This is a genomic window from Bradyrhizobium sp. LCT2, assembly GCF_009931255.1.
GTDB classification, from domain to species: domain Bacteria; phylum Pseudomonadota; class Alphaproteobacteria; order Rhizobiales; family Xanthobacteraceae; genus Bradyrhizobium; species Bradyrhizobium diazoefficiens.
The window spans coordinates 2053959-2111629 of record NZ_CP034432.1; the positions used below are offsets into that span (position 1 = coordinate 2053959).

Consider the following 57671-nt stretch of genomic DNA (forward strand, 5'->3'; position numbering starts at 1 on the left):
ACACGAGCACAAAGCTGGCTACTTGCGGGACCTTGAGAATGGCGCCAAGGCTAGCTTGGTTCTCCATTTCAACAGAACTTGATGGCGCGGATCCCCATGGCCGGGCTGCCGGTCCTGCAACTCGGTGCGCTCAGCGGCACCGATTGCACAGTATCTGAATAGTCGCAATTCCGTCGCTAACGCTGCAACGAATGTCGGTCACTAGCCGTGCCGATTGTCAGGTTAGCCCAATATCGAGCTTCGACGCACCCAGATGCTACGAAGCACGCGTAATGTTGGAATTTCGATTTGGCACGCCGCTTGCTCTGTTCGCACGACCACAGCAATTCTCGCAAAGGACATCAACCTCAAGCGGACCGGCCGCGAGTCATCGCTGGACGACTGGTTGTCCGGCAGCCGCCGCAAACCGTGCGTAGCGCGGTTGCGTCATCGGCATGCTCATGCGTCGGCGAAAAGGAGTAGGCATGAAAAGAATGAGTTGCTCGAAGACAATTCTAACTGCTTTAGCCATGTTGCTGGTGGGCAGTCCCTGTACTTATGCACAATCCTCAAGGCTTTGGGTTGTCACTGGCGACAATGCGGCAGCTGCCGCGCAGCGGTCTCTTGCGAGCCGCCAATCAGTTGCTGACGATCTCGTTGCTCCCACGTTTCAAGTGATCAACGGCATGTCCGTTGCTGACATCGCTGAGAAAGACTTAGACAGGTTTTCTAATTGGATGCGCAGCGCATGCCCACGCTGCGGCGGCTTCACTGTTCACGCGTCGCGCGAGGCAGCCCTCAAGGAGGTGGACAACCCAGCTTACAAGCCCGGATTTCGCTACTTAGCTTCCCTTCCGGAGACGCTTGATCAGCAGAGTATCGTGAGCCGAGCCCTTGATCGGGTTAAGGGCGATAAGATCCTCAGCACGATCACAATGCTCCAAGGTTTCGGGACGCGACACTTCGAAACGTCCAAAGGGCAAGAAGCGGCTGAGTTTGTTCGTAGAGAATGGGAGAGCATGGGACAGGAGCGTCCAGACTTCACAGTCGCGCTATTTTCGCACGGCTGGGTTCAGAACTCGGTTATCGGAACAATCCGAGGCGCGTCCCTGCCGGATGAAATAGTGGTGATTGGCGCGCATATCGACTCAATTAATAAGAATAAAGAGAACCCCAAAGAGAACGCGCCTGGTGCTGACGACGACGCATCCGGAGTCGCGGTCGTCACAGAGGCGCTTCGTGTGCTGATGGAAACGGGATTCAAACCGCAGCGGACCATTAAGTTTATGGCCTACTCGGCAGAAGAGGTAGGGCTCCGAGGTTCCGCAGAAATCGCGGACAGATACAGCAAAGAAGGGCAAAAGGTAATTGCGGCCTTGCAGCTTGACATGACCGGCTTCAATGCCGACCGGTCCCCCCGGGACATCTACCTGGTGAACGATGATTACACCAGCCCCGAACTAAATGGTTTTCTCACTAAGCTCCTAAAGGAATACAACCATTCTGGTGCTCATGCGATCACGCACGGTGAAACTAAGTGCGGCTACGCATGCTCTGATCATGCCTCGTGGACGAGAAATGGCATCCGCGCAGCCTGGCCTTTCGAGGCTCCGCTCGAAGGTATCAATCCATACATTCACACTTCGGAGGACGTGGTCTCCAAGTTGGATGCAACAAAAGCCGCGCGCTTCGCCAAGCTTGCAATTGAGTTTGTGATCGAAACAGCAAAAGGCGTCGATGGTCGTGAGAGCTATCGCAACTGATGAAGGGGAGATGACAATGAATATGCAGGTTGAGCCAGATCGCAGCAATTACGTTCGCTACTTTCAGCGCAGCGAAGCGATTAATCGAGCTTGAGGACAGTGTCATGCGTCATAACCGTATCCACGCACTGGCGTGCTTTGTATTGAGTGCCTCGCTAGGGTCAGCTACCGCCGCCGAGATTCGTGAGGTGAACAAGGTTGTACCTCAAACCGGTCCCCTAGCCCGTCTTATTCGCAAGAGGGCGCCTGAGAGGCTGGCGAGCGTGGTGTAAAGCGCTGATGCGGCGTAGGATTCGGTTGCGAAGCCACCCCATCACCTTCAACCGCGAACGCCACGCCCGCCATGACCGATGATACGATTTCAGACCACTATCGAGAAGCAAGAATTCAACACAAATAAAACCTCTGCCTCGCGCTCGATCTCTTCATGCTTGATAGTCTCGTTTCGGAGGCTGATCACCTACCGCGTCTAATAGGCCGCTCGCGCCGGTTTCTTTGGACGCGGCACGACCGCGACTCCACGTTTCGGCACAGAAATGATCGGGAGTCACTCAATCTTTCTTCAACTTAACCCGTCTTATTCGTAAGAGTGCGCCTGAGGGGTAAAGCGCTGATGCGGCGTAGGATTCGGTTGCGAAGCCACCCCATCACCTCCAACCGCGAACGCCACGCCCGCCATGACCGACGATACGATTGCGCCCTTCTCGTTTCCAGCCGTTCACGCCAAGAAAGTCACAGCTGCCTTCGATGGTGGGCGCCTAACCTCGAACGGGGGCGTGATGCTTCTGGCGATGGCCGAGCGGCGTCTCGGTTTGGCCGACAATCTGGCCCGGGTGTTCCCGGATCGGCGCGATCCGACGCGGGTCGTGCACAGCCTGGTCGATATGTTCCGCGCGCGCATGTTCGCGATCTGCTGCGGCTACGAGGACGCCGACGACCTCGATCATCTGAGGTCCGATCCGGCATTCAAACTGGCCTGCGGTCGCCTACCGGACACGGGCCGGGATTTGTGTTCCCAGCCGACGCTGTCGCGGCTGGAGAATGCTCCGCGCCTGCGCGACGTGATCCGGCTGACCTACACTTTGGTCGACGCATGGATGGATAGCTACCCGCGCGAGCCGGCATCCGTCACGCTCGACATCGATGATACCTGCGACGTCGTCCACGGCCATCAGCAGCTCTCGCTGTTCAACGCTCATTATGACGAACGCTGCTTCCTGCCGATCCACGTCTACGACACGGAGAAGAGCCGGCCCGTGGCCGTCGTGCTGCGGCCCGGCAAGACGCCGGGCGGCGTCGAGGTGCGTGCCCATCTGCGCCGCCTGGTACGGCATATCCGGACGCGATGGCACAACACGCAAATTACGTTCCGTGGCGACGGGCACTATGCCCGGCCGGAGGCAATGGCGTGGTGCGAGACCAACGGCATCGACTACATCTTCGGTCTGTCCGGCACCAAGCCTCTCGCCAGAAAAGTCGACGAGGTCGCCGACGACATCCGCACCCGACGCGCCATCGAGAACCTGCCGGTTCTGCGTGGCTATACCGAGACGCGCCACAAGGCAAAGTCCTGGGATCGCGAACGGCGCACTGTCGCCCGTATTGAGGCGACGATGCTCGGCCTCGACATCCGCTTCGTCGTCACCAGCCTCGATGTCGGCTCGGCCGAGTGGATCTACGACAGCCTGTATTGCGCGCGCGGCCAAGCCGAGAATCTGATCAAGCTGCATAAGACGCAGCTCGCCTCCGATCGCACCAGCTGCCGTTCGGCGCTCGCCAACCAGGTCCGTCTCGTGCTCCATACGGCCGCTTATTGGCTGATGCTGACCGTACGCGACGCCATTCCCAAAGCCCGGGAATTGGCCGCTGCCGAGTTCGCGACGCTGCGTCTTCGGCTCTTGAAAATCGCCGCCCGTGTCGTCGAGACCACGAGCCGCATTCGCCTTGCGTTTGCCGCGGCATGTCCCGAAGCCGACCTGATCTGCGGCTTGCCCGGCGCGCTGCTGCCGCTCGGTCCTTGACCGGCGGGGCGTCCGCCCCCGTTCGCCCAACCCATCCCTCAAGCGCGTTGCAAAGTACCGGTCGTCAGGCGGCGAAAAGCCGAAGGCAATCCTGTGCGCCTCGTCAGACAAGATGTGCGGCCGCATCAATCGGGCCCAAAAGCCGCACTCTCACGAATAGGACGGGCTAGGTGAAATAGCTCAAGGAAGATCACCTGAGGCCTCCGTTGCCGGATTACTCGAACTCGATACTTCTTCGTCGCTTAAGGCGCTGCCTAACCGTTCCGGCGCCACCCTCCGCCTTGAGCAGCAGCACAACGGAATTCCCGTGTGGGGCCCGCAGATCGTTGCCGAGAGATCTGCTGATGGCACGAGAATTGTTGCCTTAAGCGGAACTGCCGCCTACGATCTAGGTCCGGCCCTGACCGCCAAGATCACCAAACAGCAGGCGCTTCAAAAAGCTAAGGAGATTGTGCTCTCCTCTGCTCCTACGCTTCGCGGGAGCAGCTACAAAAATGAAGAGGCCGATCTCGTGTATCTCGTTCAAAAGAATGGCGAGGTCCGGCTTGTGTACCGCACGTCGTTCTTTACAACTGTCCGGGACGGAACAGCAGCTCCACGCCCAACACGTCCTGTGTTGTTTATCGACGCTATCACAGGCGAAACGGTGAGTTCCTATGAAAACCTACAACACGCCCAAAAAGGAACGGGGCCTGGCGGAAATGCCAAGACTGGCCAATACACCTATGGAAGCGAAACCGTTCCGCCCTTCGAAGTGAACGAGCAGGGCAGCATCTGTCAAATGGATAGCCCAGATGTTTTCACCGAGCACATGAACTTCTCTGACGAAGGTACGAACGAGCCTTTTGCGTTTAGGTGTTACAACAACGCAGGGGATGATATCAATGGCGCGTTCTCACCGCTCAATGATGCCCAATTTTTCGGGAAGGTTGTTGTGGACATGTATAGGGACTGGTACGGCGTCAGTCCTTTGAAGCAGAAACTGCATTTGCGCGTACACTACTCCAAGAATAAGGACGGCGCATTTTGGAGTGGCAGCTCAGTGACGCTTGGCGATGGGAAAACGATGTTCTATCCTCTCGTGAGCTTGGATGTTGTTGCCCATGAAGTGTCGCATGGTTTCACAGAGCAGAATTCGAACCTCGAATATCAGTACCAGTCAGGTGGAATGAATGAGTCGTTTTCCGACATGGCAGGAGAGGCTGCCGAGTCCTATTACTTCCAGAAGTATGGCGATACATTCGGAAGATCGGGGCCTGACTTGACCGTGGGGGCGGATGTTACCCAAAAAGCTGGCACGTCCTTGCGATATATGTGCGACCCGCCACAGGATGGCGTGTCTATAGACCACGTCTCCAAATACTACGATGGACTGGAGGTTCACTATTCTAGTGGAATTTATAACAAGGTGTTTTGTATCCTATCGAAACGCTCTGGTTGGGATATCAGGAAGGCATTCCACACGTTTGTTGTCGCGAATCAAGACTACTGGACGTTGAACGCCACGTTTCAAAATGGTGCCGAAGGGGTGCTCCGCGCAGCGGATAAGCTGAAGTATCAAACCAAAGATATCGTCTTTGCATTTGATCAAGTAGGGATTAGTTGCGCGATGGCTGCATCCCAGGCCGCCGGGAAGTTGCTTGAAGACAAACCACATTGGGCCTGTGTCTCTGGCCGGGCCGCTGCCGGCTCGGTAAACTGATGGCGTATGGCTTCCCAGGCCCGGACCAGATCTCGTTCGGGCCCGAGGGATCTCCAGCGCATTGATTGGGGAAGAATCAGCGCCATGCAGCAAAAACTCCAGCGCTCCTTTCGGGTGCCGCGTGGAGTTGTCGTAGAGAGTGCGCGCTTCCAGGATGAGAAGCCTGTCATGACGGTTCGGGCGTCCGGAAATGTCGGCCTATGTCCATCGTGCGGGGTACGTCGTCCGCGCTTATGCGGCGTGAGCCACGTTCTGAGGTCGACAATTCCCAGGACATGCGCTTGGCGCGATGATCCGGCAGGCGGGCCAGCACGTCGGCGAGCCTAGCCTGTGGATAGATCTCGTGGAGCTTGGCCGTGCGATCAAGGTATAGATCGCAGCCGCATGCCCTCATCGGAGCCGGCGAAGGTTCAATTTCTTGGGCCCACGGAGGCGGCCTGTAGCTCGGGGTGGGCGCTCCGGGCAGGCCGGGCAGGACCGCCTTGTGCGGTTTGAAGGAGGATGAAGACATAGGCGCATGACTGACGACTGACCAGATGCCTATTTCGAAGGTTTCCCGACTTGAAGTCGTCTCGACAGGCGCTCGACGCCGTTGGACATTGGAAGAAAAGCAGCGGATCGTCAGCAGAGCTATGGCGGGCGACGTCTGGTGTCGGTTACGGCACGACGTAACGGGCTGTCGACAAGTCAATTGTTCACGTGGCGCCGGTTGGCGCGCGAAGGCAAGTTGAGCGGGGATGCCGCGCCGGTGCTTTTTCCGGTTGAGATCACGCCTGCGGCGGCTCCGATCTCGAGTGGCGCGTGAGCGTCATCTGGCGACCACGCACTGAGGGTTGATCTAGTCGGCTAGGAAGATCTCGTGGAGAGGTTTGTCACGAGGTCACCATGTCAAGAGCGAGTTGTAAGGATGGCGATAAGGATAGGCATACGCCTATCCTTGAGGACGGCTCCGACACGCTGCGGCGCGTCGAGATCATCACGGGGACCGGCCGACGACGGCGCTGGTCGACCGATGCGAAAGCGGCGATTGTCGCGGAGAGTTTTGCGCCGGGTGCAAGCGCTTCCGGGGTGGCGCGGCGACACGACATCAGCCCGAGCCTGTTGTTTCTTTGTAAGCGGTGTGTCTCCCGCACCTTGTTCGGCGTGAGCTGATCGGCAACATGCGAGCCGTGAACTGGTCCCGGTTGTCTGAACAAAACTTCCGCGTCGATAAGTGGAGCGTCTGCCGGGGTTAGGCCGCCGCGCGGAGCGGAGGAAGATCGAAGTAGGCTTGATCCGGGGTGCGGTCGTCAAGGCTCGAATGTGGGCGACGGCGATTGTAGAAGTCGAGATACCGGCCGATCGAGTTACGGGCCTCGCTGACGTTTTCATAGGCTCGCAGATAGACCTCCTCGTATTTGACGCTGCGCCACAGCCGTTCGACGAACACGTTGTCCCGCCATGCCCCCTTGCCATCCATGCTGATGGCGATGCCGTAGCTGGCAAGCAGACTGGTGAACGCCGCGCCCGTGAACTGCGAACCCTGGTCGGTGTTGAAGATTTCCGGCCTGCCATGACGAGCGAGAGCATCCTCCAACGTCCCGACGCAGAAGGCCGCCTCCATCGTGATCGACAGCCGCCACGACAGAACACGGCGTGTCGCCCAGTCCAGCACCACGGCGAGATAAACGAAGCCGTGCGCCATTGGAATGTAGGTGATGTCCATGGCCCAGACCTGGTTCGGCCGCGTGATCTCGATGCCGCGCAGCAGATACGGATAGATCTTGTGACTGGGCTCGGGCTTGGTGGTGCGCGGGCGGCGATAGAGCGCCTCTATCCCCATCCGCCGCATGAGCGTCTTCACATGCCGGCGGCCGATCTTGCACCCCTGCAAAGCCAGCAGGCCTCGCAACATACGCGAACCGGCGAAGGGATACTCCAGATGCAGCCGATCGAGACGCTGCATGATCTCGAGGTCGGCTGAAGAGACTGGACGCGGCAGATAGTACACGCTGCTGCGGCTGACCTTCAAAATCTCTGCTTGCTTGGTGATCGGTAGATCGTGTTCACAATCGATCATCGCTTTGCGCTCAGCCATCCCGCCTTGGTGAGCGCGCCTTCTAAAAAACTATGCGCGACGCTGCGCGCCCCCTGTGGGATAGAAACGGGCAACCGCTAGACTGCGGCCGGAAGGGAGCGGCCGATACGATTTTGGTGGCACGTGACCCCGTCAAAAAACCTGGTCCATGGGCTGTTGCGCACTTGAGAGTGGTGACGCCATCTCGGCGATCCCGTTTAGGAATTTGAATGAATTGCGCAGCCCAGCCCTTCCGCCGGAGTCAGGAGGAACTACAGATGAATCCCAAAAGATCGAAGTCGAAGGACGGCGGTAAGATGCCGATGGTGCACCCGAACGCGGCTGCCATCGACGTTGGCGCCACCATGCATATGGCGGCCGTTAGGGCAGATCGCGCACCGGAGCCAGTCCACAGTTTCGGTACCTTCACGGCCGATCTGCATCGGCTGGTCGACTGGTTTACGGAATGCGGCGTCGAGACCGTCGTCATGGAATCGACCAGCGTCTACTGGATTCCAATTTTCGAGCTTCTCGATGCCCGGGGATTTACGGTGTTTCTTGTCAACGCGCGGGATGCCAAGCACGTGCCGGGGCGTAAGACCGATGTCAGCGATGCGCAATGGCTGCAGCGGCTCCATTCATTCGGGTTGCTGCGGGCCAGCTTTCAGCCCAAAGGGCAGATTGCCGAGCTGCGAGCCTACGTGCGTCAGCGCGAGCGTCTGCTGGAGTACGCGGCCTCACACATCCAGCATATGCAGAAGGCCTTGACGGAGATGAATCTTCAGCTCCACCACGTCGTCGCCGACATCACCGGCGCGACCGGCCTGCGTATCATACGCGCGATCCTTGCCGGCGAGCGCGATCCCGAGGCGCTGGCGTGCTTGCGCCATTACAGTTGCCACTCCAGTGCCGAGACGATTGCGAAGGCGCTCACCGGGAGCTACCGCGCCGAGCATCTGTTTGCGCTCGAGCAGGCACTTGCGCTTTACGACACCTACCACGAGAAGGCATCTGCCTGCGACGCCCGGATCGAAGCCGTGTTGAAGGAACTGAGCAACCATCGCGGTCGTGGTCATGGACCAGCACCGCCGGCCTCGCTGCGTCGGAATCGAACCGATCAGGCGAACGCTCTAGCTTTCGACGTCCGCGAGGCGCTATTCGCGTTGCTGGGAAAAGACATCACCACGATCGACGGCCTCGGTCCTTACCTCTCGCTGAAGCTGATCGCTGAATGCGGTGACGACCTCTCCTCGTGGCCAAGTGCAAAGCATTTTACCTCCTGGCTAGGACTGGCGCCGAGCAACAAGGTCTCCGGCGGCAAAAGGCTCTCGTCCCGAACGCGCCGATCCGGCGGCCGGGCGGCGGCGCTTCTGCGCCTTGCTGCCGTCACCGTCGGACGCACCAATACTGCGCTCGGCGCCTTTTACAGGCGACTTTCATCGCGCATCGGTAAGGCCAAGGCAGTGACCGCCACGGCCCGCAAGATCGCAGTTCTGTTCTACAATGCTGTGCGATACGGAATGGACTATGTCGATCCCGGGGCCTCGTCCTACGAGACGCGCTACCGGACGCGAGTGGTCAACAATTTGCATCGGCGTGCCAAGGCATTCGGCTTCGTTCTCCAGCCCTTGGAGCCGAACGTCGGCGATGCTGTTTCTTAGGAATCGTTCTCCAGCGTCAGCTCTCCGATCTTGGCGTGCAGCGACTTCACATCGACCGCGGGCGTGGCCGGTGTCCCGCCTCCCGGTCCGAAAATATCGGAGGCGCCGCCCTCAAGCTGGGATTTCCAGGCCGTAATCTGATTGGGATGAACGTCGAAATGCTCCGCCAACTGGGCTATCGTGCGATCGCCCTTGACGGCGGCCAGCGCCACCTTCGCCTTGAAGGCCGGTGAGTGGTTCCGGCGCGGTCGTCTGCTCATGGTTTCTCCTGTTCACGGCGATTATCGCCGCTGTCAGGCAGAAATTCCACTTATCGTCCTGTCCAAATTTGTGGAGCCGGCTCTCCGTCATATACAGTAAGGTTCGCATATATGGTTGACCATATAGTTGACGCTTCAGAGCCACGGGGCCGGGTGGATATCCAGGTCGGAGCGGGGCGTCGGCGGCGGTGGAGCGCCGTGGTCAAGGGGCGGATCGTGGCGGAGTCATATGCGCCGGGCACAGTTGTGTCCGAGGTGGCGCGCCGGCACGACCTCTCACCGCAACACCTGTTTGCTTGGCGCAAGGCCGCGCGTGCCGGTCTGCTGAGCTTGCCGGCGGAGGATGCACCGCTCTTCGTTCCGGTGGTGTCGGAGCTTCGCCCCGCTGGGATGTGCGTGGAAGCGGCAACGCGGAACGGGATAACGATCAGCATCGAGATTGGCGATGCGGTAGTTCGCGCAGCGGCGGGGGTCGATCCGGCCTGGCTGCGCGATGTGCTGCGGGCCGTGAGGGCGACGACATGATCGCGGCTTCGGCGGGCGTGAAGATCATGGTCGCGACGCGGCCGGTCGACTTTCGTAAAGGTGCCGATGGTCTCGCCGCGCTGGTGCGCGAGCAACTCCACCATGATCCGTTCGCGGGAACGATTTTCGTCTTCCGTTCAAAGCGAGCGGACCGTTTGAAGATTTTTGCCTGGGACGGGTCCGGGCTCGTGCTGCTGTGGAAGCGGCTGGAGCATAGCGCGTTCCGCTGGCCGCCGATCAGCGATGGCGTGATGCGTTTGTCTGCCTCACAGCTCGCCGCGCTGATGGACGGCCTGGATTGGTCGCGCCTGCATGCCCGCGACATTGGTCAGCCGAGCGCAACGTCGTGAACCCTGTGACCAATTGAATCATGTCGGCTGCAGTCTTCCACAAGGGCCCGCGAATCAGCTTGAGTACCGGGCGTGAGCGAGACCACGGATCAACTTCCGACCGATATCGAGGCGCTGCAGGCGCTGGTTGCGGCGGCACGTGCGGAGCGCGACGCGGCGATCGCAAAGTGCGACGCGGCGATCGTCGAACGCGATCAGGCGCTGTCGCAAATGGATCGCCTTCAGCATCTCTTGCGCCAGCTGCAACGCGCGCAGTTCGGTCGCCGCTCGGAGAAGCTCGACCCTGAGCAGTTGCAGCTGGCGATCGAGGACATCGAGCAGGCCATTGCCGGCGATGAAGCGGTCCAGGACAGGAAGGACACGGCAGGCGCACGCCAGCGTGCTGAACGGCGCCGCGCCAGCCGTGGTGCGCTTCCGGCCCATCTGCCGCATATCGACGTCACGATTGCCCCGGAGGATACCAACTGTCCGTGCTGCCACACGCCTCTGCATGTGATCGGTGAGGAGACCTCACGGCGGCTCGACGTCGTCCCGGCACAGTTCCGCGTGATCGTCACCCATCGTCCCAAATATGCCTGTCGGGCCTGCACGGATGGCGTGGTTCAGGCGCCGGCACCAGAGCGGCTGATCAAGGGCGGCTTGCCGACCGAGGCGATGGTCGCCCATGTTCTGGTCGCCAAATATGCCTGGCACCTGCCGCTGTATCGGCAGGCTCAGATGCTGCTGGCGCAGGGTATCGACATCAAGCGCTCGGTTTTGGCGTTCTGGGTGGGCTATGCAGGCGCAGAGCTTCGTCCGCTCTGGCTCAGGCTGCGCGAGATCATTTTGACCGCGAACAAGATCGCGGTGGACGAGACCACAGCGCCTGTGCTCGATCCCGGCCGCGGCCGCACCAAGAAAGGCTTCTTCTGGGCGATCGCGCGCGACGATCGGCCGTGGGGCGGGGCCGATCCGCCGGCAGTGGCCTACACTTATGCGCCTGGTCGCGGCGCCGTCCACGCGCTCAAGCTGCTCGACGGTTATCGCGGCATCGTGCAATGCGACGGCTACACCGTCTACAAGACCATTGCCGACACCGCGCCTGACGCGGCGATCACGCTCGCCTTCTGCTGGGCTCATCTGCGGCGGCGCTTCTTCGACGTTGTCCAGGACGGTCCTGCTCCGATCGCGAGCGAAGCGCTCGAGCGTATTGCCGCTCTCTATGCGATCGAGAAGACGATCAGGGGCCGCAGCGCCGATGAGCGTCGTGCCATCCGCCAGGAGCGCAGCAAGCCGCTGGTGCTGGCGCTCAAGGCCTGGTTCGAGCAGCAACTCACCCGCGTCTCGGGCAAAGCGACAATCGCCGAGCACATCCGTTACGCCTTGAACCACTGGGTTGGCCTGATGCGCTTCCTTGACGACGGCCGCATCGAGCTCGACACAAATATTGTCGAGCGAAGCATCCGTCCTCTTATCCTCAACCGCAAGAACGCACTGTTCGCGGGGCATGATGAGGGCGCGGAGAACTGGGCCTGCATCGCTTCGCTGATTGAGACCTGCAAGCTCTGCGGCGTGGAGCCGCAGGCCTATCTGACCGACGTCCTCACCAGACTCGTCAACCTCTGGCCGGCCTCGCGTCTGGACGAACTCATGCCCTGGGCGTGGAGCGCCGAGCAAGCTAAAAGCCTCGCCGCTTGATGAACTCGCTTCCTGGATCGCGACCGCTCCAGCCGGCCTCGTCGCCGCCGGCTCCGTGTGTTCCGACAACGTCAACAACCCGTCGCGCACGGCCTTGCGCCAGGTCGACAAATGCTGCGGCGATAGACCGTGGCGCCGCGCGACGTCCGAGACGATCGCGCCGGGAACAAAGGATTCCGCGACGATCCGTCCCTTGACCTCGCCGCTCCAGCGCCGCCGAACCCGTAGTTCCGATGCGTCGACAACACGCCCGATCATATATGCAAACCGTCCTCTTCAAGACGGAACGCATATTGCCGGTCTGCTCAACAGCAACAAGGTGCGGGAGACACGCCGCTTACGTTTCTTTGGCGTCGTCAGACAACGCGGGCGAAGCTCGAGGAGCATGGAGGCATGCCATCAGGCTTTGTGCCGGTCGCAATCACCGACTGTGGAGGCAAATTGCCGCTATGCGAGGAGCAGGGAGCGATTGAGATCGAGGTCGGCGCAGTTCGCATCCGTGTCATGGGAACGGTCGACCGGCGAGCACTCTGCGAGGTGCTTGCGGCAGTCGGGACGGTCGGCCGATGATCGGGCCCCGCGCTGGGTTATCGATCTGGATCGCGACGCAGCCGGTCGATTTCCGTCGCGGCATGGACTCGCTGGCGATGCTGGTAAGCGAGGCGTTTGGAGCCGATCCGTTCGACGGCGGGCTGTGGGTGTTTCGATCCAAGCGCCGAGATCGCGTGAAGATCCTGACCTGGGACGGAAGTGGCCTTGTTCTCTACTACAAGAGAATCGAAGGGCAGTTCAGCTGGCCTCCGATCAAGGAAGGCGTCATGCCGCTATCTCATGCTCAGCTCTCGGTGCTGCTCGACGGCTCGGACTGGAAGCGTGTGCCGATGCGGGTTGTGGATCAACCAACACGAGCTGGTTGATCATCATCAAGAGTAGTTCGTCATTCATGCAGAGCTGTAGTAGAACGCGCTGCATGATTGATTTGCCTTCCGATCGAGCATTGCTCCAGCAAGCCGTGACGGCACTGTCGTCACGGCTTGCCGTGGTGTCGGCGGAATGCAGCACGCTGGCGGCCGAGCGTGATGTGGCGATCGCCCAACGCGATGCTGCAGTCCAGGAGAACGACAAGCTCCTGATGATCCTGTCCCAGTACAAGCGCACGATCTTTGGTCCCCGCTCCGAGACACTGGATCCCGGACAGCTGTCTCTCTTCACCATCACGGCGCAGGCGGCAGGTGCCGCCGCCAACGACGACGGGACCGGAGGCAGGCTGCCTGATGGAGCGGAAGGCCGTAGCAAGCGACCGGCGCGACGCAACCGGGGGAGGCTTCCGGAGCATTTGCCGCGCATCGACGTCGTGATCGATATCGAGAGCCACATCTGCCCCTGCTGCGGCGAGCGGCTGCACAAGATCGGGGAGACCGTCAAGGAAGCCTTCGACGTCATTCCGATGCAGTACCAGGTCAAGCGCATTGTGCGTCCGCGCTACGGCTGCCGGGGATGCCGCCAGGGTGTGCTGCAGGCACCGGCGCCGGCCCAGGCGATCGACGGCGGGATGGTGACGGAAGCCTTGCTGGCCCACATCGCGGTGATGAAATACGGCTACCAGCTGCCGCTGTATCGGCAGGAACAGATGTTCGCCGCGCAAGGCATCACGCTTGACCGGCAGACGCTGGCCTCATGGATGGGCCGCGCCGCCTGGTGGCTGAAGCCGCTTCACACGCTGTTGCGCGACACAGTGATGTCCTACCCGCGGCTGTTTGCCGACGAGACGCCACTGCCGGTTCTCGATCCCGGCCGTGGCAGAACCAAAGTCTGCCAGTTCTGGGCGATCGCCACCGATGACCGTCCGTGGGGCGGCCCCGCGCCGCCGGCGGTGGTCTACATGTTTGCCGAGGATCGCAAGGCGATCCGCGCCAAGCAGCTGTTCGGGGATTACCACGGCATCCTGCAGGTCGACGGCTATGCCGCCTACAAGGGCCTGATCAAGAACGGCGGCCGTCTGGTGCTGCTGGCGTTCTGCTTCGCGCATGCGCGGCGGAAGTTCTGGGACGTTCACGTCGCGACGAAGTCGCCGATTGCCGCGGAAGCGCTGCAACGGATCGCGATGTTCTACGCCATTGAGGATCGCATCCGCGGTCTGCCGGCGGCGCATCGGGCTGCGGTGCGGCAAACCGACACCAGGCCGCTGATCGAGGACTTCAAACCCTGGCTCGAGGCGCGACTGCTGGAAGTCTCGAAGAAGTCCGGTCTGGGCAAAGCCATCCGCTACACCCTCAACCATTGGGACGGCCTGACGCGCTTCATCGATGACGGACGCATTGAAATAGACAGCAATACGGTCGAGCGCAGCATCAAGCCGATAGGCCTGGGAAAGAAGAACTACTTGTTCGCCGGCAGTGAAGGCGGCGCCGAAACATGGGCCATTCTCGCCTCGCTCATCAACACGGCAAAGCTGCAAGACATCGACCCGCGACACTATCTGACCGATGTTCTCGAGCGCATCGTCTCCGGACGTACAAAGATCAATCAGCTGCACATGCTGTTGCCGTGGAATTGGAAGGCCGAGCGCGACAGTTCGCTGGCAAAGCTCGCCGCCTGATCAGTTCGACGGCAAGGACTCTGGAACTTCCTGCGCATCGCTGGTGTCGTCATAGATCTCCTCGCGGATCACGCGCAGCGTCATCTCGTGCAGATAAACTTGCAACGCCCTCTCCAGCTCGGTGAACTCCGGCAACAGAACTTTGTCGACGAAGCCTCGGGACGCACGGATCACCACCGTGTTGCGTCGTTGGCGGTGATAACGAAACGGCCGCAGCCCGTACCGGCGGCAAAGCGCCAAAAACAGGTGCCGCGACCATTGGTCAGGAAGTGAGAATTGCTGCTCGATCGGCGGATCGTGGCGAGCGAGCTCCGCGACCCGGGCACGCACCCGCTGTAGCGCAGCTTCCGCCGCAAGGCGCTCACCGGCAGTTCCGGCACCCGCGAACAACGCCTCGATCTTCCGAAGCTTCTCGCGCAGCTGCGATTCGCTGGTCATTCTGATCCCCGTTGCCCGCTCCGAACCGGGATCACCCCATCACCGCGCGCCGGCAGCGTCAATCATCCAGACCGCGCTATCCAGAGCATTCCGCGCAAGTCAAGCCCAGGCGCCAGTGATCCTCTCGTGACGCTCACAGTGGCGCGCCACAACCGGGGTCTTCACCGCCTGCGCAATGTGCAAGGGCCGGCATTATCGAGATCGAGCTTGGCGGCGGCGCGAGCGCGTTGACCGGGGCGTGGACACGGAGGCGCTGCAGCGGGCTCTTGAGCTTCTGAGACGGCGATGATCCCGATCCCGAGCGGCGTCAGGGTCTGGATCGCCCGGGCACACCGACATGCGCGGGTACGACGCGGGCCAGATCCTGCTCGTGGTGGCCAGCCCAATGCAGAAAGCGGAGAAACGTTCGAATGTAAGAGGTCGCCGCCGTGCGAGTGGCGGAGGTCGCCGAGAGCGACAGCCGATACTCGACGGCGGCAAGGACATGCTCCGCCGTCAACGTCTCGAGGTCTTGGCCGGGGTGGCGATGGCGGAGCCAATCCAGAAAGCGCCGCGCGCCCAAGAGAATGCCATCGCGGGACCTTGGCTCAAGGCCTCGTACCCTGCTTAGATAGTCCGAAAAGAAGCTCAAAAGCGGAGCGTCCGGATCATCGACTACACTGGGCGCCGAAGCAATGAATCGTTCGGGCGCCACTCGCCGCGCGTGTTGAAGCGCGGACACTGCCGCAATCCGCGGAGAGTCCGTGGTGAACGAGTGTAGATAGCAATCGACGATAGCTTCGCCGATCGGCCCCGAACCGCAGTGTGCTGCAGCAAAATGGCTGAACCGCGCAATCCGGCTCAGATAGAGCTTAGCGGATGTTTGCTTGTAACCGAGCGAGAAAAAGTGCCCCGCGATGCGATCCATCTCGGCGCCGAGCGCTCCGTTACGAAGGCGCTTGAGCACCCCGCGATACGAAAAATAGAACTCGAGCATTGTGCCCCTCTGGCGTTGCGGCGCAGGGGGATCCCGCGTCCGCGCAAGAGGCACGAAAATATTATGTGGCGGAGGAATCCAGGCCTGGCCCGCCCTGGCTGGCGTTAGGGCGTCTCCGCCACATAATCGCGTCCGACACATAAGAACGGTTGGACGAACCCGCTCCGCGGGAGGGTATCCGCGTTGAGTGCGGCGTATCCCCCTTGAAGCCAGCCCGTGTCTCTGACTGACCGGGCACCACCCGCACAGCGACGTAATCCACCCGATTTCATCAGCGCTTGCCCCTGACAAGATGGTGTTGCTGCCCGCGCGCAGCGTTCCTCTTGTCAAGGAGTTCGCTATGACCTCGCTTCGGTTACGCATGATGGAAGATATGCAGGTCCGCAACCTGTCGCGACACACGCAGGATTCGTATTTGCTGCAGGTTTCGCAGTTCGCTCGGCATTTCGCTAAATCGCCGGCTTTGCTCGGCCCGGAGGATATCCACGCCTACCAGGTCTATTTGACGAACGAGAAGAAGCTGGCGCCGCGCTCGGTGCAAGTGACCGTCGCAGCGCTTCGATTTCTCTACCGCGTCACGCTCGGCCTCGATTGGGATTTCGACCGGATCATTCCGTGCCCAAAGGCGCCAAAGACACTGGCCGTCATTCTCAGCCCCGAGGAGGTGCTGCACTTCCTTGGCTGCATCGAGAGCTTCAAACACCAGGCGATCCTGACGACATGCTATGCCGCCGGCCTACGTATTTCCGAGGCGACCCGGCTGAAGCCTGAGGCTATCGATCGCCAGCGCATGGTGCTGCGCGTCGAGCAGGGCAAGGGACAGAAAGACCGCTACGTCATGCTGTCGGCCAGGTTGCTGGAGGTGCTGACGGACTATTGGCGCGCCGTGCGACCAACCGGAACATGGATGTTTCCCGGTGCCGTTGCTGGAGAACCGATATCGACAAGCGCCGTGGATGCCACCTGCCGCCAGGCACATCGGATGTCGAAACTCTCCAAGCCGGTAACACCTCATTCCCTGCGGCACGCATTTGCGGTGCACCTGCTCGAAGCTGGAACCGATCTCCGCACTATCCAGCTCCTGCTCGGCCATCGCAGCCTGTCAACGACCGCCCAATATCTGCGGATCGCCACCAACAAGGTTTGCGCAGCGACGAGCCCGCTTGAACTGCTGCCGCGTCCGATCCCCAAGGCTTCCTCGCCACCAACGCCCGAACATTTCTGACGGCCAGTCTCATGGCCCGCTCAGGTCCGGAGGTCGCGGATATATTCCGTCGCTACGGTGCTGCCTGGCGAGAGCAGCACTGGGCCTCGCTATCGACCGAACGACGCGCAGCTATGACTGCCGTCGAGCGCTGCCGAACTTCAGCGCTCGGAGGCCATGTCGAACAGTGCGACCGCTGCGGTGAACGACGGATCGCTTACAACAGCTGCCGTTCCCGCAGTTGCCCCAAGTGCCAGTGGCTCGCCCGAGCGGAATGGATCGAGGCTCGGCGGGAGGAGCTTCTCGATACGCAGTATTTCCACGTCGTCTTCACGGTTCCCGACGAGATCGCCGCGATTGCCTTCCAGAATGCCAGCACGGTCTACAAGATCCTGTTCCACGCGGCCGCCGAGACGTTGCGCACCATCGCTGCCGATCGGCGACACCTCGGCGCGGAGATCGGGTTTTTCGCGGTGCTTCACGCCTGGGGGCAGAATCTTAGCCATCATCCCCACCTCCACTGCGTCGTGCCCGGCGGCGGGCTTTCGCCGGATGGGAGCCGCTGGATCGCGTGCCGTCCCGGCTTCTTCCTACCAGTCGCCGTGCTCTCCCGACTCTTCCGGCGATTATTTCTCGAAGGCCTGCAAAGGGCATTCGAGGCCGGTGAGTTGCGATTCTTTTCGTCATTGGAACGGCTGCGCGATCTCGTTGCATTCCGGCGCTCTCTGGATCCCGCCCGCCAGGTCAACTGGGTGGTATATGCCAAGCCACCCTTCGCGGGCGCTGAGCAGGTTCTGGAATATGTCGGACGCTACACACACCGGGTGGCAATCGCCAACAACCGGATCGTCGATATCGAGGATGGCAAGGTACGCTTCCGGTGGAAGGACTATCGCAACGAGAACCGGCAAAAGGTGATGACGCTCGACGCCGCGGAGTTCATCCGGCGTTTCCTCGTCCATGTCTTGCCCGAGGGATTTCAGCGCATCCGTTATTACGGTTTCATGGGCAACCGCTACCGCAAGCAAAAGCTCGCCCGCTGCCGCGAACTCCTCGGAATGCAGCACTCCGATACTCCGGTGAATCTGAAGGAAGGGCACGATTATCGCGACAAGGTCGAGGAGCTGACCGGGGTTTCCCTGCGGGAATGTCCCTTTTGCCGTCAAGGGCAGATGGTGTGCATCGAGGTGCTCGCGCCGGTTGCGTCACAAGACCCACCGTTTCTGGACACTTCATGACGGTCGGGATTTTTCAATCATTGATCATCGTTCGTTCTATCTGCCAAGGTAGACAGCAGGCATCCTATTGTCACGCCTCCGGCATCGAGCGCTCCAGGCGCGGGCGTCGCCGGTCTTTTCGACCGGGAGACCATATCTTGATTAGAATGTTTCACCATCCAGACCGCATCCAGCATGTCCCCGAAGCCTCAGCGACGGCACTGTCCGTGGGGATGCGGCATCCAATTTCCATAGCGGCACCGGCGCGCTAGGCGGCTTCGTCCAACACGTTTTTAGATTACCGGCGCACTCACACCGACGCACTTTGAAGCTTCGGTGCCGGGCCGCCAATCTAAAAACGCTCTCTATTTTGTTGCGCGCAACATAACCGTATGCTGGCGATCTCTACATCTTCCGGGGTCGCCGCGGCGACCTGGTCAAGATCCTCTGGCATGTCGGGCTGGGCATGTCGCTCTACGCCAAGCGCCTGGATCGCGGCAAGTTCATATGGCCTTCGGCGTCGGACGGGGCGGTATCGATCTCAGCAGCTCAGATGGCCTATATGCTGGGATCGACTGGCGGAATCCGCAACTGAGCTGGCGACCGCGGAGCGCGGGCTGATCCAGGAAAATCTGCGCCTGCCGGCATTTTAGGGAGTCCCAACGCCTCCAATCTGTGATTCACATGCGTCGCATGGATGCCGACCGCGACGCTGTTCCGGATGACAGTGCCGCGCTGAAGAAGGCGCTGGCAGTCGAGGGTACGTGACACGCTGAAGCGGTTTATGCGCGCGGGTCTGGCATGGCACCCGTCCCGGAAGCGATAAGCGACGCCGGGCTGGAGCAACTGCTGTACGGGGTGCCTGGCGTGAAGCCGGGTCGCCGCAAGGTGGCCGAGCCTGACTGGTCCGTTGTTGCCCGCGAGCTCAAGCGCAAGCATGTGACCTTACAGGTGCTGCGGGAAGAGTACATTGCGGACCATCCGAACGGGTACCGATACAGCCGTTTCTGTGACTTGTTCCGCAACGGCCATGCCGGTAAGGCCGGCGATGCCTTCACGAGCCTCGCCGGCGGGTAAGTAAGTGGAGTGTGGGGTGTGTCAGCATTTTCTTCCCTTATAGTGGGAATAGTCCGAGCCTCTGATGTTGGTGTGTATGATCGGCTCGCGCTTGGGGGACGCAGGCGTTGCAACGCGATCGAGCTTCTCGAGGATCGGGTAGTTGCGAGCCTGGATCTCAATCGCACGCAGCGCGGCCGCCTCGAGTGGGCGGCGGCGATCAAGGTGAGACCTCGCATTGCCTCGCCCTAATTGTTACCGGATGCTGAGCCGTTGCCTCACGTAAATTGCTCCCTTGGATCGGGAACGAGCGGGGGCGAAGATGGGATGGCTAAGCATGGCAACGCGGAAGGAACTGACGGCAGCAGCAGGCGCGCGCTATCGGCGTTCGGATCGCGCGAAGAAGGCGCGGATATTGGACGAGTTCGTCGACATCACCGGATACCATCGCAAGCATGCGATGCGACTACTTCGAGGTCAGGAAGACGCACGCCCAGACCGACGGGACGTCGAGTCTATAATGAGGCAGAACACGACGCGCTCGTGCTCCTTTGGGACGCGTCAGACCGGATCTGCGGGAAGCGGCTGAAGGCGTTAATGCCTGCGCTGATTGAGGCGATGGAACGGCACGGCCACCTCGACCTTGCCCCCGAGATCCGCGCCAAACTTTTGGCGATGAGCGCTGCGACGATCGACCGCGCCTTGGTGCGGATCCGAAAGAATTAGGTCGCAAGCGCCGGCGGCATGCGACGCACTCGTTGCGTCGCAGTGTTCCAATACGGACGTCGGCAGATTGCAATGATCCGGCGCCGGGATTCGTCGAGGCCGACCTTGTAGCGCATAGCGGTCCATCTGCGCGCGGCAGCTTCATCCAGACCCTCGTGCTCACCGACATTGCTACCGGCTGGACGGAGTGCGCTCCTCTGATCGTGCGCGAACAGACGCTGTTGAGCACCGTGCTGACGGAATTGCGCAAGCAATTGCCTTTTGCGCTGCTCGGCCTCGATACTGACAATGATACCGTGTTCATGAACGAGACGCTGAAAGCCTACTGCGAGGCGGCCACATCGTCTTCACGCGTTGCCGGCCCTACCGAAAGAATGACCAAGCGTTCATCGAGCAGAAGAACGGCGCCGTCGTGCGCAGGATGGTCGGCTATCGTCGGTTCGAGGGCCTGGAAGCGGCCAAGCTGCTGGCCGAACGCTATCGATCGGCGCGGCTGCTCGTGAACTTCTTCCAGCCCTCGTTCAAATTGATAGCCAAGCAGCGCGACGGGGCGCGTGTGCGCAAGACATACAGCGCGCCGGCAACACCACACCAGCGCTTGGCCGCCGACGCGCGCACGCCCGACGTGGTTCGCGCCCATCTCCAAAAAAATCTATGCCACTCTCGACCCGGTCGCGTTGTTGCGCGATATCCGCGGCGCGCAGGGACGCCTCGCGGCGCTTGCGGATACCCAGCCAATCGTCAATCCTGCTGCGGCATCGCAATCGATTGATCTCTTTCTGGCAAGTCTACGAACCGCCTGGAAGGACGGAGCTATGCGACCGACGGATCGGCCAATCGTGAAAGCGAAGAGAGGCCGGCGCCGTCCCGACCCGCTCATCAGGGCAACGCCGGACTTGCGAAAATGGTTTGAAATCGAACCCTGGCGGACTGGCAGCGAACTGCTCTCCCGGTTGCAGGTGGAATATCCTGGAGCCTATCCGAACAAGCTTCTTCGAACGCTTCAACGTCGACTTAAATCTTGGCGCAGCGAGCAAGCGAACGCGTTACTGTTCGTTCCTACGGAGGAAACGCTTCCGGGGTATGAGGTCACAACACCCCAATGCTGTGCCAGGTGCCAGCGGAGGAGGCCGGGCGCTCCGAAACCCCGGCCATCTCCGCACCCGGCCTCCTCCTCAACCCAAGCCGGGAGCAAAATAAATGAGGCAGCCGATCTCACTCGGGAGCATCGATATGTGAGGCAATACGTCTTCCCACCCAGATCGTCGCGCTATAGCTGCGGCACATCGCTCCCGACATGCGCGTCACGAACGTCTCTCACGTGACCGAGGACGATGTGGCCAGGGCCGAGGCATCGGTGCGGAACCAGGAAGCGGCGGAATTTCCGGACTATTTGGCAGCGCGCTGGCAACCATGGGAAAGCGTGGTGTCGCACCCGAAGACAATGCTGAAATGCAGGAGCGGCTCGTCGACGCGATGGGCGTACAGTTTCAAACCCGCTTGGACGGGCGACTGGCCGAGCATGGTCTGACAAGCGATGCCGATGCCGAGTGGGTGCTCGGCGCCCAGATACGCAACGAGATCGCCCGCGAGATCAAAAGCGCGGTCATGCACCAGGTGCTCGGGAAACTCGGCCTTGAGCTATGAGCGCCCTCGGACTGAAGGGCCCGACGATCCGCTTAGCCGGTCACAAGGTCAAGACAGTCATCGATCCTTTCGAGGACGGGCGTGTCTGCATGAAGCCATTCGGCGAATGAGCTGCCGTCAACTGCCGGTCGCGCGGTCCGTGCGGACGATCACGGTAAAGATGCGCGATCAAAGCGAAGATTCGTATACCGCAATTCATGCGTTCGCGTCCCGCGGCGGCCATTGAAGTCATTGGTCAACGACACATTCATAGGCCGGACGAATAGATGGCGAGCAGACCGAAATCTCAAGTGGCTCTTGTGAAACGTAGGCTATCGATATCCGTCCCCCGCGATCGATAGGACCCTCGCAGCATCATACTCGAATCCAGATCGCGAAACATGCTGTAATTCCGTCGGATCCATTGATGCAGCTCGGTAGACCAGTCCTTCTCGTTGCGCAGATATCCAGTGAAGGAAAAGCTAAGCCGGTCTATATATCTCTTGAGGAACAGCGAAAGTGCGGGAATCCGAAGCACCCGCTCGCCATCCATCGCTTCAGGTAATCCGCCGCGTAGCACGAATTCATTGTGGACGGTGACCAGCGACGCCGGCGGAATTCGCCGCCGCAGCATTTCATAACCGCGAAAGGAGATACGGTCAGCGCTCGCGACGAAGAGGATGATAGGAACGACATAGCAGCGCGCCGTCTCCTTCATGAAGCCGATCTCCTCGCACATCTTGAAGAATTCGTCGAAGGCGTGAAAGCCGAGATCGATTACCTTGGGTACCCGATCGTGGATGATAAGAGGATCCATCAGCTGCATCTTGCCGTAAGTGTCGATCACATCCGCGGTCTCCGTGATGTTGGGGAGGTAGTCGAGCAATGACGGCTCTTTCAAGTTGACATCAAAGGACAGCGCTGTGCCGTTTTTCAGCAGCAAGAACTCGCTCATGGCCCGAGCGATGAGGGTTTTACCGACCTGCGGGCTAGGAGAGCAGATGATGTAGATGGGGGTCGCTAACATAGCCAGCAGATCAATTTCGTTCCGTACGTGGGCCCGATCTGAGCCCACCGAATGTGCGACTACTTCTCGCCGGCCCGGGTGCCAGACTTGGCGCCGGCCAATTCCGTCAAGTTGATGCGATCAAATTCGCTCCAGACATTTGCCAGCCAGTGCCGGACATAGCCGCGCAGCACGAAGGAGTTGTTCGCGGGCTCATCGTTCCTCCCCTTGTTTGCGACGAAGTCTAGGAATGGGACGGATGCGACTTCCACCTGCTCATAAGCCATCTCGTTAAGCTTCGGTATGACCAACTCAGTCGCATGTTTGATGCGGTGAAAATAGGAATTATAGGTCGCTTGATCCCACTGGAAGAATTGAGTGTCGTTGATGAAGTTCTTGACCAGGTAGTACTTTGCGCCGCTCATGAAGGTCGCGGTTTCCGCGATCTCGTCTAGCGAAGCGATGGATGATCCCAGGATATGGAACACGGCAAATGTGATCTGGCCAGACCGTGCCGAGTCCAGAAATCCGATGTCGCGCAAGGAAGCCAACGCAGAGGACAGTAAGCCTGCGCGAGCATCGATGACAGTGACGGACAGCCCTGAGTTCAGGGTATCGAAGATTTTCATCTGGTCCGCCGTCGTCGTCATGTCGACGATCTGGGTGATCTCGGGATAAAATCGCTTCAGCGTTCCCCGCGGCGACTCCGTGTCGAATGCGCGTGTTTGCACGTTGTTTACGCTGAAGTAGTCCAGTAGCGTTCGTGATACGGTCGTCTTGCCGACTCCTCCCTTGTCCGCACCTACCACAATTACAACTGGTTTCACCATGAAAACATCTCCTGAGACACTCGCTGTTGCCGCGCGCAAAGTGCGCAATCGGCGCGTCTCTGCTTTGGGTGTGAACATGGCAGAAAGAAGGGGCAATGAACCTTCGATGCGAGAGCTCTGCAACCGACGAACGTTTTCAACATTAAGCGAGTGACGTCGTGTGACGATGCGGGCCCGAGAATGGGTAGTAATCACTTGTACCGGTGATCTACGTGAGGTTTGTGGACAGCTGGAATGCGCGCCGCCAAGAACCAACTGCCTGCCTGTGGTGATCGTTGCATTGCCATAGGTTATCTATCGACGCCGTCGCTGCCGCTTCTAATTTACATGAAGCGACCGAATCTTACGTAGCGTCAGATTGCGAGCTCGATGAAAGCGCAAATCGAGGCGGTCTCGAGCGGCCACATGGTAACTGCCCAACGAGCGAATATCTCCGCGAGCCAAGGCGGGTGGCTAGACGCACTCTGCGCGCAAGAGCGAGGCGCTTGCTAAGCGCCTGGGCTGCTAGAAAGTTAATTGGGGGGCGCCTTCGGGGCGGCGTCTAGCTGCTCGGCGCCTGGCGGGAGTGTGGTCCTTTGTTCTTCCATTTGTCCTTGTGCTTGGTGGGATCAAGCACCATCATCGAGTCACTTACCTCAAGAAAGCCCAACGCTGCTGCGCGGGCTTTCGCTTCCGGATTGGAAGAGTGGGAGAGAACGAGCGGTTCGTGCCGTCGATCCGGAGCTGATGTTCAAGCAAGATATCGCCCGCGTTATCGACAAGCGGATGAGTAACCCGGAAAGCTATTGTTGAGGTGATTTCATCTCGCCCAGGAAATTTTTCGCGCCAATCATTGTTGCCCTCGAACAGCTCACTCATGCGACTTCCGGGTTCCGTTCTCAGGAGCCCGACGCTCTTGTTCCCAAGCTGATAGCTGAAATATCGCGCTTTCTCCGAAATTGACTTCATGCCGAAGCGAAACGCAACGTCCGCTGTGCGTTGAGCCTTTCGGGACACCCAGCTAGAGTATCGCTGCGGATTAGCAGCAATATCCTCTATGTCTCCTCCATAAAACTCTGCCAGCTTGTGCTCGAATGAAGATCTAGAGATCTCAACCGGTGGCTCGTCAACCAGCGCGTATGGCGGGACTGCCGTCGAAGATGGATCAGAGGAGAAACTCGATGGCGCCGAATTCAGGGTAGAGAATATATCCGCGAACCTTTGGCTATCCGCGTAGGCGTACGGGTCGCGCTCATTCTCACTTCATCGGGCTCGGAAGCACGTTGGGTATTGGATAAATTGTTGGTACGCTGAAACATGACACTTCCTATTTGTATCGACGACATGAGGGTCGCGGGGGCTGCCGCCGATTGAGATTCCGCGCTCATAGTAAGCCTAGCTGTCGGCAAGATGACAGCTAGGCCTCAAGACTTCGCCATTCCGATCCGCTCTTGTTCGCTGCGCTATCTCGAACGAGCCAATGCGTGCCGGCCGTCCGCCTGCGGTGCTGGGTCGGCGTCGTCGACCTCCCTCTTGCCTTCAAGGGCGAGAGACAGTTTGAAATTGTTGCGCAGCATCGGGTTTGCGGGTTCCGCTGCGAGAGCTTGGCGGTATAGTTCTTGGGCCTCCTGATGTCGGCCCTCGTGATCGAGAACAACTGCTTTGGCATTCAATGCGCGCAGGTCGCCAGGGGCTGCCAATAAGACGCCGTCGAGCAACTCTAGCGCATCATTCGGACAGTTGCGTGCCAGCAGGGCTCGCGCAAGAGGAATCGCCGCATCGATGTTGTTCGGCTGTTGCTTCAATGTATCGCGCAGAGCCCCTTCATCAGGATCCCGGCTGAGGGTGTACGAAATGCGCTGGCGCACGGCAGGGTCAATCTCTTTGCTGCCTGCGAGGTCTGATATGGACGTCTGCTGCGGTGAAACACCCGATCTATCCGAGATAGCGCAACCCGCGAGCAGCACAACGGCGAGCATTGCGAGCAGAGCTGGCCACGCCCCCGGAAGAATGGAGCACAAGCGCCTCCGGCCCCTGATCTCATTTGAATTCATAGGCTTTCTCATGACGAGCTGCTGTAAACTGTTAACCCGCAGCGGGAAGGAGCCCGCCACGTTCCGGGGAAGGGACCCTGTCCTTGGAAGCTGGAAGCTTAATGGATCCAATCGGTTGAACCGTGAAATCCGCGGCGAGATCTTGATAGGATAGGACGGGCAGGTCGATCCCGTTGCGCGTGAGAAAGCCACGCACGAAACGCCGGATGTCCATCGATCCAAGAATGACAGGCTGACTCTTACTTTGTGCGATGGTCGAATGGATGTGACGGAACTGTGCAAGCAGCTTCTCGCTCTGCCATTCATCCAAAACGAGGTATGGGCCGACAGCAGTTTCGCGCACCGCGCCGCGCACAATTTCCTCGCTCTCGCGCTCAATGATAAAGGCGGCCACAACACGATGAGCATTAGCATAGCGAAAGCAGATCTGCCGCTTCAGAGTAGCACGAACATATTCAGTGAGCAGGACGGCGTTTTGCTCGCGTTCGCTCCACTCTGCCAGCGCCTCCAGGAGCAAGCGGGTGTTGCGGATGGGGATGCCCTCATCGAGCAGCCGGCGCAGGACCTCGGCGATCCGAGGGACGGTGGCCGTACGCAGCACCTCCTTCACCAAGTCGGGGTATTCCTGTTCCATCCGGGCGAGCAATTGGCGGGTCTCCTGGATGCCGACCAGGCGCTGTGCATAGCGTGTCAATGTCGAATGGAGACGTAAGGCAAGAATCTCGCTCGGTCGGTGATATCCGATGCCGGCTGCTTTGAGAGCGGCTGCATGCCGTTCTTCGATCCAGACCCGATTTGTCTCCGGGTCTTGCCGAAAGGGGAGGCCGCTCAATTCGATGTTTGCCAAATCGTCATTGAGCACCAGTTGGGTCGGATCGATCACATCGCGTTCAACTGGCACACTGTCGACATCCACCCTGAATTGCGACGTGGACAAGTTCTGCCCAATCTGGGCCGGTATGCGCGGAACGGTGATGCCAAGATCCGCCGATACCAGTGTTGAAACACGCGCAATGCACTGTTCCAGCTCGTCTTTGTCAATCGAATGCGTCAGGTTCGGTGCAAGAAATAAAGCAATCGGAAGTGCTTCCGCATGCACGGCTTGCTTCTGAGGCGGCGCAGGGGCCGGCGCCGAAGCGACGCCGTCAGCGCCTGTCTTAACGGCAGCCTTGTCAGCTTTCGCGCCGACCTTGATATAGCTTGCCGCAGCAAAAAGAACAGCCAGGGTGACGAACGGCGGCAAAGGGAAGCCTGGAACGAGCCCCATGAATACCATAACGCAGGCGGCTAATCTAAGCGCTTGCGTGCTCGCGGTGAGTTGGTGAACGATATCGGCGCCGAGTTTGAGCTTGGAAGGCCCGTTCACACGCGTGACGATGGTTGCGGCCGTAATTGACAGCAGCAACGCCGGAATCTGTGAAATAAGTGCATCACCAATCGTGAGGAGGGTGTATTGATGCAGCGCTTCATCGAGCGACATACCCTTGGAAAGCAGACCGATGCTGATTCCGCCGAGCATATTGATGCAAATGACGATCAGTCCGGCGATCGCGTCGCCCTTCACGAACTTCATGGCGCCATCCATGGCGCCATGAAGTTGGCTCTCTTGTTCCAGCGCGGCGCGCCGGCGACGTGCTTCGTGTTGATCGATATGGCTGTTGCGCAATTCGGCGTCGATCGCCATCTGCTTGCCCGGCAGCGCGTCGAGTGTGAAGCGGGCCGACACCTCTGCGACACGCTCGGCGCCCTTGGCAAGAACCATGAATTGAACCATGGTCACGATCAGGAATATGACAATTCCGACAGCGATATTCCCCGATATGACAAAATCGCCGAAGGTGTGGATGATGCTGCCGGCATCGCCCTCAGCAAGAATCAGTCGCGTTGTTGCAATAGTCAGCGCCAGACGAAATACCGTCGAGATCAGGATGACGCCCGGCAAGGACGAAAAATCGAGCGGCGTGCTGAGATAGAGGGCAACCATCAGCAGCAATATAGCAAAGCCGAGATTGAAGCCGATCAGCATGTCGATCACAATGATTGGGATCGGCATGATCATCATGCCGATCGCCAGAAGCAGCATCAAGGCGACCATGAAATCCGGGTGGGCCGGCGCGCGCACGACGAAGTTACGCAAGACGTTGGCCATGAAAGATCCCTATTGCTGTTTAATGAAGGCTGTGCTCGCGCGCAGTGACACATAGCGCTGGAAAACATCACGAGCCTCGGTCATGCGGCCGGCGTGTCGCAATGCGTGACTACGCAAGAGCGTCATAGGCACGCGTGAAGAGGGGTGCACATCGAGCGCGTCCAGCCGATCCAGCACATCAAGCGCTTCATCGCCAAGGCCCTCTGCGATAAGAGTGTAGGCCAGGATGCGGAGCAGATCGACGTCGTGGGAATGCTCGCGAGCTGCGATTCTCAGCAGAGCCAGACTCTGTGCACTCTGCCCGCACGCGAGGTGGACATAGGAGAGGGCGCAGAGCAGGTCGCGCTCCGGCCCGGAGATCGACAAGATATCGCCCGATTTGGAAGCTTCCGGTGCCAACGTGGCGGGGACATGCTGCAATACATTAGGCTCGGCCATCGCTTAGCCCTTGATTATGCTGTTTTGATTCTGCCGGAGCAGAAGCAGCCGGCGCAGCTCCTGCTGCAGGATTGCCAGACACTCACAAGCCGTCTTGTCGTCTGGCGTAGCCTCCAATGTCTGGGTTAGGCGCTCCAGAAGAACACCATGCTTGTCCGCGCGCAGCACGTCCGGATGACGTAGACGTGGAATGACGAAGGAGAGTAGGCCGTGTGAGAGATTGGACCCATAAAGCGAAGCCAGTACTACGCGTGGGTCGATCTCATTTGCGCCGGCACCCATCTCGAACAGAGCGACGCCCGAGACGGCGTTGATGGAGTTGACCTCGAGAGCGGCTTCGCTCGCGCCTTCAATTGGCAGATTCTGCGCGGGCGCGTCTCGCCACGACGCCCGTTTCGTGCCCCCATCTGCATGAGCAACTCCGACTTCCATATCGGCTTGCGAGGAGGACGAGCCGATAGCCGGTGCGTTCTGGCCCGCGTCCAATCCCTGCAATGGGGTGCCGGGCCCTACAGCGTGCTGGGGCAGCCTAGCCATCGACTTCTCCTTCTTTCTTGCAGGGTAGACACTCTAATATGGCAAAGCAGCAAATCGGCCGTTGCGGCTGAGCAGCACTCGCCCATCCTCAATTCGGTCGACGGTCCATCCATTGCTTAATAGCGCACCCACGAAATACTTTTGGCCGCCGATAAGCAGATAAGGCTCGGTTCCACGCCAAACGGCTTGGACAGCGATCGAAGACGGCGTCTTCTCCTCCTTGACCGTGACTGCATTCACAAGGGTAGGAGTGCCGTTGGTTTGATGATCGAACCATTGCTGGATTTGTTTCCATTTTGTGATGAGGCTAGGCGTAACAGTGCCTTCCGCAGTGACAACGCCGGAGCCAGCCCCGATCTTGACATCAAGAAGGCCCGCTCGCTCGACCTCCTGCCGTAGCAATTCGGCGATTGCATCAGCGTCGCTCGCTTCATAATGATTGATGGTTGGTTTGGCGGCAACCTCGGCTGCCGGCAATGAATCAGTACTCAGCACCCCCGCGCTGTCGGTAGGACCGAAGATAGTTGAGACGGTGCCAATCGCGACAGAGCTGAGCAAGAGGAGACTGAGTGCCACGATCAAGCCACGTGAGCGATTGCTGGGACTAGCTTGCGGGAGATCCTGCGCCGACCAGCGGATTGACATCGCGCCAGCATGAACGATCGCAGGAAGAGGTACACTGACGCGCTCCCCTGAGGTGATACTTTCGTGGCCGTCTACGCTGATACCAGCACCAAGCGCCTCCACTTCGATCGAATCCCGCTGTGGGATGATGCGAAGGTGATGCGGTTCGAGCCCTTGTTCAACGAAGATCATATCGGCATCGAGGCCGCTGCCGACAATACTGTGCCCGGCCGCCGCCTTGCCCTTAAGCCCGGTATAGAGTCCCGATAGCACCTCGAAGTCGAGGGAAATCGATTCGGTCACGGATAATCTCCTGAATAACGAGAGAAGCCGTACGGCAGTGCCGTACGGCTGATTCAGAGTTCGTCATTCACAACGCGGCCATGATAAGCGACGCGATGAGCCACCCGTCTTGCAGAATTACTGAACGCGCTCGTCGGCGATCTTCTTCTCGGACGAGAGCTCGGTCGTGATTCTGCGCATTGCCACGGCCTGCTCCTGAACCTTATGGCTAACACGCTCGAACTCAGCCATCTGATTCTGGAAGCCAGCATCCCCGGTCGCCTGGGCGCCAGTCGCGCCACCGTTACCGCCAACACTATTAACTGCCATGTCGATTCACCTTTCTTCGTCGTATGTTGCTAGTTTGTGCTCTGTTACGTCGCGCGGGCGGGCGAAACGATGGCAGGAATGGAAAGAAACATGGGCTCGCCCCCGAGCGTGCTAAGGCTAAGGTTCAGCTCCGGGTTCTTGCCGAGAGTCGGCCTGGTGTGTACGCTGCTTTCCTCGCCGGCGTCTTTGGTCTCGGCGGCCTTAGCGGGGCCACTCTTCTCGGGCTCCAGGTTAAGGACAACCTTATCAAAGACCTTGTCGACTGTCCCGCCCAAGGCAGAACCAATCGCCGCTCCGGCGGGGCCGCCAAGCCATCCGCCCGCAGCGCTTCCGATCATTTCTCCGATCATCAGTTTCTCCTATGCTGTCTTGTTACGCTCAATAGACGACTCCTCGCCTAGAGTTCAGCGTGCTCATGCTAGGGGCGCTACCTTTCCAGAAGCTGACGAGTCATCCGAAGGGACTGTTGCGGCGGCCCAGCGCTTGCTCGACTTATCGGTTCGCTCAGGCTTGTCTAGCCGCGCGTATGGCTCGGCGCGTCGGAAAGGATAGCGTTACCGTGCTTGCCTGCGTTCATGCGAATTGTTCGTTCTTGCGGAACGAGCGGCGGCGTTTCGGTTGCGTGGAGCGACGCGACCGGCCGGATAAGGCGATCGAGTTGGAGTGACTGGTTGAGTCATCCAGTCCCCAGCTTTGGCCGTTGGCGGATGCCGAAGGGGCGCAGGTTTGGCGAGCCCCTGATGCTGTGGAAGCTGACCGTCTAGTGGCCCGCACGCATACAGATCGCATCTGAAGTCTATGGATTGCTGTACCCCGATCGGTGTCATCGCAGCAAGTGCGACGTCGATAGTTTATTATCGTCAGCTTTTCGACAGGTATTGCGGGTAGCGTTTCTGACGTTGAATGCGCGTGCGATATGCTCGTGCCATAACTGCGGAGTATGAGGACGGAGTGGCCTCTTCAGGGACGCAGGTGCTAGTGACGACAGGCATATATGCGCTTGGGTGGGCTAATGGTGTGCTCATGCAGGTCTGAAGGGCGTGTTCGGTTGACTAGCGCGTAAGGCTTGCAGGTTTACAGCTTTCTTCAATGCAACAGGAGTGAACTAAATGCCGTATCTTCCCGTGGCCGGTCTTCCCGTGGTCGGCGCGCTCGATTCGACGATGAACGGAGTGGTGCCGGAAGGCGCGGTTGTCGCTCCTGCTTTCAACGCCTTGTTGGGGCAGTATGCCCCGGTGAGCTATCAGTACCTACCGGTAGCTTCGCCAGCCCTGGTCGGTTCGGTCGTTACAAGTGTTGTTCCCGTCGCCGTGGCTCCAGCCGTCGTTACTACCCAGGCGTACATGATGGCGCCGCCCCCTCCCACCATGCTGGTGGGTCAGCCGAATCAGAGCTCTGAGCCTCCTGTGGATCCGGTGTGGACGCATGAGGTCAAGGATGGCAAGGCCACGATCAATCTCGGCGACAAGTATGCGATTACGGCGGACGAGAAGGATGGCACCTGGACAGTTCGCAACAACCAGACCGGCCATGTCACGAAGATCCATGGCGACCCCCACGTCGACGCCGACGGAGACGGCAAGGACGACTTCGATTTTAAGAAAGATATGACGTTCCAGCTCGACGATGGCACGAAAATTACCGTCAATAACGTCGACTACGGCAATGGTGAGGCCATCTCCTCAAAGCTTACCATTACAAACGGCCACAACGCGATGGTTGTGGAGGGGCTCGGCGACGCTAAGGATGGCAAAAACAACCTGAGGGTGACGCAGTCCAATGCTGGAATGACCCTTGATGAGTTGACAGCCGATGGTGCTCAGACAATCTATGAGAGCGGCCAGGGTTGGGTCGATGGCGCCGGACGCGCGGTAAATCAGGCGAGTATCAATGCGGGTGAACGGGGGCGCGGACCGGGCAACTACCAGTATGCAAGTCCGCCGTCAGGCTGTGCGAGCCCCGTCTTCTTCGTTCCGCCTCCGCCGCCGCCCCTCGCGATGGTACCGGTTGCGGTCGCTCCGACTCCTGGGCAGTCGCCTCAGTCGGCGCCAGTTTGGTCGCATGAGGTGAAGGACGGCAAGGCGACGATTAACCTTGGTGATAAGTATACGATCACGGCCGATGAGAAAGACGGCACCTGGACCGTTCGCAACAATCAGACCGGCCATGTCACGAAGATCCACGGCGATCCTCACGTCGATGCGAATGGCGACGGCAAGGATGACTTCGACTTCAAGAAAGGCATGAGCTTCGAGCTCGATGACGGCACAAAGATTACCGTAGACACGGTCGATTTTGGTAAAGGCAAAACCATTTCCTCAAAGCTGACCATCACCAACGGCGACAATGCGATGGTTGTCGAGGGACTCGGTGATGATAAGGATGGAAAGAACAATCTGAAGGTGACCCAATCCAATGCCGGCCGAACCCTTGATCAGCTGACATCTGATGGAGCTCAGACAATCCACGAGCAAAATCAGGGATGGGTTGACAACTCCGGACGCAGGGTGACGCAGTCGGTCATCGACCACAATGAGAACCCGGACGCGCCGCCGGATTTCAAGACCATGATGCGGGAAATGATGTTGCGGCGGGTTGCGTGAGGCCGAGTCCATCAATTGGACAAATTGTGAAGCGGGCGGCGCTAGCGCCCGCTTCTCATGTTCGGCGAGCGACGATGAGAATAGCAGGTGCTGCCGCCTATGAATCCAGAATCGCTGCTCGCGTCCGACGATCGCGCAGTCAAAGCTTTGGCCCCAACCGGGCCAACAGCAGCCCGTGACGGCAGGACAAAGTACTGGCAACATCTTCCAATGCTGTGGCGAAGGCGCACGAGTTGCATACGCAGGAGAGCCCTCACGCTCTGAGCGCCAACGATGCTGGCCCTCAGGAAAAGTCCTTGAGATCTCTCTAGCAGACAGGTTCGCGGTCAGCCGCGGATCTGAACAAGGACAGCCTGGCGAGCGCAATCGATCCTCGAATGAGGGAAATGTTGCACGGCTTGCGTGCTATCGTTCATTACCCCTTGCTGAGAGCGCTCGTATCGTCATTCTTGGGCGGGATAGCAAGGAGCTTGCCGGTGGAGCTTCGGCCTTGCTGTGCAGGTCTGCCGCTGCGGAAGACCAAAAGTCGCAGCAGCGTTTGCCGAGAGAGCCGGGTGCACACCGATTTGTGGACCCGCTCGGCAAGCCATTTGGAGCATCGCTGAAGGCGCGTCTGGCTTGCTGCAGGTACCAAGTCCCACTTGCTTCGTCCAATCGGGCTCGTTTTAAACAGCGGGCCCGATGTATCCCCATCCCGCCTCACCCCTCATCCAGCTCGCTCATGGCATCATCCATATCCGACTGGGAGTCGCTTATGACTTGCGTGGCGACGGAAACGAGCGCCTTCTCGAAAGCTTGCTGCAACAATGCCGCAGGCGACCGGTTGCCGCCGTTCGCCGCGGTGTCGGGGTCTGCGCCAGCCTCTGGCCTTGTCGCTGCGATATCGGCGGCGCCTGCGTCCATGTCGTAACACTCACATAGCGGCGTCGCCGCGAGATGACCTGCTCTCTGATAGCAGGGGCAGCTTGCGAGAAGCTGACGAAGATCGCGTCTCTGATAAATTCTGCGATCACTGATGTTGAGTTGATTTGCCTCGTGGAATGTCGATGTGCAAAGGACTGTGCTGGCACGACACGAAAGGTGGATCGGCTGGGCATCTGTCAGCGAAAAGACCGTCCGGGGGCAAGCCCTTGGTGAGCGAATATTAAATTCCGGCTTGGCGAAATTCTGTTGCATCATAAAAGTCGCCACGTTCAACCGCCGCGATGCGGTCCAGCAGGCAATCGAAGGACAGATCTCCCAAGCCAACTGTCCATGGCAAGATGCAGCAGATGTGACGAAATCGACCTCGCGCTTGCCGTTCTTGTTCGCGGTTCTGAATGTCAAGCACCTAGATTGCGAAGACGCGGCGCGGCTGATCTTGATTCTTTCTAACCCTGCAGAACGATTTTTCCGGCGCGTGCGCAAGCGTATCACGTTGATGGGGCTACGAAAGCCTGCGCGCTTAGCCCGTAATTATCACAGTCGCTGCCGTTCGAAGTTCAATAGGTCTTCGAGCTCCCACAAAAGTGCCGCGACTCTGAGGATCGCTTTTGGCGCCAATTTGTCTTCTCGTACGCTGCAATAAGGAGGCCCGCCCTCTGTCTCACGATGCGAGCCAAAAAAAGACGCGATGGGGTTGCACCTCGCCAAACTTCTGGGATAGGTCGTCAAGTACTTGGAAGTAGCAGCCGGCGACCGGGTTGCAAAATGAGATGGGAGACATTTGGGTGCGAACAGAGTTTTCGTGTATCAATCGGTCTAAAGCGATCTTTGATGACATTTATGCTTTGGATGATCCAAGGGCATACTTCTCTGTCCTGGGCGACTTGGATTATATGATCCCGGACGTGGCTGAGCCGGTCGTGCGACAAATTCTGGCAGCGAAAGCTTCCGCAACCGGTCTTAAGCCTGTCGTTCTTGATATTGGATGTTCATACGGCATCAACGCAGCAGTGCATCGCTTTCCACTGACCTTCGGGGGCCTGCGTCACCGCTACGCTCGGCGCGAAATGAGGGCGATCAGTTCTGAGACACTGGTGCGCCTCGATCGCAATTTTTATGCGGCTTGGCCCGATGTCGGGTTGGCGCGGTTTATCGGCTTGGACGTGTCGGCGCCGGCGATTAGCTATGCAACAAACGTTGGCCTCCTGGACCAGGGCATTGTCGCTGACCTTGAAAAAGACGCGCTATCGACAGACAGCGCGCAAATTCTCCGCTCTGCGGATGTTATCATGTCGACGGGTTGCATCGGCTATATTACCGAGAAGACGTTCAGAAAAATTCTCGATGCGACCGAGAGATGTCCATGGATCATCTCCTTCGTGCTACGAATGTTTCCATTTGAGTCTTTGGCCTCGACCTTCGCGAACCGTGGCCTTGTGACGGAACGTCTTTACGGCGCGACATTTATCCAGCGCCGCTTTCGCGATGCTGAAGAGTTTGAAGGTTGTTTGGCCAGCTTGGCGGCTCTTGGCGTTGATGCGACCGGCCTTGAATCAGAAGGGCTGTTTCACGCCGATCTGATCTTGTCTCGCCCTGAGGCCGATGCGCGCGCCACTCCTCTGGAAAACATTGTCACGGTCGCCAGCGGCAGGGGGCGGCCGATCGGCCCCCGTTACGTTCATGTTGAAGGCACCGAGGGCTTGCAGGTCGCGCTAGAGCCATGACAGGTCAGAAGCCGCTACGCTGCGCGCCAGCCCCGTTCTGGGCTGGATCAGGAGGTCGAGAACGAAGCCATTCTGGCCAACAGAGCGCCGCAGCCGATGATATTTCGGAGGGATGGACCTCTGGCTCGACCATGCGCAAGCCGAAGTAAAAACCAGGAATATAGCCCACGCGGGACCGATCACTTTCGAGCGGGAGGCTATAGCGCGAGCGATAAACGTGCTGGTGTTCTAGTTCTCGGCCGCTCCATTCGTTAGCTTGACGGTGTCCTTTTGCCCTCGGGAGCTTGATCTCCCGCAACGGAAGGCTTGACGAATCTCGTCGGGTGCCGCCTAGATGTGGATCTGTCTCGGTCTTCTGTCCTTTATTTTGTGGGACCGAAGCTAAGAGGGAACCCGGTGCGCCGAACGGCTGCTCCGGGGCTGCCCCCGCAACTGTGAGCGGCGATCGGTTCATGTCAGTGATCGATCTCTCGTCAGTCGATCCACGCTCGCTGATCGGCAAGGGACGGGTCGGCCTCCTCGACTCGACCGGCACCTATGACGTCGATCGCTTACGACTTCTGGAAGCGGCAGCAGCAGACCCATCGGATGGGCGAGGAGGTGCCGCTCGGCGCCGATCTCAAGGACTGGGCGTCGGACCGCGTCACCGCCAACGAGCGCGCGCTGCTCGCCCAGATATTCTTCACTCAGTCGGACATCGAGGTCGGCGACAACTATCTCAAGCGCTACATCCCGATCTTCCAACCGCTCACCGTGCAGATGATGATGGCGACGTTCACCAACATGGAGACCGTCCACATTGACGGTTATGCGCTGCTGCTCAAGACACTCGGCATGCCCAAGACCGAGTTCGAGGCATTCCGCGACTATGCGCAGATGCGCGCCAAAGCGGACTACATGCACGAGTTCGGCGTCCATACCGTGGCTGACGTCGCTCGCACCCTTGCGATGTTCGGCGCCTTCACAGAAGGCATGGCGTTGTTCGCGAGCTTTGCCATGCTGCTCAATTTTCCGCGCCACAACAAGATGAATGGCATGGGACAGATCGTAAGCTGGTCTGTGCGCGACGAGAGTCTCCACTGCGAAGGGATCATCAAGCTATTTCACGAATGGCACCGCGAAACCGGCGTGGTGACGCGCTCCGTCCGTAACGACATCATCGACGTCGCCAAGACCATGGTGAAGCTGGAGGAGAACTTCGTTGATCTCGCCTTCGGCCTCGGCAAAATCGAGGGCATGCGGGCTGAGCAGATCCACGCTTATGTCCGCTATGTCGCGGATTGGCGACTGACCCAGCTCGGAATTACCCCGGTCTTCGGCTTCTTCGAGGCCAGAGAGAGCGGGTTTACCCAGCTCCGGCCGCATCCGTTGCCACGGCTGGTCGAGATCCTGAATGGGGTCGAGCACGCCAATTTCTTCGAACAGCGCGCTACGGAGTACTCCAAGGGGCGAGCCGCGGCAGCTGGGATGGCGAAGAGGGGGGTGGGCGGCTTTCGGCCGTATGCAGGACGACCGCAACAGCGTTTTGTTGGAGCGCGATCCTGATAATGCTCGTACTTTCGCAGAAGTCCGCTGATGCTTGCGGAGCAAAGCTCGACCAGTGACATTAATCCAGCCTACCGAAGCTGTGATAGTTGACCCATGAGGGCGAGCCGTTGCAGTCACGCCAATACTATCAATCGCTCGCGTCCTTGCATTGTGGGTGCTCACGTCTGCCAACAGGGCAGGACAAGCGGCAGGCGGGGCAAGCAGTTCGAATGTTGGACCTGCGCGGTCAGAACGCGCCTATCCTATTTCAGAACGCACTCTCACCTTTGTCGTCGAGGACATGACCGTCCCGCGATCTTCTAGAATCCCCGCGGGATGTCGCTGGACGCGCTATACCGACTTTGTCCTCTTTAGCGCCAGCGCGTTTGTTTCTAGCGCGTCCATATGAACAATGATCTCATCCATATCGAACTTTGGCTTAATCGGGTCGGTCGGCCTTTGATTGGACGCTGCCGTGACCATTGCAATTCTGAAATGTCCCTCAAAGAGGAGCTTGGCCGCGGAATAGCCGCCGGCCCGATCGCCTTCATCAGGTGCTCGTCGGCAAGGTCGCTCTGTCGGCCCTCGAAGATGACCCTGCCGTGGCTCGGCTACAGCCGCTAGTGAATGGGCGGATCTTCCGGGTCTGCAGGTCGGTCTTCCTCCATACCTTCGGGCCAAAGAGTCGGGTCTAGCGACGGTGTGAGACGAATGAAGCCCTCTTCTCTCCATTCGGCTGTGTGAGGCACGCCGAGCATGGTGAAAACCTGCGTTGGGTCGTGCTTGCTCGGCTTCAATCCGCTGCGCTCCAGCATGTCGATTTGAGCGCCTGTGGCTGGTTGACCAGCGAACACCCAGTAATCCTTGGCGAGATGTCCGTTCAGCATACGGAACTCGGAAAGCTCTGGCGGTGCAGCTTCGGGAGGCCCAGCTTGAGGCGGTCCCGCTTGCAATGGCGGGGCGTGAGAGGGGCCGGCGTGCGATGGTTCAGGCCGCAATGGGGCGACGCACGATGGTCCGGCATGCGATGGCTCTGCCTCCGATGCCTCCACGTGCGGTTGCTCGGAATGCGACGGGTCGACTTCCACATTCTGCCATATCAGATCTTGATCGAAACCAGGATGTTCCTCGATGGCCTGAGCGATGGTTTGCTGCGAGAGATGTTGCGGGAGGTTTTCCGGCTCTGGCTCGGCATCGGCCGCAGGGGGCGTATACAGATCATCCTGCCAACCCAAGTCTGGCAAATAGCGGAGCGCTAAATCCAGGTATGGCGCATAGGGCTGCCCAGCATCCAGATATGGAGAATAGGGATGGCCAGCGTCCAGATATGGCGAATAAGCCTCGCCCTGCAGCACTGGAGGAGCAGCTCCATCTGGCGGAGCACTAGCCTGTGTGTTGCTGAGCTGCCGCTCAAAGCCGGTGGTGTCCGTCGTCGGTCGCGGTGTGTCGGGCTCTGGGCTCGTAGTCGCCGAGCCGACTGCATTGAAATCCACCCCGTTCCTCCTTTCAAATGATGGAGCACTTCGAGCTATGCAAAATCTCCCCCGTACTAGCTCCGAAGCACGTGCTCGAAGGCTCGCATTGCTAAGGCCTCGCGCTACGTTTAAAGATGGCGCTAAGCACCTTCCGCTCGAGCATCCCGTGCCTAATGCATACATCCGCGGCTGTCTCCATGAGCTGGCCGTCTAGACATCGCGCGCTCATGCTAGGCACCTTTAGCTTTCGAGAAGCGGACGATCTGATGGATTTAAGCCAAGGCCAGTTCGCCAAATCGCTCGGAGACACATCATCAAGTGTCACTTCAGGCCTGGACCGGCTTCGCGCACGACGCCATCCTGGTGCGGAGTGTCGGAAGAATAATGACCTTCCGGTCGTCCGTCCCGAACGACCGTGCTCGAGGAGCCGCGAAACAACATCAAAACCGACTCGCGTTGTGGCCTTTCGGCCGCGACGGGATCCCGCCGGGCCTGCGCCTCCGCCACAAGGCCCTTGAGGGTCTGGTCCACCAGCGCAACAAAGCGCGGTGGGCCAGAAGCCAGGACGAGGCCTTCTCCCGGAGCCGGTTTCACGATAAAGCGCTCATCGGAGATGTTGAGCGCATCGAGCGCGGTCTTGAACGCATCGAAGCTGATCGGGTTCAACACAATCAGCCGGCTTTGCGCCTCGTGGGCAGCGGAGACGTAAAGGACGAGCCCGTCGTAGTACCATTGAAGATTGTAGAGGGCTGTCAAACGATCGAGGAACTCTCGCGGCGGAAGGTCCGGCATTCGTCCGCGAATTCTGCCCCTTACCTCGGCGCTGACATTGACCCTGATATTGAGATTGTTGCCGAACTCCTGAAGCGCCGCAGAAAGATCCTGATCGAGAACGGTGTAGCTATAAAGGGGCGAGGGTAGTGAAAGTGATGCGCCAAACGCCCGCATTATTCCGAGATAGACGAAAACCCCGACATATATAGCTCTCTTCAAAATTTGCACCATCTTAGATCGCATGAGCATTCCCAGACGCCTTCCACTCAGAATAACACTGGAGTTTCATTCCAACTTGGAAGTCAAACGTGATCTTTAGATGACGCAATCAGCGGCATCTTCGTCAGGTTTTCGTCAGCTCGCTAATCTATGACCTTGATCCGCTTATCGGTCAAAACGCCTGGTCACATCACGCGAGAACAATGACTCCTTCCATGATGTTAGGCGCAACGCCGATCTCTTCCAATGCAGTTGGCTGTCTTCCCAATGCCTGCTCGCCGGCAGCTCCTGGCGAGCAGGCGCACTTTGAGCAGGCTCTCGCGCAAGCAGCTTCCAGTCAAGCAGCTGCCTCCCCGGTCGCGGACAAGCCGGTGGTTGCTCCGCCGGTAACGGAGGTCCAGCGCGCGAACACGTTGGCAAGTCCGCCGGGCGACCGCGTCCTTCACACCCTTTCCAGCCTGTACCATGGCCATGCCGTTCCTCCGGCTGTCGGAGGCGTGCCGACTGCTGTGAGCGGTCTGCAGCCTGGACCGGCTACCCAGCCGCTCTTGCAGTCGGACGACGGCGGCGCACATGCGACGGTTAAGCCGGTTGGAGCGGAGTTCGATTCGATGATGGTCAATCTGCGGGACGTCTACAGAGACGTCATTCAGGTTTCGCTCGTGTCCAAGGGTACCAGTGCCGTCAGCTCGTCGCTAAACAAGCTGCTGTCGGCAGGCTGAGTGAGGTTGATGAGTGGCGTGATGCAGAGGGGTAGCGGCGGCGGTCGTCAATCGTGGCGGCGACTTCGCATGTGTTTTGCTCTGCCCCTTCTGCTTCCGCTGATCGGCTGCAAGGCTGATCTCTACACCAAAATTCAGGAGCGCGAGGCTAATGAGATGCTTGCGCTTCTCCTTGGTAAGGGTGTTGATGCCGTTCGTGTTGTCGCTAAGGACGGAACCAGTACAATCCAGGTTGAGGAAAAGCAGCTTGCCTATTCGATTGACCTGCTCAATATCGAGGGGCTGCCGCGCCAATCCTTCAAAAATCTTGGCGAAGTGTTCAAAGGATCGGGCCTCGTTGCCTCGCCGATCGAGGAGCGGGCCCGTTATGTTTATGCTCTAAGCGAAGAATTGTCGCGCACGATCAGCGATATAGACGGCGTCCTTTCAGCTCGTGTCCATGTCGTTCTTCCGAAGAACGATTTGCTGCGCCAAGATGCGACCCCGTCCTCTGCGTCGGTTTTCATCCGACATGGCTCCAGCGCGAAGCTATCTACGCTGCTACCGCAAATTAAGATGCTTGTCGCAAACAGCATTGAAGGTTTGTCCTACGACAAGGTCGCGGTCGTCTTCGTGCCGGTTGAGCGGGCAACGCTCGAGCAGTCGGCCGGGCCGGCGGCCGCTGCGGCTCAAACAGCCAAATCTGGTTCAATGCCGTTGCTTGCACTCGGTGTGGGGGGCGCCGGCGCCGCATTCGGCATCGTATCTTACGTGTTGCTGGGCACCCGTCTTCGTCGGCCCGGACAATCATCGCGCAAATGGACCATTTTCGGTGCACGTTCGAGTGCGCCCGCTGTGCAGGCTGCCCGCAAAAAGATGATTTCTGATGCGACATAGTCAGGACGCTCATGTCGACATCGATATCATCAACCGAACCCAATCGTTCGTTCACGCTGGCTGCCGATCGGCTGCGCGAGCTCGTGGCCTCGATCGATCCGAGCCGTTTCGCTGAGCGTCTTGATCCGCTGCTGTCGCCTCCCACATTGGTCAGGCTACAGCGGAGTGCCAGGCTGCAGCCAAGACTGGCCGAGCTGCTGCTTGGCAGCGAAGTGGATCTGAGCGGCGCCGGCTGGAATGAGGACCCTCTGCTCGGGCACGATCCGCGTCGGGCTGCGCTGCTCGCGGGCAGCATCTGGCATGCACGCTCCGTCCTCAAGCTGGTATCCCGGCACGATCTGTCGATATTAATCGAAATGATCGGTGCTGAAGCGCATGCTTTCGGGGTCCGGCATTTATCCAATGCGGTCGCAACGGCCCCCATTGTCGATCCTGAGCAATTGTCGCGACAGATCGAATGCGACGGGCATGCTTGTCTCGGCGCCTGGCTCGAAAAGGCTTCATCACTTGACCGTATCCGCGTGCTTCTACGCCTGCCGATTGGGACCGCTGCGGAGAATCCGGGTGCTGAACACCGTAGCGCGGCCGGCCCGCTGTTTTCCCTGGTAACGGCCCATTTGGGGACGGAGGCCGCCAGGGCATGACAGCCGATGCCCCAGAATTCCCCGTGGCACCACAGATTCGGCCCCTCGGGCCGTTGATCTCGGCAGCCGAGCTCAAGATCTGGCACGATGCCGTAGAGGCACGGGCTGCTGCCGAGCGGCATCTGCAGCGGGTTCGCGGTTGGGCACGCCAGGCTTATGAGCGGGAACGAGCGCGGGGCCGCGCCGAGGGCGCAAAGGCAGGCGCAGGAGAGATGGCGCGACTGATAGCGCAGGCTGCTTGTGAACTCGCGCAGCGAAAGGCTGTTCTGGAGCGGGAATTGCCGCAGCTGGTGCTTGAGATCGTGCGCGATTTGCTTGGCGCGTTTGATCCGGGCGAGATGCTGGTGCGGGGCGTTCGTCACGCCATTGAGCAGAAATACAAGAACACGGAAGTGTGCCTTCACGTATCCCCTCTGAAGGCCGATCTGCTCGCAAGTGAGTTCAGGGGCTATGACGGACTGGAAGGGCGGCCCAAGGTCAGGATCGAGCCCGATCCGGCGCTGACGGCGGACCAGTGCGTCTTGTGGAGCGAGTTTGGCAATGTCGATCTCGGACTTGGCGCGCAGCTCCGCGCCCTACGGCTCGGGTTAGGTTTGCCTTCGCACGGAGGTGAATCGTGACCATGCAACAACCGACCCATGAAGCCGCCGCCGGAGAAGGAACTGTCCACGCCGCGCTCTCATCCTTGAGATCTTCTGCGAAGCATATCGATACGCGCGCCGTCCGCGGTCGGATCACGCGGGCAATCGGCACGCTGCTGCATGCTGTCTTGCCCGAGGCCCGCGTTGGAGAACTATGCCTGTTGCAGGATCCCCGCACCGGGTGGTCGCTCGAGGCCGAGGTGATCGGCCTGTTGCCCGACGGGGTGTTACTCACACCGATCGGTGACATGGTCGGGCTGTCCAACCGTGCGGAGGTGATCACAACCGGACGAATGCAGGAAGTGGCGGTCGGCCCCGATTTGCTCGGCCGAGTGGTCGACAGCTTTGGGCGTCCGCTCGATGGCAAAGGTCCGATAAAGGCGGGGGAAGCCCGCCCTCTGCGGGGTAAGGCACCCAATCCGATGAAACGGCGCGGCATCGAACAGCCTTTTCCGCTCGGCGTCCGTGTCCTCGATGGCCTTCTGACGTGTGGAGAAGGTCAGCGAATCGGAATCTATGGTGATGCCGGTTGCGGCAAGTCGACGCTGATGTCGCAGATCGTAAAAGGCGCGTCGGCCGACGTCACCGTCGTTGCGCTGATCGGCGAACGTGGACGAGAGGTGCGAGAATTCATCGAACGTCAGCTTGGCGAAGCCCTCGCCCGTTCCGTAGTCGTGGTTGAGACCTCTGACCGTTCGGCGATGGAGCGGGCGCAATGCGCTTATATGGCGACGGCACTCGCCGAATATTTCCGTGACCAGGGACTGCGCGTCGTTCTGATGATGGATTCTTTGACGCGCTTTAGCCGCGCCATGCGTGAAATCGGCCTTGCCGCAGGAGAACCGCCGACCCGGCGCGGCTTTCCGCCCTCCGTGTTTGCGCTGTTGCCTGGCTTGTTGGAGCGCGCCGGCATGGGCGAGCATGGCTCCATTACGGCGTTCTATACAGTGCTTGTCGAAGGTGACGGCACGGGCGATCCAATTGCGGAAGAATCACGAGGCATCCTCGATGGCCATATTATTCTCTCGCGCGCGCTGGCCTCTCGAGAGCATTTTCCGGCCATCGATGTGCTGTCGAGCCGAAGCCGCGTCATGGATGCAATCGTATCTGTGCCGCATCGTAAAGCGGCATCCTTCTTTCGTGATCTGCTCTCGCGCTACGCTGAGGCCGAGTTCTTGATCAAGGTCGGCGAATATAAGCAAGGCTCTGATCCGCTAACCGACCGGGCGATTGCCTCCATCGAGGATCTGCGAGCATTTTTGCGCCAGGGTCAGGACGAGGCATGCAGCTTTGAGGAGACGATCGCATGGATATCACGTCTGACCGCCTGAATCCCGTTCACGCGTCGAAATTGCGACTCGTCAAGGACATGCGGGAGCGGAGCGCCCTCCGTGAGTTGTCCAACATGGAAGCCAAGCGCCGCATTGCGGTTCAAGCCGTCGAACAAGCTTGCGAGCATCTTGCAAATGCCGAAAGACGGCGCGCAACGGTCGAAGCGGAGCTTTATCGGGAGATGTTGTCGGCCGATGCGATTTCAGTCCCCGAACTGGAGCGTCGCCATCATCTCATCATCGGCCGGCTCACAGACGAGATCGCAGCGGCGCAGCGGAGCCTTGGTAAGGCTCGTGCTGCTCAAGAGCAGGCCGAGGCTGCGGCTGTTGAGGCGCGCAGCCTTTGGACCAAACGTTCGGCCGCGAGCCAGAAATGGCATGAGATCGAGCGCGACGTTCGGCGCATCACCAATGCGCATTTCGAGGCCGCGGCTGAAAGCGAAGCCGATGATGAGGTCCTGCTCCGCTACCGGCGAAGCCCATCCGGGCAAATGGGAGGCGAGCCGACATGATGGCCGATTTTCCTGTACTGGAGCCTGGGTGCTGCAATGTGGAAGTAGAGCCTGCGACATACAGATCGGGTGGCCCCACACCCTTTATACCGGCGCTGACCCTCTCTCGCGCTGTGGCCTCGTGGCTCAATGAGATCGCAGCTTTGCGCACACCTCTGCAAAGCCGTCTCGGCGAGAAGCCGCTATCGATCGTTGTAAGCCGGCTTGTCTGGCAGGCGGAGCTGGCTCCGGCATCGATGCTCAACTGCGTCTTCGAAGCAGACGGTGAAACCCTCATCCTGTCCTTGCCCGGGCCGCTTGCCGAAGAGCTGATTGAGACCGTGCAGGACGGCCTTACCTTACCTTCTGAGCCGGCGCGTTCGCTGATCCTGGAACTTGCGCTTGAACCCTTGCTTGCTCCGCTGGAAAGAATGACGCAGCGGAATCTGCAGCTTGTTCACACTGATGAAGCGCCCAGTGCGAGACCTTATCTTGAATTTGACGTCGTCTATGGTCAGCTCGCCAGCAAGGCTCGCCTGCTTCTATTCTCGCCTCTTGACGTTCAGGTTCCGTCGGCGTTCCGCGCCCTCGGCGAGTTGCTTGGCCGATTGCCGCGACAGACGCCCAGGCTGCTTTCTGACCTCCCGGTCATCGTTGCAGGCCATATCGGTTCGCTCCGCGTCACGATCGACGTTGTTCGCCAAGCACGGCAAGGCGACGCGCTGCTCCCGGACGCAATTCCCCTCGCTAGAGGCCAGATCATTCTCACGGCAGACCGATTGTGGGCTCCTGCAGAGATTGGCGGCGATAGGCTCGTGCTGCGGGGACCATTCCGCTTGCGATCCCACCCCTTGAAAAGTGAAGATGTGATGACACAAAGCCAGACGCAGCAGCCCCCCTCAGAGGCCGATATCGACAGTCTCGAGATCACACTCGTATTCGAATGTGGCCGCTGGCCGATGCCGTTGGGAACCTTGCGAACCATCAACGAAGGCCACGTGTTCGAAATTGGCCGGCCGCTTGACGGCCCGGTCGATATTCTTGCCAACGGCCAACGTATCGGCCGCGGCGACATCGTGCGGATCGGCGAGGAACTGGCCGTCAGGTTACGCGGCAGGTTGGCGCTTAATGACTGAGATTCAACCCAGCATCCTTGCGCTTCTTGCGATAACCGTCGGCCTTGGCCTGCTGGCCTTTGCAGTCGTCACAACTACCGCCTTCATCAAGGTCTCGGTTGTACTCTTCCTCGTGCGTAATGCGCTGGGGACCCAATCGATACCGCCGAACATCGTCCTTTACGGAGCGGCACTGATCCTGACCGTATTCATCAGCGCGCCGGTCTTTGAGCAGACCTACAATCGCCTTACCGACCCCCAACTTCGCTACCAAAGCTTCGACGACTGGATGACGGCCGCCAAGGAGGGGCAGGAGCCGCTGCGAGCCCATCTTAAGAAGTTCACCAACGAAGAGCAGCGCCGCTTCTTCCTGTCGTCCACCGAACATGTCTGGTCGGAGGAGATGCGCGGCAGCGCCACGGCAGATGATTTTGTAATTCTTGTGCCGTCGTTCCTGATTTCCGAGCTCAAGCGTGGCTTCGAAATCGGCTTTCTTCTCTATCTTCCCTTTATCACGATCGATCTGATCGTCACGACGATCTTGATGGCCATGGGCATGTCGATGGTCTCTCCGACGGTGATATCTGTCCCGTTCAAGCTCTTTCTGTTCGTCACTATCGACGGCTGGTCACGGCTCATGCACGGGCTGGTGTTAAGCTACACGACGCCAGGAGGTTGACGATGAACGAAGCCAGCATCCTCACGTACTTGAGCCAATCGCTTGTCCTTTTCATGATCTGGATTCTGCCGCCGTTGCTCGCAGCTCTCATCTCAGGATTGATCATTGGCCTCATCCAGGCGGCAACCCAGCTCCAGGATCAAACCTTGCCGCTGACGGTCAAGCTTCTGGTCGTCGTCGCCGTGCTCGCCGCGTTTTCTCCCGTGCTCAGCGCTCCACTCATCGAACAAGCAGAGCGCATTTTCAGCGAATTTCCTGCACTCACCGCAAGATACTAGCAGAGCTTGGATGGCTGGCCTGTCACCCACAGATGCGCAAGCTGTTGTCCAGAGCGCGATCGAGCTCGTCGCCGCAACCGCTCTGAGCGCGTCCCGCGCCCTGGGCATCATGCTAGTGCTTCCCGTCTTTACCCGGCCGCGCATCAGCGGCCTGATTCGGGGAAGCCTGACGATTGCGATCGGCCTGCCGTGCCTCGCGCAGGTGAAGCTCGGCCTGCAGGCACTGGACCCGAACACGCGTCTGGTCAGTGTCACCCTGCTTGGCCTAAAGGAGGTATTTGTCGGTCTTGTGCTCGGCATCCTGCTCAGTATTCCACTATGGAGTATCCAGGCAGTCGGCGACATCATCGATACCCAACGAGGAATTTCAAGCCAGATTGCGGGCGAGGATCCCGCGACGCACAGCCAAGCGTCCGGAACGGGGCTTTTTCTCGGCATTACGGCGGTTACGATCTTCGTTCTGGTCGGCGGCCTCCAGACGATGGTGAAGAGCCTTTATGGCAGCTATCTGGTCTGGCCCGTTTATCAGTTCCTGCCTGCAGTGACGTCGCAAGGGGCAATGGAATGTCTGGCCCTTCTCGATCATATCATGCTGACGACGCTGCTGGTCGCAGGGCCGGTGCTGGCCCTGCTGCTGCTGATCGATATCTCGGTCATGATGCTCGGCCGTTTCGCATCTCAGCTCAAGATGAATGATCTCTCCCCGATGATCAAGAATGTCGCTTTTGGCATCATCATGGTCAGCTACACCGTCTATCTACTGGAATACGCGGAAGCTGAAATCTTGAACTCGGACAGCATGCTCGATTATCTGAAGAAGCTCTTGAAATGAGCGGTACGAGTGAGGAGAAAAAGCTTCCTCCGACGCCCAAGAAGCTGCGCGATGCGCGCAAGAAGGGGCAGAGCGCGCGCAGCTCCGATCTGGTGAGCGGCGTCAGCGCCTGTGCCGGTTTCGGCTGCCTGTGGTGGCGAGCGGGTGCCATCGAGGACAAATGGCAAGAAACGGTCCGACTGGTCGATAAACTGCAAGAGCAGCCGTTCACCAGCGCGGTGCCACAAGCGCTCAGCGGCTTGCTAGAACTTTCGATTGCAACTGTCGCGCCGTTGCTCGCCGCTGCCGTGACAGCAGCTCTTCTGGCCAATGTCCTGGCCAATGGCGGTTTCATGTTTGCTTCGGAGCCGCTCAAGCCGAAGCTCGAGAAACTGGATCCCATCAAAGGCTTGAAACGGATCGCGTCGAAACGTTCAGCCATCGAACTTGGCAAGACGCTGGTTAAAGTCGTCTTGCTTGGTGCGACCTTCTTTCTCACCGTTTTCGCAAGTTGGAAGGCGCTGATATACCTGCCGGTCTGCGGCATGGGCTGTTTTGGCTTCGTCTTCAGCGAGGTTAAACTGCTGACCGGGATTGCCGCTGGAGCTTTTCTGGTCGGCGGATTGGCTGACCTTCTAATCCAGCGCTGGTTGTTTATGCAGGACATGCGCATGACGGAAACGGAGGCCAAGCGCGAGAACAAGGAACAGCAAGGCAATCCGCAGGTGAAACGTGAGCACCGGCGTCTCCGGCAAGAGTCGGCGAACGAGGCTCCACTCGGCGTCCATCGCGCCACGTTGATATTGAGGGGCCCGACAACGTTGATCGGGCTGCGCTATGTACGTGGCGAGACCGGCGTGCCGGTCTTGGTCTGCCGTGGCGAGGGGGACGCCGCTTCAATACTGCTTGGCGAGGCGCGCGCGCTGCGCCTCAACATTGTGGATGACGATGTCCTGGCACGTCAGCTGCTCGGCAAAGCAAAGCTCGGCAACCCGGTTCCTTCGCAGTATTTCGAATCAGTCGCCAAAGCACTCTATGCCGCCGGGCTGGTCTAGATCGGCTTTACCTGGGGCTGCGATAGCAAACCCGCGCTATCGAAGCGGCTGTACCTCCCTTGTTGTTGCCCCCGCGGCTTCCGGCTCTGCCTTCTTGCCCGCGCCATCTTCGCCGTTAGTCTTACTGCGCGGGGCAAAGGTCCCGTAGCTGGCAACAGGAATGGCGGCACGATCGCCATGACTCGTCATGATTGATCGATTGTCCAGCAAATCGAGCGGGTCGTTTACCATGGTTGCCAGATTGCTTCTGGTCGAACAACCAAGCGTCGGGTCAAACGAATTGTCGTTCACAGTAGGACCGACGATGGAAAGCGACGGACAGGGCGGAGTATGGGCTTCGAAGGTGATCGCCTCGATCCTCACCCCGGAACGGGCGGGCGGATCGAGCGGGGAAGTGGACAGGCGGATGTTATAGGAGGCAACACCCATGGCCCGGGCCTCGTGAGCCACCTGCGCGATGAGGGGCGGGGAGCCGGTGACATCGAGATGGAGTGCATCCCGCCGGCCCTGACTGGCAGTCGCAATGAAACTCCGCAGCCGATGCGTTTCGGGGCCACGAAGGCTTCGTAAAAACAAGATACTGCTGTTCTGCTCCACCTGAATCGCTTGTTCAGCCGGTCTGTAATGGACCGAAGCAGTATTTGCGCATCCGCCTAATGTTGCTGCAAGACCAATCAAATGGCACAATTGTCGCAAAGTCATTTGACGATCCTCATTCGATAATAAAGCCGGCGCTGCCGGTCAATCCTGGTGCGCTGGCGCGAGGCGCATCGCGGTCTCGCGGCGGCCGGGCCACCGTGTTCGTTAAAATCCGCCCCGCGTCTGAGGGCGGTGAGATGCGGTCGCTTGGCGCACTCATCTTGTTCGGGTTCGATGTAAAAACAAGATACTGCTGTTCTGCTCCACCTGAATCGCTTGTTCAGCCGGTCTGTAATGGACCGAAGCAGTATTTGCGCATCCGCCTAATGTTGCTGCAAGACCAATCAAATGGCACAATTGTCGCAAAGTCATTTGACGATCCTCATTCGATAATAAAGCCGGCGCTGCCGGTCAATCCTGGTGCGCTGGCGCGAGGCGCATCGCGGTCTCGCGGCGGCCGGGCCACCGTGTTCGTTAAAATCCGCCCCGCGTCTGAGGGCGGTGAGATGCGGTCGCTTGGCGCACTCATCTTGTTCGGGTTCGATCCGGGCCGCACGATGTACGGCGTGACAATAATGACCAGCTCGGTTTCACGTTTTTGAAACGACGAGGAGCGAAAAAGCGCACCCAGGATCGGCACATCGCCGAGCCAGGGAAACTCGCCGATATCAGTGTTGAAGTTGCGCCTGATGAGGCCGCCGATTGCAAAGCTCTGACCGCTGGCGAGCTCGACCACGGTGCTCGCCCGCCGAGTCGAGAGGGCAGGGACCGCCATGCCGTTGATTTTGACTTCGCCTTCGCTCGACAATTCGCTGACTTCGGGCTTCACACGGACATTGATCTGATTATTGCTGAGAACCGTCGGAACGAACTCGAGGCTCACGCCGAATTGGCGAAATTGGACTGAAACCTGCCGGTTATCCTGCATCACCGGAATGGGGAATTCGCCGCCGGCGAGGAAGCTTGCGGCTTCGCCAGACATCGCCGTCAGATTCGGCTCAGCCAGGATTGAGGCGAGGTGCTCGCTCGCGAGGGCGTCGAGAACAGCGCTCAGGTTGGTATTGCCGGCGTTAAACCCGATCCCGATCGTGCCGCCGCCGCCGGCCGCGCCGGACCCGCCGCCTTTGCCGGTGACAAGGAACGCGCCGTTTGGGCTCGAGGCGGTGAAGTTGATATTGAGATCCTTGACAGCGCTGCGGGAGACTTCTGCCACCCGTACGCTGAGATTCACCTGCAATGAGCCGGCGACCTGGATCTTGTTGACAACCAGCGCGCCCGCCCCAAGAAACTGCTCCGTGACCTTCCTGGCGGTCTCGACGACATCGGCATTGGGCGCCGTGCCGCTAAGGATCGCGCCGCGCGGAGTATAGCTGACTTGAATCGGATAGTCGCCGACCTCGGCCTTCAGCGCGGCCCGCAGATCCTCGATCGGTTGGGTGACGACAACACGCAGCTCGGCGAGAGCCTCTCCTTTGTCGTTCAGGGCGAACAGGCTGGTCCGTCCGGACTTTTTCCCAAACACGAAAATCGTGTTGTTCGACGGCGCCTGATAATCCGCAATCGCCGGGTCGGCAATAAAAATGCTTGCAGCCGGTCCGGTGAGATGAACTGTCTTGCCCTGTGAGGAGGTAAGGTTGAGCGTTCCGGTGGTGCTGCCAGGCGCCGCACGTGGCGGTTCTCCTTTGTCATCCCGCTTTGTCTGAGCTGTCACAGCCTGCGGAAATAGCAGAGCGACTGCGCACAGGACGTAGCAGAGGCGGGGAAATGCGGCATAGTGCGAGCCGCCGGCGACCATCGACGGCTCATCAGCGCCGGCGTCATTGTTAACGACGTTCAAGGGAGTGTTGCTTTCAAGTTCGATCGGCTAGGCAGCCGATGCTGCGCCAATGAGTTCAAGGGTGTAACCGACACCACGCGCGGTCTTGATCCTGAGCGTTGCGCCCGCCTGGCTCAAATGCGTGCGTAAGCGATAAATCCCGACTTCCAGCGCATTGGTCGAGACCTCGTCGTCAAATGCATACAAGCTATCTTCGAGCGATGCGCGCGGCACGGTACGGCCGGCGCGGTTGAGCAGATGTTCAAGAATGCACACTTCGCGGCGCGCAATTCTCAGTATTCGACCGCCGACGGAGACTTGTCTCGCGATCGGATCGAAATGCAGATTCCCAAATGTCACCACCGGCGCCGTCATTTGCGTTGACCGTCGCAAAATAGCTCGCATGCGAGCAATGAGTTCGTCGATAGACATGGGCTTGGGCAGAAAATCATCCGCGCCTGCATTGAATATCGCAATCCGCCGGCTGAGATCATTGAGACTGCTAATCATCATGGCCGGCATTGACCGTCCCTCGCGCCGCAACTGCTTCAGCCAGTCCAATCCGTCTCCATCGGGCAAAGCCGATTCGAGCAGGATCATGTGATAGTTTGCGCAATCGAGCGCGGCCGCCGCCTCATCCAGCGTGCGTGTCACGTCGACGGCGAAGCCGCAATTCAAGAGCGCTTCCTTCGCGTTGCGGGCAAATTCCGCGTGATGATCAACCAGGAGAATTCGCATTTCATCGCCTCTCGTCCATCCACGCCAAGACCTGAGCGCGTCACGATTGCCCATGGGGCTCGATGGAACTGAGAGGCGGTTGCGTTGGCGTGAATTTGAACAGCCCGAAACGATAGGGCGGAACATGTTGACAGGCGACCAATATCTGCGGGTCGATCGTCATCGGATGGACCACGGACCGCCGCGGACTGCTTACGCCGTCGACGCCGCTCAACATGTCCCTCATGCCAGCACGAGATCTGATTTTGTTTAAAAGGCTGAAGGCCGCGGCAGCCCGCTGACGCGTCTGTGGGCCGATCGCAGCCGTTCTTGCCTGCACTGAGCCGCCACCTGCAGTGCAAATAGCGCCAGGCCGCGCAATCGAAACCAAAGCGGGAGAGACGATCGGATTTGTGGCGGAACAGGTGAGCGAAATCGACATTTGCAACTTTCCCAATTCGTCTTGGTCCGTGGTCAGTCTTGCTGGGCTGTTGAGCCGTCGTGTCGTGAAGTCACGACAATGCAAGCCTTTCCGCATTCGAAGACACGTCACGCGACGCATCTGGCCAATGGCTTCACAGGCCGAGACGCACGACAGAAACGATCAATGCCCCCCTCGGCTTGAAGAACACCCTCGCCCCCGCCAATTGTTTGCACGCAAGGCGTCAACCGTCCTGAAGTTCCATCGCGCCAGAGGTCCCCCTGTACGCCGCAGCCCAGCGAAAGCTGCGGACGATGGCCGCTTCGCGCTGCACGCTGTTGCCGTCGCGCATAGTTCCAGGTGGCTCCACCAGCACCGTTTCGTCTCACGGCGTGCGCAGCGCCAGAATGATCGGTTCTCGAATTCGAAGTTGGCGTGTGCCCGGAAAGGGAAGATAGCGACCGCCAGCGTTCTGCTCGCGCGCCGCATCTTGATTCGCTTCCGAGGGGATCGGCGCTGCGTTGTCCGATCTGCACATAGGCGATGTCGGACGCTGGCCCTGGAGAGGAGCAGTCCAGCAACGTGACCGGGCGGAGCGGCGGAGCATCGTGCTTTTGAGACGTTCGCAATTCTTGCTACCTGTTAGGAAGAGTTCACGCGAGCAGGTTCTGTGTCGCGGGGCTGTCTGAAATCCTACAATCTGACGCTAGGTGAGATTCAAGTGCCTTTGATTGCTGGTTGTAGCAATGCTCTCGAACTCAGCATTTTGAAGTGATGACGACACAGTCCGGACCAGACTATTGACCTGCGCGTAAGGCGCGTCCCTCTCGACAATGTCATGAGCATTTCGTCGGTCCAATTAAGGCATAGCTTGAGCCAACGCCGATGACAGTGTGAGAAGGCAGTTGTCTTTACTAGGACTTAAGGCGTGACGTCACGGTCGTCCGATCGACCTCATACGTGCCAATTCAGCAAGGAGACGGCAGCGAGCCGCGTGATGCTTCTATGTGACGCGCGGGAGCTAACTTCTGGGATGCAGACGCCCGAGCGCGCAAGCCGATTTGACCGGCAAGGGACTCAAAGAATAATCGATTGCCGCAGGACATTCTTGAATGCTGCCTCCATAGATCGCGATCGACTATGGGGCTTTTAGGCAAGATCGGCAAAATCGATTGTTTTGATGGAACCCATCCAGGTAGCGAATAGGCCGTTGTGCGACGGCATGCCTTGGCGCTGAGCAATACTCCATTGACCTGATCCGTTGATGCGGTCGGACCCGAGCTCTTTTGATTGATCGCGCGATCGATGGCAGGTCGAGCTGCAAGGGATCGATGCTCCGCCTTAGTGGGTCACTCATCCGAACCTCCCGCCAAATGTGTCGGTGGCGATCGGATCGATGCGGGGCGAGGCCGCAGCGCTCCAATTAGGGCCGTGAAAGAGCGAGCAATGTGCGAGTATGTCCTCCAGAGCGTCGGGTACCTCTTAGGATGTGGGCGCGCCTTCGTCCCTTGCGGCAGGCCAACGGATGGGTTGATCTGAACTTTATTCGCGAAGCCATTGTCGTTCTTCGTGAAGCGGCGCCGCTGGGAAGACTGTTCCTTAGGGTGGTCGTCTTGGTGAACATCAAGGAACATGCGAGAACGGTACGGTCGCCAGTTGTCTAATCATTAGTCTCCAGTCTGCCGCTTGTAGAGATTCCCTTCGCTGGCCGTTCGGGAGCCGCCCGGGAACAAGCGCTCGGTCTCACGGGTCTGCCCAGCGAGCACATCAAATCCACATCCGCATCGATGTTGTCCTGATCCTCCACATTCATTCCAAGGCCAATACTGCTCAGTGCGTCGTTGTCGGGCGTCCAGGCCGCGGACTTCGGTACGGCGTAGGTATGCAGCGTGTTCCGTTGTTGGCGATCGCTCTCGCCCCGCGGTCACGCGAAACCGTGAGTTTTGAGGGGTCTTCGACCAACGACACGAATGGAGAAGCTGTTGTCTTACCACACATAGGCCATCCAGCCTGGCTCACACGTCCCTGGAATGTCGCTCCAGAGGATCTTCAATGGAAGAATGGTCCCGCGCCGTGTTACGGACATGCGATATCGCTCATGTGCTGGCTTCCGTGCTTGGTTCGCAATCGCCGTCCTGGTTCAGGAAACGATGCAGCTTGAGATATCCCGATGCCGCTACATTGTCGAAAATGCGGTCCCGCTCGACGCTTTCGTCCTTCGTTGCGGTTGCTGGCGCCCATCGTGCTGATTGCTGTTCGGCCAAGGCTGTCTCGTTCTTGAGCGCTTCAAGCGTCGCGCCCGTTTGCGTTGCGGCAAGATGGGCGCGCCGCTGACAAATGATGCGGCTGGATAGTGCTTGGTTTGCGGCACCGCCTCATTCGGCGCACTCGATGATGCGACAGCAGGATCCGATGTTTGGTGAATCGAATGCAGACCATGTACCTGGACTTCAAAGTCTGCTTGATCGGCCGGCAGCCGCACCGGTGAGCTGGCTTATACGCTCAGTTCGACTGCTTGACGATTTACCCGGCGCGGTGACTGTCAACCGAGGCCTCTGCGGCATTCCGTGGATCGATGTTCATCCGCCTCCCCTCGCAAAGTAGTTGTTGGTGACCAGTTCTTTGCAAAGACAGCTTTCGAGAAGCTGACGGGCGCGAAAATGCCGCTGTTGGTTTTAGATGAGGATTGGCGGATATACTGAGGCGCGTTCAGCCGGACTCAAAGCCGCAAGCTGGCGCTCCATTGCGCCATCTAACATGTATTTCGAGGGGTAAGCTCAGCTGCCCTGATTGCACGGACTTTTTACCGCAGCGCGATGTTCGTGCCAGCCTATGTCCGCACCTGTCGTTCAGCCGGCAGATGCCGGCGCCGTCTTGTGGTTTCTAATGGCTCTGCTCGATGAATCATTTCGCTTGATGACCCCCGCGAGGAGGCGACTTCAGCAAACCTGACCTACGATGTTGTGACGTCAGGAATAGTCGTCACAACCACTTGCATCTGATTGCGACTGATTGTCTTGTTCGAAGTGCGACGACGCTAGGTCGCGAACCTTTTCCGCATCCCCTATCCCGGAGCCGCCACTGCTGACCTCCGTCGTGCTTCGCGCGAGCGAGCCTTCGCGGCTCGGCGCGAGATCTCCACGACAAGCGCTATCGCCGAATCTCGGGCCTTTGAGAGGTACCTCCTTCAGCTCGGGGTCGATTAAGTTGACGACGCCCGACGGTCTCCTGTAGTCCAAGAGGCCACAGATGCTCGGACCTCAGTGCTAACCATGTTCGTCTCGTTCTTCCCCCGACCCAAGCTGTTCTTTCTCTCGGCGATCGTTTGGACCGCACTGGCAATGCTGGTCTGGCATGGCTTAGCCAGCAATCTATTCGAAGCGCCGCAAAGATCGGTCGGGTTGGCGACGTTCACGTCGGCGCCGGCTCTCTGGTTCGACCTCTATTTCGCCGCATGCTCGGCGATATTTGCGGCTGGCTGGATGTTGGTTGCGCCGCATCCCTGGGCGAGGTGGTCGATTCTTGGCTCCGCGCTGATACTGTTCACCTCCTACTTTCAGGTCCAGGTCAGCGTCGCCATCAACAGCTGGTATGGGCCCTTCTATGACCTTGTCCAGGCCGCGCTTTCGAAATCGGCGCAAGTGACGGTGCAGCAGTTCTACAGCGAGTTGTCGACTTTTGCCGGCATTGCTCTTGTTGCGGTCGTGGTCGGTGTGATGACGCGTTTCTTCGTCAGTCACTACATCTTCCGCTGGCGGACGGCGATGAACGATTTCTATGTTGCAAGCTGGCCGCGGCTGCGCGCCATCGAAGGCGCCTCGCAACGCGTACAGGAAGACACCATGCGCTTTGCGAGCACCATGGAAGGTCTCGGCGTCAACCTCATCAGTGCCTTGCTCACGCTCCTGGCTTTCCTGCCTGTTTTGGTGAGGCTATCCAGCAATATCACAGAACTACCTCTGATCGGTTCAATTCCCTATCCGCTGGTGTTTGCAGCAGTGATCTGGTCGGTGCTCGGCACCGGCGTTCTCGCGTTGATCGGAATCCGCTTGCCGAGAATCGAGTTTTTCAACCAGCGGGTGGAAGCAGCCTATCGCAAGGAACTAGTGCTCGGCGAGGACGACCCCGCTCGCGCCGACCCGCCGGGATTGAGCATGCTGTTTGGCGACATTCGCAGGAACTATTTCCGGCTTTATCTGAACTTCATGTACTTTAACGTAGGCCGCATCGTTTACCTGCAGACCGACACCATTTTCCCCTATGTCTTGCTCGCACCCACGATCATTGCGGGCAAGATTACGCTTGGCGCGATGAACCAGATTTTGAATGCGTTCGCGCAGGTCAGAACCTCGTTTCAGTATCTTATCAACTCATGGAGCACCATTGTCGAACTGATTTCGATTTATCAGCGGCTGCGGGGCTTTGAGTCCAAGCTCCAAGGCGAGCCGCCGCCCTCGATCGAGACAGAGACGGAGCCATTGTCGTCGGGATGATGCCTGCATTCCAAGGCCCCTGCTCTGGATGTGACGACCCCGGATCATGTCTTTCATTTCGCCGGCTTCCGCGCCAGGCATAGAACTCCAATTCCCACAGTGTCGGGTCGGAGGAGGCGCGCTTGATTGCTCTTGCGCTGGCCTCCGTCCGCCGCACAAACTGGACGTGCAGTTTTCCCGTATCCAGCTTTCAGGAACGGGCTCTTGCGGCTGAAGCGAAGGGATCAGTGAGACCAGCCCGACCAGCTTGAACTCCTGTGCAGCCGTGCGGTCGGATATTCATTCCAGGCTGCGTTCCGCCACGGCTTGCGCGGCGCGACAAGAGCCTTCGGATGATCCAGCCATCCAGCTGATGGAAGGTATCCCTCCATTGAGGGTCGCCTTCCCCCCTAGGTGGACCCGACCAGCGCGCGGAGCTGGGCTAACCGAGTTCGAACACTCCCTAACTGTGAGGTCGGCGATCCACACGTGTCGAATTGCAAGTCCTCGATTGCGTGCCCGCAAGGACTCGCGGCTCTTGCTCTCCTGCAAACGATCTCGGAATTTTCGCTGGGCGATAGCCTTGCGATCATGGTGCGGTCCCTGACAACGAGACTGTCTTTGTCAGGTTCAAAGCATTCGCGTCAATTACGATTTCATGAAGCCTATTCAGCCCCTTACTTGCGACTGATGCGGCTGGCACGGTCGTTGCTATCGAAAATGGGGTAACACCGAGTAAGGGCTGAGTGCAGCCCTAGATGAACGATCATTTTCCGCCCGCAAGCGGTGGGGCCATTCTGAAAAATAAGCAAGACCTTGAAACGTTCGCATTCGGTTTGATGGAGAGCGATGTGGATTTGCCTATATGAGCCGACGACACAAATCGCGCCTTCTGGACATATCTCACTGTCAGACGACCGTTGCCTTGTCAGCGTTGCTGGCTTGGTCAACAATCGCAGCGAGCGGCACCGGGAGGGGGCATGACTAGAATTCGGCTGACGTGCTCAAGCGTGCCGGCTGCGGGAGGCCACCGACACAATAGGCGCCTCTCGACGCATCGTGTCGCCATTTCGCAGACGAATACGCCACAAATCGCATAGCGTACGTCCAAGATAACAGGCCCCCTTTAATCCGGGTAATACGGAATTGTCGACATGCCGCAAACGATCGGCGCTGATAGCGAGTGCACCGCGAATGAAGGGGCAGAGCACTGGTCAGAGACGAAAAACAACCTTTCATCAGATGGCGAGTTTGTTCGGTACTGGAGCCGAGCTGCTGATCGGTTGCGCGCGGTGGCCGCTGTCGGCAGGCGAACTGAGGAGGCGATCAGAAAGACTGGGATTGGTTTGCAGCTATCGTCCGAGAACTTTAACGGTCACGACCTGTCAGATTTCCCGTTGCGACGCTGTACCCTCAATCGTGCGCAGCTCTATGGAGCAAAGTTGGATCGGGCAGACCTTTCTGGGGCGAACCTTGTCTGTCCGGGGCTAGAGAGAGCAAGTTTCCTCGGGACCAAGCTCGATTTTGCGTATATGCACGCGATTGCAGCGCAGGTTTGCAACTTCGATGACGCCAGTCTGCGCAATGTAATTGATGCAACCGGCAGTCTGTTCCACGGTTGCAGCATGAAAAGGACACGCTTTGACAACGCG

At 59.2% G+C, this 57671-nt stretch carries 48 protein-coding genes, 8 pseudogenes and 1 riboswitch (1 of these 57 only partly in view); of the genes and pseudogenes, 34 read left to right on the forward strand and 22 right to left on the reverse strand.

Features of this window, described 5'->3' with window-relative positions; translation table 11 throughout:
* The first annotated feature begins 464 nt into the window (after positions 1 to 464).
* The 5 genes from EI171_RS10335 (at position 465) to EI171_RS10355 (ending at position 6617) form a co-directional block, all read left to right on the forward strand.
* On the forward strand, positions 465 to 1742 hold the full coding sequence (locus EI171_RS10335; RefSeq protein WP_161533272.1) for a M20/M25/M40 family metallo-hydrolase: 1278 nt from the start codon (positions 465 to 467) through the stop codon (positions 1740 to 1742).
* 677 nt (positions 1743 to 2419) lie between these two features.
* A complete protein-coding gene (locus tag EI171_RS10340; RefSeq protein WP_161532339.1) occupies positions 2420 to 3763 on the forward strand; it encodes an IS1380-like element ISBdi2 family transposase in 1344 nt (447 codons plus the stop codon).
* 250 nt (positions 3764 to 4013) lie between these two features.
* A complete protein-coding gene (locus EI171_RS10345) occupies positions 4014 to 5465 on the forward strand; it encodes a M4 family metallopeptidase (protein ID WP_371740532.1) in 1452 nt (483 codons plus the stop codon).
* A 649-nt stretch (positions 5466 to 6114) separates the two neighbouring features.
* Positions 6115 to 6270, forward strand: coding sequence for a transposase (locus EI171_RS46680; RefSeq protein WP_161533274.1), 156 nt, complete (start codon positions 6115 to 6117; stop codon positions 6268 to 6270).
* Positions 6271 to 6350: 80 nt separating this feature from the next.
* Positions 6351 to 6617 carry a transposase gene (locus EI171_RS10355; RefSeq protein ID WP_161533275.1) on the forward strand — a complete coding sequence of 89 codons (267 nt, stop codon included), beginning with the start codon at positions 6351 to 6353 and terminating at the stop codon, positions 6615 to 6617.
* Between the two features lie 79 nt (positions 6618 to 6696).
* Here the strand turns inward: EI171_RS10355 and EI171_RS10360 are convergent.
* Positions 6697 to 7572 (reverse strand): annotated as a pseudogene (locus EI171_RS10360) (IS3 family transposase); the annotation flags it as partial.
* 227 nt (positions 7573 to 7799) lie between these two features.
* On the opposite strand from EI171_RS10360, the gene EI171_RS10365 reads away from it, so the two are divergent.
* A complete protein-coding gene (locus EI171_RS10365) occupies positions 7800 to 9182 on the forward strand; it encodes an IS110 family transposase (protein ID WP_161533276.1) in 1383 nt (460 codons plus the stop codon).
* A gap of 2 nt (positions 9183 to 9184) precedes the next feature.
* Here EI171_RS10365 and EI171_RS10370 read toward each other — a convergent pair.
* Positions 9185 to 9442, reverse strand: a pseudogene (locus EI171_RS10370) (transposase); the annotation flags it as partial.
* 153 nt (positions 9443 to 9595) lie between these two features.
* Between EI171_RS10370 and EI171_RS10375 the strand changes: the two are divergent.
* The 3 genes from EI171_RS10375 (at position 9596) to EI171_RS10385 (ending at position 11994) form a co-directional block, all read left to right on the forward strand.
* On the forward strand, positions 9596 to 9967 hold the full coding sequence (locus EI171_RS10375; RefSeq protein WP_157158178.1) for a transposase: 372 nt from the start codon (positions 9596 to 9598) through the stop codon (positions 9965 to 9967).
* Positions 9964 to 10317: an IS66 family insertion sequence element accessory protein TnpB gene (tnpB, locus tag EI171_RS10380; RefSeq protein ID WP_011084591.1), complete on the forward strand. Its 354-nt coding sequence runs from the start codon at positions 9964 to 9966 to the stop codon at positions 10315 to 10317. The genes EI171_RS10375 and tnpB (EI171_RS10380) overlap by 4 nt, the downstream gene beginning before the upstream one ends.
* 72 nt (positions 10318 to 10389) lie before the next feature.
* Positions 10390 to 11994: an IS66-like element ISBj7 family transposase gene (locus EI171_RS10385; RefSeq protein ID WP_161533277.1), complete on the forward strand. Its 1605-nt coding sequence runs from the start codon at positions 10390 to 10392 to the stop codon at positions 11992 to 11994.
* A 63-nt stretch (positions 11995 to 12057) separates the two neighbouring features.
* Here the strand turns inward: EI171_RS10385 and EI171_RS10390 are convergent.
* Positions 12058 to 12252: pseudogene (locus EI171_RS10390) on the reverse strand (transposase); the annotation flags it as partial.
* Between the two features lie 308 nt (positions 12253 to 12560).
* Here EI171_RS10390 and tnpB (EI171_RS10395) point away from each other — a divergent pair.
* Together tnpB (EI171_RS10395) and EI171_RS10400 are read left to right on the forward strand one after the other, a co-directional pair.
* On the forward strand, positions 12561 to 12911 hold the full coding sequence (tnpB, locus tag EI171_RS10395; protein WP_038379303.1) for an IS66 family insertion sequence element accessory protein TnpB: 351 nt from the start codon (positions 12561 to 12563) through the stop codon (positions 12909 to 12911).
* Between the two features lie 95 nt (positions 12912 to 13006).
* The gene (locus EI171_RS10400; RefSeq protein ID WP_371740533.1) at positions 13007 to 14593 is read left to right on the forward strand and encodes an IS66 family transposase; all 1587 of its coding nucleotides are present in this window, start codon (positions 13007 to 13009) and stop codon (positions 14591 to 14593) included.
* On the opposite strand, the gene EI171_RS10405 is transcribed toward EI171_RS10400, so the two are convergent.
* Together EI171_RS10405 and EI171_RS10410 are read right to left on the reverse strand one after the other, a co-directional pair.
* Positions 14594 to 15031, reverse strand: a complete 438-nt coding sequence (locus EI171_RS10405; protein WP_060908463.1) for a hypothetical protein — start codon at positions 15029 to 15031, stop codon at positions 14594 to 14596.
* 307 nt (positions 15032 to 15338) lie between these two features.
* Complete coding sequence (locus EI171_RS10410; protein ID WP_161533278.1) at positions 15339 to 16007, reverse strand: site-specific integrase; 669 nt, start codon at positions 16005 to 16007, stop codon at positions 15339 to 15341.
* 340 nt (positions 16008 to 16347) lie between these two features.
* Between EI171_RS10410 and EI171_RS10415 the strand changes: the two genes are divergently transcribed.
* The 6 genes and pseudogenes from EI171_RS10415 to EI171_RS10440 all read left to right on the forward strand — a co-directional run.
* On the forward strand, positions 16348 to 17232 hold the full coding sequence (locus EI171_RS10415; protein ID WP_161533279.1) for a site-specific integrase: 885 nt from the start codon (positions 16348 to 16350) through the stop codon (positions 17230 to 17232).
* Positions 17233 to 17243: 11 nt separating this feature from the next.
* The gene (locus EI171_RS10420; RefSeq protein WP_161533280.1) at positions 17244 to 18449 is read left to right on the forward strand and encodes an IS91 family transposase; all 1206 of its coding nucleotides are present in this window, start codon (positions 17244 to 17246) and stop codon (positions 18447 to 18449) included.
* Between the two features lie 379 nt (positions 18450 to 18828).
* A pseudogene (gene tnpB / locus EI171_RS46685) lies at positions 18829 to 19023 on the forward strand (IS66 family insertion sequence element accessory protein TnpB); the annotation flags it as partial.
* A 159-nt stretch (positions 19024 to 19182) separates the two neighbouring features.
* Positions 19183 to 19451: pseudogene (locus EI171_RS10430) on the forward strand (IS21 family transposase); the annotation flags it as partial.
* Positions 19452 to 19806: 355 nt separating this feature from the next.
* Positions 19807 to 21313, forward strand: a pseudogene (locus tag EI171_RS10435) (ISNCY family transposase); the annotation flags it as partial.
* Between the two features lie 173 nt (positions 21314 to 21486).
* Positions 21487 to 21857: pseudogene (locus EI171_RS10440) on the forward strand (NEL-type E3 ubiquitin ligase domain-containing protein); the annotation flags it as partial.
* Between the two features lie 286 nt (positions 21858 to 22143).
* Here EI171_RS10440 and EI171_RS10445 read toward each other — a convergent pair.
* The 10 genes from EI171_RS10445 to EI171_RS10490 all read right to left on the reverse strand — a co-directional run bounded on the left by EI171_RS10445 (position 22144) and on the right by EI171_RS10490 (position 30415).
* On the reverse strand, positions 22144 to 22863 hold the full coding sequence (locus EI171_RS10445) for a hypothetical protein (RefSeq protein ID WP_161533281.1): 720 nt from the start codon (positions 22861 to 22863) through the stop codon (positions 22144 to 22146).
* Between the two features lie 59 nt (positions 22864 to 22922).
* On the reverse strand, positions 22923 to 23672 hold the full coding sequence (locus EI171_RS10450) for a hypothetical protein (protein ID WP_161533282.1): 750 nt from the start codon (positions 23670 to 23672) through the stop codon (positions 22923 to 22925).
* Between the two features lie 630 nt (positions 23673 to 24302).
* Positions 24303 to 24530, reverse strand: coding sequence for a hypothetical protein (locus tag EI171_RS10455; protein WP_246740486.1), 228 nt, complete (start codon positions 24528 to 24530; stop codon positions 24303 to 24305).
* A 584-nt stretch (positions 24531 to 25114) separates the two neighbouring features.
* Positions 25115 to 25630: a tetratricopeptide repeat protein gene (locus EI171_RS10460; protein ID WP_245570261.1), complete on the reverse strand. Its 516-nt coding sequence runs from the start codon at positions 25628 to 25630 to the stop codon at positions 25115 to 25117.
* 106 nt (positions 25631 to 25736) lie between these two features.
* The gene (gene sctV / locus EI171_RS10465; RefSeq protein WP_097669897.1) at positions 25737 to 27854 is read right to left on the reverse strand and encodes a type III secretion system export apparatus subunit SctV; all 2118 of its coding nucleotides are present in this window, start codon (positions 27852 to 27854) and stop codon (positions 25737 to 25739) included.
* 9 nt (positions 27855 to 27863) lie between these two features.
* A complete protein-coding gene (locus EI171_RS10470; RefSeq protein WP_097669896.1) occupies positions 27864 to 28292 on the reverse strand; it encodes a tetratricopeptide repeat protein in 429 nt (142 codons plus the stop codon).
* A 3-nt stretch (positions 28293 to 28295) separates the two neighbouring features.
* Positions 28296 to 28829 carry a hypothetical protein gene (locus tag EI171_RS10475; RefSeq protein WP_097669895.1) on the reverse strand — a complete coding sequence of 178 codons (534 nt, stop codon included), beginning with the start codon at positions 28827 to 28829 and terminating at the stop codon, positions 28296 to 28298.
* Positions 28830 to 28862: 33 nt separating this feature from the next.
* On the reverse strand, positions 28863 to 29756 hold the full coding sequence (locus tag EI171_RS10480) for a hypothetical protein (RefSeq protein WP_097669894.1): 894 nt from the start codon (positions 29754 to 29756) through the stop codon (positions 28863 to 28865).
* A gap of 117 nt (positions 29757 to 29873) precedes the next feature.
* Positions 29874 to 30065: a hypothetical protein gene (locus EI171_RS10485; protein ID WP_161533283.1), complete on the reverse strand. Its 192-nt coding sequence runs from the start codon at positions 30063 to 30065 to the stop codon at positions 29874 to 29876.
* 44 nt (positions 30066 to 30109) lie between these two features.
* A complete protein-coding gene (locus EI171_RS10490) occupies positions 30110 to 30415 on the reverse strand; it encodes a hypothetical protein (protein ID WP_097669892.1) in 306 nt (101 codons plus the stop codon).
* 759 nt (positions 30416 to 31174) lie between these two features.
* Between EI171_RS10490 and EI171_RS10495 the strand changes: the two genes are divergently transcribed.
* Positions 31175 to 32668 (forward strand): DUF1521 domain-containing protein, encoded by a 1494-nt coding sequence (locus EI171_RS10495; protein ID WP_161533284.1) that lies wholly within the window; start codon positions 31175 to 31177, stop codon positions 32666 to 32668.
* 699 nt (positions 32669 to 33367) lie between these two features.
* Here the strand turns inward: EI171_RS10495 and EI171_RS45475 are convergent.
* Positions 33368 to 34075, reverse strand: a complete 708-nt coding sequence (locus EI171_RS45475) for a hypothetical protein (protein WP_246740487.1) — start codon at positions 34073 to 34075, stop codon at positions 33368 to 33370.
* A 287-nt stretch (positions 34076 to 34362) separates the two neighbouring features.
* Between EI171_RS45475 and EI171_RS10505 the strand changes: the two genes are divergently transcribed.
* Both EI171_RS10505 and EI171_RS10510 read left to right on the forward strand, forming a co-directional pair.
* Complete coding sequence (locus EI171_RS10505) at positions 34363 to 35316, forward strand: hypothetical protein (RefSeq protein ID WP_097669889.1); 954 nt, start codon at positions 34363 to 34365, stop codon at positions 35314 to 35316.
* Between the two features lie 331 nt (positions 35317 to 35647).
* Positions 35648 to 35920: riboswitch (cobalamin riboswitch) on the forward strand.
* Complete coding sequence (locus EI171_RS10510) at positions 35905 to 36861, forward strand: ribonucleotide-diphosphate reductase subunit beta (protein WP_161533285.1); 957 nt, start codon at positions 35905 to 35907, stop codon at positions 36859 to 36861. Its footprint overlaps the riboswitch before it by 16 nt.
* Before the next feature lie 602 nt (positions 36862 to 37463).
* On the opposite strand, the gene EI171_RS45480 is transcribed toward EI171_RS10510, so the two are convergent.
* Positions 37464 to 38198, reverse strand: a complete 735-nt coding sequence (locus EI171_RS45480) for a hypothetical protein (protein WP_246740488.1) — start codon at positions 38196 to 38198, stop codon at positions 37464 to 37466.
* Positions 38199 to 38639: 441 nt separating this feature from the next.
* Complete coding sequence (locus EI171_RS10520; RefSeq protein WP_161533286.1) at positions 38640 to 39323, reverse strand: secretin N-terminal domain-containing protein; 684 nt, start codon at positions 39321 to 39323, stop codon at positions 38640 to 38642.
* 191 nt (positions 39324 to 39514) lie between these two features.
* Here EI171_RS10520 and EI171_RS10525 point away from each other — a divergent pair, with 191 nt between their 5' ends.
* Genes EI171_RS10525 through EI171_RS10575 form a run of 11 tightly spaced genes read left to right on the forward strand, consistent with a single transcriptional unit; the run spans position 39515 to position 47954 of the window.
* The gene (locus tag EI171_RS10525; protein ID WP_246740489.1) at positions 39515 to 40033 is read left to right on the forward strand and encodes a nodulation protein NolB; all 519 of its coding nucleotides are present in this window, start codon (positions 39515 to 39517) and stop codon (positions 40031 to 40033) included.
* Positions 40034 to 40042: 9 nt separating this feature from the next.
* Positions 40043 to 40909 carry a type III secretion system inner membrane ring lipoprotein SctJ gene (sctJ, locus tag EI171_RS10530; protein ID WP_097669638.1) on the forward strand — a complete coding sequence of 289 codons (867 nt, stop codon included), beginning with the start codon at positions 40043 to 40045 and terminating at the stop codon, positions 40907 to 40909.
* A gap of 11 nt (positions 40910 to 40920) precedes the next feature.
* Positions 40921 to 41553 carry a nodulation protein NolU gene (locus EI171_RS10535; protein WP_097669617.1) on the forward strand — a complete coding sequence of 211 codons (633 nt, stop codon included), beginning with the start codon at positions 40921 to 40923 and terminating at the stop codon, positions 41551 to 41553.
* Positions 41550 to 42173 carry a type III secretion system stator protein SctL gene (gene sctL / locus EI171_RS10540; RefSeq protein ID WP_097669618.1) on the forward strand — a complete coding sequence of 208 codons (624 nt, stop codon included), beginning with the start codon at positions 41550 to 41552 and terminating at the stop codon, positions 42171 to 42173. The genes EI171_RS10535 and sctL overlap by 4 nt, the downstream gene beginning before the upstream one ends.
* 2 nt (positions 42174 to 42175) lie before the next feature.
* Positions 42176 to 43525 (forward strand): type III secretion system ATPase SctN, encoded by a 1350-nt coding sequence (gene sctN, locus EI171_RS10545; RefSeq protein WP_371740535.1) that lies wholly within the window; start codon positions 42176 to 42178, stop codon positions 43523 to 43525.
* Positions 43501 to 44037 carry a hypothetical protein gene (locus EI171_RS10550; protein ID WP_097669639.1) on the forward strand — a complete coding sequence of 179 codons (537 nt, stop codon included), beginning with the start codon at positions 43501 to 43503 and terminating at the stop codon, positions 44035 to 44037. The genes sctN and EI171_RS10550 overlap by 25 nt, the downstream gene beginning before the upstream one ends.
* Positions 44034 to 45152, forward strand: a complete 1119-nt coding sequence (sctQ, locus tag EI171_RS10555) for a type III secretion system cytoplasmic ring protein SctQ (RefSeq protein ID WP_161533289.1) — start codon at positions 44034 to 44036, stop codon at positions 45150 to 45152. Before EI171_RS10550 ends, sctQ begins: the two co-directional genes overlap by 4 nt.
* A complete protein-coding gene (sctR, locus tag EI171_RS10560; protein WP_097669621.1) occupies positions 45145 to 45810 on the forward strand; it encodes a type III secretion system export apparatus subunit SctR in 666 nt (221 codons plus the stop codon). Before sctQ ends, sctR begins: the two co-directional genes overlap by 8 nt.
* Positions 45811 to 45812: 2 nt before the next feature.
* Positions 45813 to 46088 (forward strand): EscS/YscS/HrcS family type III secretion system export apparatus protein, encoded by a 276-nt coding sequence (locus EI171_RS10565; protein WP_097669622.1) that lies wholly within the window; start codon positions 45813 to 45815, stop codon positions 46086 to 46088.
* Between the two features lie 10 nt (positions 46089 to 46098).
* Complete coding sequence (gene sctT / locus EI171_RS10570; protein ID WP_097669623.1) at positions 46099 to 46920, forward strand: type III secretion system export apparatus subunit SctT; 822 nt, start codon at positions 46099 to 46101, stop codon at positions 46918 to 46920.
* Positions 46917 to 47954, forward strand: a complete 1038-nt coding sequence (locus EI171_RS10575; protein WP_161533290.1) for an EscU/YscU/HrcU family type III secretion system export apparatus switch protein — start codon at positions 46917 to 46919, stop codon at positions 47952 to 47954. The genes sctT and EI171_RS10575 overlap by 4 nt, the downstream gene beginning before the upstream one ends.
* A 36-nt stretch (positions 47955 to 47990) precedes the next feature.
* Here EI171_RS10575 and EI171_RS10580 read toward each other — a convergent pair whose 3' ends face one another.
* The 4 genes from EI171_RS10580 to EI171_RS45485 all read right to left on the reverse strand — a co-directional run bounded on the left by EI171_RS10580 (position 47991) and on the right by EI171_RS45485 (position 53811).
* Entirely contained in the window at positions 47991 to 48656 is a 666-nt protein-coding gene (locus EI171_RS10580; protein ID WP_097669625.1) for a CpaD family pilus assembly lipoprotein, read from the reverse strand.
* 319 nt (positions 48657 to 48975) lie between these two features.
* Complete coding sequence (locus tag EI171_RS10585) at positions 48976 to 50430, reverse strand: type II and III secretion system protein family protein (RefSeq protein WP_161533291.1); 1455 nt, start codon at positions 50428 to 50430, stop codon at positions 48976 to 48978.
* A 27-nt stretch (positions 50431 to 50457) separates the two neighbouring features.
* Entirely contained in the window at positions 50458 to 51147 is a 690-nt protein-coding gene (locus EI171_RS10590) for a response regulator transcription factor (protein ID WP_161533292.1), read from the reverse strand.
* 2496 nt (positions 51148 to 53643) lie between these two features.
* The gene (locus EI171_RS45485) at positions 53644 to 53811 is read right to left on the reverse strand and encodes a hypothetical protein (protein WP_246740490.1); all 168 of its coding nucleotides are present in this window, start codon (positions 53809 to 53811) and stop codon (positions 53644 to 53646) included.
* 777 nt (positions 53812 to 54588) lie between these two features.
* On the opposite strand from EI171_RS45485, the pseudogene EI171_RS10600 reads away from it, so the two are divergent.
* From EI171_RS10600 to EI171_RS10610, 3 genes and pseudogenes are all read left to right on the forward strand, one after another.
* Positions 54589 to 54781 (forward strand): annotated as a pseudogene (locus tag EI171_RS10600) (hypothetical protein); the annotation flags it as partial.
* Between the two features lie 38 nt (positions 54782 to 54819).
* Positions 54820 to 56040, forward strand: coding sequence for a peptide antibiotic transporter SbmA (gene sbmA, locus EI171_RS10605; RefSeq protein ID WP_161533293.1), 1221 nt, complete (start codon positions 54820 to 54822; stop codon positions 56038 to 56040).
* A 1133-nt stretch (positions 56041 to 57173) separates the two neighbouring features.
* Positions 57174 to 57671: the beginning of a pentapeptide repeat-containing protein gene (locus tag EI171_RS10610; RefSeq protein WP_161533294.1), read on the forward strand. 984 nt of this gene lie beyond the right edge of the window; 498 of the gene's 1482 nt are visible here — the first part of the coding sequence; the start codon lies at positions 57174 to 57176; its stop codon lies off the right edge, out of view.

Bases quoted from the DNA above. Each gene is read 5' to 3' on its own strand.
- EI171_RS10590 (WP_161533292.1), bottom strand. From the start codon at position 51,147: ATGCGAATTCTCCTGGTTGATCATCACGCGGAATTTGCCCGCAACGCG.
- EI171_RS10450 (WP_161533282.1), bottom strand. From the start codon at position 23,672: ATGGTGAAACCAGTTGTAATTGTGGTAGGTGCGGACAAGGGAGGAGTC.
- EI171_RS10485 (WP_161533283.1), bottom strand. From the start codon at position 30,065: ATGGCAGTTAATAGTGTTGGCGGTAACGGTGGCGCGACTGGCGCCCAG.
- sctV (WP_097669897.1), bottom strand. From the start codon at position 27,854: ATGGCCAACGTCTTGCGTAACTTCGTCGTGCGCGCGCCGGCCCACCCG.
- sctQ (WP_161533289.1), top strand. From the start codon at position 44,034: ATGATGGCCGATTTTCCTGTACTGGAGCCTGGGTGCTGCAATGTGGAA.
- EI171_RS10505 (WP_097669889.1), top strand. From the start codon at position 34,363: ATGGGAGACATTTGGGTGCGAACAGAGTTTTCGTGTATCAATCGGTCT.
- sctT (WP_097669623.1), top strand. From the start codon at position 46,099: ATGGCTGGCCTGTCACCCACAGATGCGCAAGCTGTTGTCCAGAGCGCG.
- tnpB (WP_038379303.1), top strand. From the start codon at position 12,561: ATGATCGGGCCCCGCGCTGGGTTATCGATCTGGATCGCGACGCAGCCG.
- sctN (WP_371740535.1), top strand. From the start codon at position 42,176: ATGCAACAACCGACCCATGAAGCCGCCGCCGGAGAAGGAACTGTCCAC.
- EI171_RS10565 (WP_097669622.1), top strand. From the start codon at position 45,813: ATGAACGAAGCCAGCATCCTCACGTACTTGAGCCAATCGCTTGTCCTT.
- EI171_RS10340 (WP_161532339.1), top strand. From the start codon at position 2,420: ATGACCGACGATACGATTGCGCCCTTCTCGTTTCCAGCCGTTCACGCC.
- tnpB (WP_011084591.1), top strand. From the start codon at position 9,964: ATGATCGCGGCTTCGGCGGGCGTGAAGATCATGGTCGCGACGCGGCCG.
- EI171_RS10475 (WP_097669895.1), bottom strand. From the start codon at position 28,829: ATGGCTAGGCTGCCCCAGCACGCTGTAGGGCCCGGCACCCCATTGCAG.
- EI171_RS10470 (WP_097669896.1), bottom strand. From the start codon at position 28,292: ATGGCCGAGCCTAATGTATTGCAGCATGTCCCCGCCACGTTGGCACCG.
- sctL (WP_097669618.1), top strand. From the start codon at position 41,550: ATGACAGCCGATGCCCCAGAATTCCCCGTGGCACCACAGATTCGGCCC.
- EI171_RS10460 (WP_245570261.1), bottom strand. From the start codon at position 25,630: ATGCTCGCCGTTGTGCTGCTCGCGGGTTGCGCTATCTCGGATAGATCG.
- EI171_RS10365 (WP_161533276.1), top strand. From the start codon at position 7,800: ATGAATCCCAAAAGATCGAAGTCGAAGGACGGCGGTAAGATGCCGATG.
- EI171_RS10445 (WP_161533281.1), bottom strand. From the start codon at position 22,863: ATGTTAGCGACCCCCATCTACATCATCTGCTCTCCTAGCCCGCAGGTC.
- EI171_RS10335 (WP_161533272.1), top strand. From the start codon at position 465: ATGAAAAGAATGAGTTGCTCGAAGACAATTCTAACTGCTTTAGCCATG.
- sctR (WP_097669621.1), top strand. From the start codon at position 45,145: ATGACTGAGATTCAACCCAGCATCCTTGCGCTTCTTGCGATAACCGTC.
- EI171_RS10455 (WP_246740486.1), bottom strand. From the start codon at position 24,530: ATGAGTGAGCTGTTCGAGGGCAACAATGATTGGCGCGAAAAATTTCCT.
- EI171_RS10415 (WP_161533279.1), top strand. From the start codon at position 16,348: ATGACCTCGCTTCGGTTACGCATGATGGAAGATATGCAGGTCCGCAAC.
- EI171_RS10575 (WP_161533290.1), top strand. From the start codon at position 46,917: ATGAGCGGTACGAGTGAGGAGAAAAAGCTTCCTCCGACGCCCAAGAAG.
- EI171_RS10420 (WP_161533280.1), top strand. From the start codon at position 17,244: ATGGCCCGCTCAGGTCCGGAGGTCGCGGATATATTCCGTCGCTACGGT.
- EI171_RS10510 (WP_161533285.1), top strand. From the start codon at position 35,905: ATGGGCGAGGAGGTGCCGCTCGGCGCCGATCTCAAGGACTGGGCGTCG.
- EI171_RS10490 (WP_097669892.1), bottom strand. From the start codon at position 30,415: ATGATCGGAGAAATGATCGGAAGCGCTGCGGGCGGATGGCTTGGCGGC.
- EI171_RS10550 (WP_097669639.1), top strand. From the start codon at position 43,501: ATGGATATCACGTCTGACCGCCTGAATCCCGTTCACGCGTCGAAATTG.
- EI171_RS10410 (WP_161533278.1), bottom strand. From the start codon at position 16,007: ATGCTCGAGTTCTATTTTTCGTATCGCGGGGTGCTCAAGCGCCTTCGT.
- EI171_RS10580 (WP_097669625.1), bottom strand. From the start codon at position 48,656: ATGACTTTGCGACAATTGTGCCATTTGATTGGTCTTGCAGCAACATTA.
- EI171_RS10355 (WP_161533275.1), top strand. From the start codon at position 6,351: ATGTCAAGAGCGAGTTGTAAGGATGGCGATAAGGATAGGCATACGCCT.
- sbmA (WP_161533293.1), top strand. From the start codon at position 54,820: ATGTTCGTCTCGTTCTTCCCCCGACCCAAGCTGTTCTTTCTCTCGGCG.
- EI171_RS10520 (WP_161533286.1), bottom strand. From the start codon at position 39,323: ATGGTGCAAATTTTGAAGAGAGCTATATATGTCGGGGTTTTCGTCTAT.
- sctJ (WP_097669638.1), top strand. From the start codon at position 40,043: ATGAGTGGCGTGATGCAGAGGGGTAGCGGCGGCGGTCGTCAATCGTGG.
- EI171_RS10405 (WP_060908463.1), bottom strand. From the start codon at position 15,031: ATGACCAGCGAATCGCAGCTGCGCGAGAAGCTTCGGAAGATCGAGGCG.
- EI171_RS10535 (WP_097669617.1), top strand. From the start codon at position 40,921: ATGTCGACATCGATATCATCAACCGAACCCAATCGTTCGTTCACGCTG.
- EI171_RS10525 (WP_246740489.1), top strand. From the start codon at position 39,515: ATGACTCCTTCCATGATGTTAGGCGCAACGCCGATCTCTTCCAATGCA.
- EI171_RS10495 (WP_161533284.1), top strand. From the start codon at position 31,175: ATGCCGTATCTTCCCGTGGCCGGTCTTCCCGTGGTCGGCGCGCTCGAT.